The sequence below is a fragment of the Limnobacter sp. SAORIC-690 genome, assembly GCF_002954425.1.
Taxonomy (GTDB): domain Bacteria; phylum Pseudomonadota; class Gammaproteobacteria; order Burkholderiales; family Burkholderiaceae_B; genus Limnobacter; species Limnobacter profundi.
Map to the genome: position 1 here is coordinate 2632150 of NZ_MQVZ01000001.1, position 45378 is coordinate 2677527.

The following is a 45378-nucleotide window of genomic DNA, read 5'->3' on the forward strand; positions in this document are numbered from 1 at the left end:
CGACAGCGCGCAGGACAGCATCAATCAGGTCGGCCAGGAGATGACCCGGCGCAACCTCAACATCCAGCCCACCTTGACCGAGCGGCCGGGCCTGCCGGTTCGCATCATCGTCAATCGGGATCTGGTGCTGCGGCCGTACCAACCGCTGTTCTTCAATCGGGGGACTTCACGATGAGCACAACCAAGAAGCTGCGGCTGGGGCCGCTGCCGAAGACCGAGAGCATCAAGCTCACCTTCGCTTGCCCGGCCAGCCTGAAAGCCGACCTCGACCGCTACGCCGCGCTGCACGCGCAGGCGTATGGCGAGACTGTCGATGCCGTGACGCTGATCCCGCACATGCTGGAGGCGTTCATCGCCGGCGACCGGGGATTCAGGAAGGGAGGCGCGAGCAGGCCCGCACCGCCGAGGCCGAGCTGACAATGCACGGACGCATTGCCGACGCACCCTCGAACGCGCAGCCCACGCTGCGCGTTCTTCGTTCTGGAGCGCTGCGACCGATTGGGCTATGATGACCGAGCAAGCCTGCCGTCTGCTGGCAATCGCCCCCGACGCAGTACGCTCCGGCTTTCTACCGCGACGCTCTTATGTGGCTCCTAGCCCACAAAGTCGCAGCCACGCAAAGCGGCCCGAAGTAGAGCTAAACCCGTGTCCTGTATAAGCTTTCAAGCCCCCAGCGATTTTCACTGAGGGCTTGACACAGGCACTTTTTTGTTTCAGCACAGGGATCTGGCTGAGACGATATTGCTTTAGTTCGAACCTGACCTGAATTCTGGCTTGGTTTCAACCAGTACCAGGTTGTCGCTTGCAATTTGAACAACCGGCTTGCGCTCACGCGGAACACGTGCGGGTTTTGGTGTGGACGCCAGGTTGGCTTGAACCACAGACCATTTTTCATGGTCAGTTTCAACCCACAGCATGCCAGCACTGCTCAGCATTTGCTCAAGGCCTTCCTTGTTCAGCTTGGGTACCGGAGTTGCGAAAGTCGCGGCAACCGGCGCTTCCTGAACCTTGGATTCAACAACTGTTTCAACCGCTACCGGCACAAACGGTGTTGGATCTGCAGGAGTTTGGTCTACAAACGCATCAACTGCGCTCGCCACCGTAGCCTGCTCGGTTGTCGGCTCACTTGTCGCTTCATTGGTAGCTTCATGGGCGACTTTGGTTTCAGTTTGTGTAAGTTCGAGCTCTTTGGGTTGAGCCACCGCTGCAATCACCGATTGCACAGCCTGAATTTCAGGCGCACGCACATTGGATTCATCCGGGTTGTTTTCAGTCGAGCCCATTTGTGTTGGCTCGGCTGGCAGTCCCATCTCAGAAACATTCAGACCTGTTGCTGCAATGGTGTGCTCCGGGGTTTCCTCTGAAGACTCTGAAGCGTTCAATTCCGATCCTGCGTTTTCACGCGCACCATCACGATTGCCACCACGACCACGGCGACGACGACGGCGACGTGGCTCATCGCCACCTGCCTCTTCATCGCTGCCGTACGACATGGTTTCAGCAATCTTGTTGGCCAGTTCTTCGTCTTCTGCTGCGTCTGCAGCCTGGAATGCGTCTTCCGATTGCATCGCAGCCTGATCCACGGCTGTGCCGGTTTCACCTTCACCTGCACCGCGGCCTCCGCGACCACGACGACGGCGGCGGCGACCACCAGTGCGCTCGCTTTGTTCGGCAGAGGACTCAGCCGAATCCCCAGCTACAGCCTCTACGGCTGCCAAAGGTTTCACTTCCAAGACCTCGGCGCCTGCTGCGCGTTCATCGCGTGGTTTGCCTCGGCCACCACGATTCTGTTGAGCAGAACGTGTTTGCTGGGCATCAGCGGCTTTCACCTCGTCGCCGCTTGATGTGCTTGTTGCCTCATCTTCACGACCACGGCCGCCGCGTCGGCGATTTCTTCCACCACGACCATTGCGTTGGTCATTGCGGTCACCTTGTGAGCGGTTTTGCCCCCGGCCTCCACGGTCGTTGGTTTTCTGCTCGATCACCGCCGCTGGCGCTTCCGCCGTGGTATCTCGTTTGAACCAGCCAATAATTCGCTGAATCAACGAAGGGCCTGCCGGTGCAGCAGCCGCAACTGCCAATTCAGTTTTGGGCTTGCGTTCCTGGTGGGGCGGTGCGGGCTGGGTTGGAATTACACCCTTGATCACCGCTTCCTGACGTTTTACAGCTTCGCCTTCGGTTTTCTTGTCGTAGTAGCTTTGCTCATCTTTGGATGTGGCCAACTCAAAACTTTGGCGCGGGTCTTCCAGACGTTCATCGTCATGGCGCAGGCGAGTAATTTCATAGTGGGGTGTTTCCAAATGTTTGTTTGGAATCAGCAGCACATTCACCTTCAAGCGCGCTTCCAGTTTGTAAATTTCTGAGCGTTTTTCGTTCAGCAGAAATGTAGCCACATCGACCGGAACCTGCACATGCACGCTGGCTGTGCCTTCCTTCATGGCTTCTTCTTGCAGAATACGAAGCACATGCAAGGCGGTGCTTTCGGTGTCGCGAATTACGCCAGTACCATTGCAGCGAGGGCAAGTGGTGTGCGAGCCTTCATTCAGGGCAGGGCGGATGCGTTGACGGCTCAGTTCCATCAGGCCGAAACGGCTGATTTTGCCCATTTGTACGCGCGCACGGTCAAAATGCAGACTGTCTTTAACCCGGTTTTCGACCTCTTTCTGGTTGCTGGCTTTTTCCATGTCGATAAAATCGATCACGATCAGGCCACCCAGGTCGCGCAAGCGTAACTGACGAGCCACTTCTTCAGCAGCTTCCAGGTTAGTGCGCAAGGCGGTGTCTTCAATGTCGGTGCCGCGTGTAGAGCGGGCTGAGTTCACATCGATCGACACCAAGGCTTCGGTGTGGTCGATTACAATTGCGCCGCCCGAGGGCAGTGGAACCATGCGGCTGTAGGCGGTTTCAATTTGATGTTCAATCTGGAAACGACTGAACAAGGGAATATCGTCGCGGTAGCGCTTCACCAAATTCATCATGTCAGGCATCACATGCTGCATGAATTGCTTGGCTTGGTCGTAAATTTCATCGGTATCAATGAGTACTTCACCGATATCCGGGCTGAAATAATCGCGAATGGCGCGAATAACAAGGCTGCTTTCCTGGTAAATCAGGAATGCGCCATTGGCAGATTTGCCGGCGCCGTCGATCGCAGTCCACAGTTGCAACAGATAGTTCAGGTCCCATTGCAGTTCCTCAACCGAACGCCCAATACCCGCTGTACGGGCAATAATGCTCATTCCCTTGGGGTACTCAAGCTTGTCGAGTGCTTCGCGCAATTCCTGGCGTTCTTCGCCTTCAATGCGGCGTGAAACGCCACCACCACGCGGGTTATTGGGCATCAGCACCAAATAACGGCCAGCCAGCGAAATGAAGGTGGTCAGGGCAGCGCCCTTGTTACCACGTTCTTCTTTTTCGACCTGAACAAACAGTTCTTGACCTTCTTTGACGACGTCTTGAATGCGGGCCTTACCCGCTTCAACGCCTTCTTTAAAATATTGTCGGGAAATTTCCTTGAAGGGCAAAAAACCGTGGCGGTCTTCGCCGTAGTTGACGAAACAGGCTTCAAGACTGGGTTCTACTCGGGTAATAACACCCTTGTAAATATTGCTTTTCCGTTGTTCACGGCCCGCTGTTTCAATGTCAATGTCGATAAGTTTCTGGCCGTCGACAATTGCGACCCGCAACTCTTCTGAATGAGTTGCGTTAAATAACATGCGCTTCATGCACACTCCAATGGCACCGCAGTGCGAAAAGAGATGCTGAAAAAGCGGAAGGAACAAAGAGATACAAAAACGAATACAACAAAGCGCCGCTCGGCTTTAACCAAGAGCGGCGATTATACTAAGGCATTGATATTTAAAAATAAATATTGGTTCAAATTTCACCTGCGTAAGGTGGGCCTGCGTCGTTTTTGTTAGTACCCAGCGCTTCTTGTGCGCGCTGGTGCGTAAAATTCTTTGTTTCCAGCTTAAGGCGGGCATTCAGCCGCGCGCCTCTTTTTCAGCCATCATTGCCACCATCCAGGGTAGGCGGCACACCCACTAAATAAAATCGCTGTGGGGCGTATCCAGAAGTGATTTCGGACGCTTCCCAAGCGATAATCCGATTATATGCTGAACCTGCCCAATTGGTAAAACAAAGAATTGAAAACACAGGAAAAACCCAATCCCGACAGGGCTGTTTTGCTCGAAATTGACGAAAAACATCAAGACCAACGATTGGACAACTTTTTGTGCAGCGTATGTAAAGGCGTGCCCAAAAGCCATGTATTCCGAATTATCAGGTCCGGAGAGGTTCGAATCAATAAAAAGCGTGCCGAAGCAAAAACCAAGCTATGCCTTGGTGATGTCGTACGTATTCCCCCTATTCAAGTTGTTGAAAAACAAACACTTGAATCTATGTCATCAAGTAATGTGGTAAATAAAACGCAACTTTTAAAAGCCGCCGCTGAAATACCCGTGTTGTTTGAAGACGAGCATTTGCTGGTGGTCAACAAGCCGTCTGGCATGGCAGTTCATGGTGGGTCGGGCTCAAGCTTTGGGTTAATTGAATGTATTCGAGCACTTAGGGCTGAAACCCATCAAGATTTGGAGCTTGTTCACCGCATTGACCGTGAAACCTCCGGAATCTTGATTATTTCCAAAAAGCGCAGTGCTCTCAGAAAGTTACAAGAGCAACTTAGGGCCAGGTCCTGGAAAAAGTACTATAAAACTTTGGTGTTGGGTTCTTGGCCAGAAACGCTTAGGCAAGTTGATCTTCCGTTGTTGAAAACACAGGCTGGCGAAAAAGAGGCGAGGGTTTTTGTTGATGAAGCTGGTGACAAAGCCTGTACAAAGTTTCAAATAATTCAATGCTATAAATCATCTTATTCAATATTTACTTTAATTCAAGCTCAAATTCTGACAGGTCGAACTCACCAAATTAGAGTGCACACCAGTGCCAACAAATTTCCAATTGCTGGCGATGATCGCTATGGCAATTTTGAAATGAACAAGCAGCTTGCCAGGCAGGGTTTGAAACGCATGTTTTTGCACGCAGCACGCCTGCATCTGGTTCATCCAGCCACAAATGAAACTATAGTATTGGAGGCGCCATTGGCCCCCGAATTGGACAGTTTTTTAAAATCGTTACAGGCAGTACAAAGCAGATGACCTACAAAATGGTGGTGTTTGACTGGGATGGCACCATACTCGACTCAACCGGTGCTATTACACGCGCCATTCAGCATGCATGCCTCGATGCCGGGTTGCCCGACCCTGGTGAAGAAATTGCCTCCTATGTTATTGGGTTGGGCTTAAGCGACGCCTTGCGCCACGCAGCCCCCGGAGCCAGCGAGGCTCAAATTGCCCTGTTGGTTGAAAGTTACCGCAAGCATTACCTCAGTAAAGATCACGAATTGGAGCTGTTCAGTGGCGCAATACCCCTTTTGAAGCAATTGAATGCGATGGGCGTTATTTGCACAGTGGCCACTGGTAAAAGCAGGCAAGGCCTGAACCGTGCCATGGCGAACTCCGACACAGCCCGTTACTTCATGGGCTCGCGTTGTGCTGATGAATGCCACAGCAAGCCGCATCCCCAGATGATTCTGGAGTTGATGGAAGAGTTTGGTATTGATGCTGCGCATGTCGTGATGATTGGTGACACCACACATGACTTGAACATGGCCAATGCGGCTGGTGTGCATGCACTTTCTGTTCAAACTGGCGCGCATCCGCCCAAACTCTTGAACCAGGTGCCCCACTTGCAGTCTTTTCGTTCAATCAATGAATTGGCCCCGTGGCTAATTCAAACTATTTCAGCCCAGTCATGACTATGCAGCAAATTCAGGTATGCCAATCCGGTGATCTTGAAGAGGGTGGCACAGGTTACCGCTTCAGGGTGCTGTACAACAGCGAGGAAACCACCGCATTTATCGTGCGGGTTGATAACGAAGTCAGGTGTTTTTTGAATCGATGCTCCCATGTGCCCGTTGAGCTTGACTGGAACTATGGAGAGTTTCTTGATGATTCGGGTCGAATTGTAGTCTGTGCCACGCACGGGGCCAGTTATGATGCCACCGATGGCAGCTGCCTGGGCGGTCCATGCGACGGTAACCCGTTGGTGCGATTGAATATCGAGGAAAAGGACGGTGCAGTGTACTGGACCCCGACCGAACTAATTACAGTGCCTTCCGATGGTATTGAGGACTAAAGATGAGTGAAGAAAACAATCAATGGGAACGCAAGCTTCTCGAGAAACTTGCCTCTGAGGCACTGGTTGAGCAACGCAGAAAGCGCCGTTGGGGTATTTTTTTCAAGCTGATTGGTTTGGTGTATGTGGGCATTTTGATTGCTTCTGTTTTGGGGCTCACAACTACCCCCAGCCTCGAGGTCAGTCGTCACACGGCTTTGGTCGACCTTGATGGGGTCATTGCCAGCGATAGCCTGGCCAGTGCTGAGAGAATCAATTCCAGCCTTCGCACTGCATTTGAAAGTGAAGGCTCCGTCGGTGTCATTCTTCGCATCAATAGCCCTGGTGGCAGTCCTGTTCAGGCAGGTTTGATCAACGATGAGATCAAGCGCCTTCGAGCAAAGTATCCCCAAAAACCCTTCTATGCAGTGGTAGAGGAAGTGTGCGCCTCGGGTGGGTATTACGTCGCCGCGGCTGCCGATAAAATTTATGTCGACAAGGCCAGTTTGGTTGGTTCTATCGGCGTGGTCATGAATGGTTTCGGCTTCACAGGCACGATGGAGAAACTGGGCGTCGAACGCCGCTTGATCACCGCGGGTGAAAACAAGGGCTTTCTCGATCCCTTCAGTGAAGCAGACCCTTACCAAACTGAATTTGCCAAACAAATGGCAGAGGAAATTCACCTGCAGTTTATTCAGGTCGTGAAACAAGGGCGAGGTGAAAAACTGGTCCAAAACCCCGAATTGTTCAGTGGTTTGGTCTGGACCGGCGCCAAGAGTGTCGAGTTGGGCTTGGCAGACGAGCTGGGTTCAATTGACACAGTTGCGCGTGACGTGTTGAAGGCTGAAGATATTTTGGACTACACCGAGCAGGATTCATTTGCGGAGCGTTTCGCCGAGCGTGTCGGTGTGGTGTTCGGGCAGGGTGTTCGCAGTGTGTTTCCAGAGTTCGGTGCTCGCCAAACCCTTGGTTTTCAATAACCTGATTGCTCAGTAGGTCAGGCCGATAACCACAAAAACAGGCAAGGTAACTTGCCTGGCGTTGGCATCCGTTTCTTCCATTGCGCCACAGTTTTGGTGTGAATTTGCTGCTGGTCGCCTGTCAAATCCCACCCTATGCACAGCAATGTGGAGTCTGAAAGCTGTTTCAAAAGTGCTTCAATCAGTTTCTCGTTCCTGAAAGGCGTTTCGATCACGATTTGAGTGCATTGCTGAACCTTGGACTCCCGCTCAGTTTGCTTGATCCACGCATCGCGCTGCGCAGGGTCTAAGGGAGGGTAACCGTAAAAGCGGAAATTCTGACCATTCAAGCCACTGCCCATCAAGGCCAATAAAATAGAGCTTGGTCCAACCAAAGGGTGAACAGGGCATTGCAGCCGATGTGCCAATGCCACAATTTCTGCACCAGGGTCGGCCACGCCGGGGCAGCCAGCGTCACTCATCACCGCAATTGGTTCCCCTGCCTTGCAGCGTTGCACGATATCCTGGCGTTGCTGTGGGGTCAGTTGCGCAATTTCAAATATTTGAAGATCCCGAATGGCCACTGGCATGTTGAATTGCCCCAGTGCAGCCCTGGCAGGTTTTGCGTTCTCCACCAGCCAGGTGTTGCATTGCCGCACCAGGGGCAGGTCGGCCTCCAGCACAGGCTGTTTTGGGGTTTTCTGGCTGAGTGGGCTTGGAACCAAATAAAGCATGTCAGGGCAAGATGAGTTCGAATTGTCGAAGTGCGTTTGCCACTTCGATCAGAGGTAGTCCTATCAGGGCAGTTGGGTCGCTCGATTCAATCCTCTTGAGCAGCGAAATGCCCAATCCCTCACTTTTCGCCGAGCCTGCGCAGTCGTAAGGCTCTTCTGCAATTAAATAGCGTTCAATTTCCGCGGCGTTCAACTCCCGAAACTCAACGGAAGTGGGTACCGTAAATTCCACCGTTTGCGAAGTTTCATGGCAACAAATGCAAACCGCGGTGTGAAACACAATTGTTTTTCCGCTCATGCTGCGCAATTGTGCACGAGCCCTGTCATGGGTACCCGGCTTGCTAATGGCCACGCCCTCCACGTCGGCCACTTGATCCGAACCAATCACAATGGCCGCCGGGTGTTCGGTCGCCACAGCCATGGCTTTTTCCCGGGCCAGGCGCTTGCAGGTGTCCAGCGGGGTTTCATCTGGTTCAGGCGTTTCGTCAATTTGGGGAGATTCGCACCTGAAGTTGATTTGCAGGCGAGTCAACAACTCACGGCGATACTTGGAACTGGAGGCTAGATACAGTGAACGGGTCATTTGAATAGCGCGCTGGCTTTGACAGATTACGTTAAGCAGAGTATTATCGCGCGTTTCCTGCTTTTCTTATCGGCATGCGCCAAAAAAGCCCATTAAAACAGTTTGATGAATTCGACGCATGGTCGTTTTCTCGCTTGGGTGAAAGCATCCGCAGTGAAAATGTGAAGTTTGATTTCCCAAGGCTGGCGAGTGACGAGAATATTTTGTCCAGTCAAATCGAGAATTGGGAAGTGTCCGGGCGAATCAACGCCAAGTCTGAAAGCGTTATCCGGTTCAAAGGCCGGTTTACCGCAGAGCTTTCTTGTGTAGTGTGTGGTTCAGGTGTGCGGCACGCCATTGACTTTGATCGTCATTTGATTTTGATGACTTCCGAAGCACAGGCCGACAGCTATGATGAAGACACACTCGACGAAGACACAGACGTTGTTGCGTGCCCGGGTGCGATAAACTTGCGAGATTGGCTGGAAGATGAAATTTTGTTGGCATGCCCTATGTTCCCCAAGCATGATGCCTGCGCTGAAGAAGCCGGGCGAAGCTGGCGAGAAGAGGGTGCCGATATCGAAGATACTGACGACCATCAGGATGACACTGCTGATGGCCCAACACAGGAAGTACAGCGTCCTTTTGCCAACCTGAGCGATTTGCTCAAGAAAAGCAAGAAGTAACACCTTTATACATGGAGCTTTAAAATGGCCGTTCAACAGAACAAAAAATCACCTTCGAAGCGTGGCATGCACCGCTCACACCAGAACCTGACAGCGCCAACTTTGTCCGCTGATTCCTCTTCTGGTGAAACCCACCTGCGCCACCACATCAGCCCCAATGGCATGTACCGTGGCAAGAAAGTAGTAAAAACCAAAGCTGACGAGTAATTATTTACAAATCAACAAGGCAACTGCAGTCATGTTGCCATGAAAACCAAAAGGTCTAAGAACGGATGGTTCGCATAGCGATTGATTGCATGGGTGGAGACCACGGTTTGTCGGTCACCATCCCGGCCTGTTTGCGCTTTCTCAAGCAGCACCCCGATGTTCAGCTAGTGCTGGTCGGAAAGCAGGCTGAAATAGAGGCGGCCTTGGCCAAGAAAAAGGCTTTGGAGCATCCCCAAATCACCATTCGTCACGCCAGTGAGGTGGTTGAAATGGATGAACCGCCAGCACAAGCCTTGCGCAACAAGAAAGACTCATCCATTCGAGTGTGTGCCAACCTGGTAAAAGACGGGTTGGCGTCCGCATTCGTCAGTGCAGGTAACACTGGCGCGCTGATGGCCATTTCCCGTTTTGTGCTCAAAACTCTGGATAGCATTGATCGGCCCGCAATTGCCTCGGCCTTGCCCAATATGAAAGGCAAAGGCACGCTGATGCTCGATCTGGGAGCCAACGTGGATTGCGAACCGGCCCATTTGTTTCAATTCGCTGTCATGGGCTCGGCCTTCGTGAAAGGCACTGAGGGAATTGAAAAGCCCACAGTGGGTTTGCTGAATATTGGTGAGGAAGTGATCAAGGGCAATGATGTGGTCAAAAAGGCCTCGGAATTGTTGCGCGCCAGCGAATTGAACTTCTACGGCAACGTAGAAGGAAACGACATTTACAAAGGCACCACCGACGTAGTGGTGTGCGACGGTTTTGTGGGCAATGTGGCCCTGAAAACGTCTGAGGGTCTGGCACAAATGCTGGGCGATATAATAAAGACAGAGTTCAAGAGAGGCCTGTGGCCCAAAGTTGCTGCGGTATTTGCAGCGCCAGTGTTGCTTCGATTCAAAAAAAGGGTGGACCACCGCCGCTACAACGGAGCTGCATTGCTTGGGCTGAAAGGGATTGTGATCAAAAGCCACGGCTCGGCAGATGCCTATGCCTTCTTCTATGCGATCAAGCGAGCTTACGATGCAGCCAACGGCAATTTGCTGGACAGCATCAGACTCACCATGTCGCACTATGTGCCATTGGCCGCCCCAGCGTCCAACAGCACTCCAGAGGCAGCAGCTGCACCAGTCGAGGCAAAACCAGACCAAGTGATTTAATGTCTCAATACAGTGCAATCCTTGGCACCGGCGCAAGCCTGCCAAGGCGTGCGGTTTCAAACCAGGAGCTGACTGAGTTTCTTGCCTCAAGGGGCGTGGAAACCAGCGCAGAATGGATCGAAACGCGCACCGGGATCAAGCAAAGATACCTTTGCGAAGCCGATGAAACCAACTGTCAAATGGCCAGCAGGGCCGCGTTGCAGGCCCTGAAGGCCGCAGGCGTTCTGCCCGATCAAGTGGACTTGATTGTGTTGGCTACCTCAACCCCTGATCAGGTTTTTCCATCCACTGCCTGCGCAGTTCAAGCTGAAATCGGTGCCAAAAAAGCCATGGCCTTCGATATTCAGGCCGTGTGCAGTGGCTTCGTGTATGCGTTGACTGTTGCTGATTCCATGATCCGTTCCGGGCAGGTAGGTAACGCGCTGGTCATTGGTTCTGAGGTGTTTAGCCGCCTGATGGACTGGAATGACCGCACGACCTGCGTGTTGTTTGGCGATGGTGCTGGTGCGGTATTCATTCAAGCCAGTTCCGAGCCGGGAATATTAGGCTGTAAGTTGCACTCCGACGGCACCCTTGGCTGTATTTTGAACGCGACTGGCCGCATTGATGGCGGGAAGATTGTTGGTGATCCCTTTTTGCGCATGGATGGCCAAGCGGTATTTCGCCAGGCTGTATCCGTGTTGGGAAGCAATGCACTGGAGTTGTTTGAAAGCCTTGACTTCAGGCTCGAAGACCTCGATTTTCTGGTGCCACACCAAGCCAATGTGCGAATTTTGCATTCAGTTGCGAAAAAACTGAAGCTTCCTGAAGAAAGGGTTGTCATCACTGTCAGTATGCATGGAAATACGTCTGCCGCCTCGGTTCCCTTGGCTTTGAACCATGCAATCGAGCAAAAACAGATTAAAAAAGGCGATAACGTGCTGTTACAGGGTGTCGGGGGCGGTTTTACATGGGGCAGCGTGCTTGTTCGCATGTAAAATAGCGCAAATTGCAAATTAGATGAATTCCTCGAAAATGACAAAGAAAATCGCCTTCCTGTTTCCAGGGCAGGGTTCGCAATCGGTAGGCATGCTGAACGCCTTCAAAACCAACAATGCCACAGCAAGCCTTTACACCACGGCAGCGCTCGAGGCAGAGCAGGCTTTGGGGCAAAATCTTGCCGCGTTAATCGAGCAAGGGCCTGCCGAGTCGCTCAACTTGACCACCAATACACAGCCAGCCATGTTGATGGCCGATGTGCTGGTTTTGCGCGCTTGGCTTGCTGCGGGTGGGGCATCGCCCAAGCTGCTTGCAGGGCATTCTTTGGGCGAATATGCCGCGCTTGTTGCGGCTGGTGTTTTCAGTCTTTCAGAAGGCTTGGGCCTTGTTCGTATCCGGGCTCAGGCGATGCAAGAGGCCGTTCCTGTGGGGCAAGGCGGCATGGCCGCCATTTTGGGTTTGACTGATGAGCAAGTAAAGCAGGCTTGTCAACAGGCTTGCACGAATGGTGAAGTGGCTGAAGCTGTGAATTTCAACGCACCCAGCCAGGTGGTCATCGCAGGCAGTGCACAAGGCGTGAAAGCAGCGTGCGAGGCTGCCAAGCACTGGGTGCCAAGCGTGCCCTTGAGTTGCCCGTCTCTGCGCCATTTCATTCCAGCCTGATGAAGCCCGCCTCTGTAAAATTGGCGGCTGCTTTGGCCAGTACAAATTTCAATTCTCCGGCAGTGCCTGTGTACAACAACATTGATGTCGCTGTAGAATCCGATCCCGCGAGAATTAGCGACGCGCTGGTGCGCCAGGCCTATGGCCCTGTTCGTTGGGTTGAAACCATTCAAGCCATGACTGCTGCGGGCACAACGTTGTTTGTGGAGTGTGGCCCCGGGAAGGTTTTGGCAGGATTGGTGAAGCGAATCAGCGATGTGCCTGTGGTCAATATTTTTGATCCGGACAGCATTCAAGCGGCGCTTGTCGCCGAATAAAGGGATTAACCGAATGACCATGTTTGATTTGACCGGAAAAGTGGCTTTGGTGACAGGTGCAAGTCGCGGTATAGGCCGGGAAATTGCCATTACCTTGGGCAAAGCAGGCGCCGCTGTAGTTGGCACGGCCACATCGGAAGCTGGTGCAGCCGACATCTCGGAAGGTTTGAAAGCAGCTGGCATCAAAGGCTTCGGAGCGGTACTTAATGTGACCGACACGGAAGGTCTTGAACCCCTGTTTTCAAAAATTGCTGAAGAATTAGGGCCAATGACAATTTTGGTCAATAATGCCGGGATTACCCGTGACCAGTTGTCCATGCGTATGAAAGACGAAGATTGGGATGCAGTGATCGCCACGAACCTGACTGCCGTGTTCAAGTTGTCCAAGCTGGCCATGAAACCCATGATGAAGGCGCGTACTGGTCGCATGATCAACATCACATCCGTGGTGGGTACCAGTGGCAATGCTGGGCAGGCCAATTATGCTGCGGCCAAAGCTGGCGTGGCCGGAATGACAAAAGCGCTTGCGCGTGAACTGGGAAGCCGCAATATCACGGTAAACTGTGTGGCGCCCGGATTTATCCAAACTGACATGACTGATGCACTGAATGAAACACAGGTGGATCAGTTGAAGCAACAAATCCCGTTGGGCCGTATGGGGCAGGTAGGCGATATTGCTGCGGCAGTGTTATACCTGGCCAGCGACCAGGCGGGGTATGTAACTGGAACCACATTACACGTGAATGGTGGAATGTGGATGGGCTAATAACAAGGCATTTAGAATATGATCTGTCATATCGCTTTGCTATTCTCACTCGATTTTATTAAAAACCCACGGAGGCTCCGTAATGGAAAACATCGAACAGCGCGTTAAAAAGATTGTGGCCGAGCAACTCGGCGTAAAAGAAGAGGAAATCAAGAACGAATCTTCTTTCGTAGATGATCTGGGCGCTGATTCCTTGGACACAGTGGAACTGGTCATGGCTTTGGAAGAAGAATTTGAAACAGAAATTCCTGACGAAGAAGCTGAAAAGATCACCACAGTTCAACAAGCGATTGATTACGTTAAGACAAACTCTAAGTCTTAATGGCTGAATTTGAAGGGGTGCAGAGGAAGCATTGCTTTCCTCGGCCCCTGCCTGTTCAAGCAAACATTGGATAAAGGGAGGGCTTGTGAGCCGTAGACGTGTTGTTATTACCGGTTTGGGCATCATTAGCCCTGTGGGTAATTCTGTTAGCGAGGCTTGGACAAGCCTGACCCAAGGCAAATCTGGCATTTCGACCATTACCCGGTTCGAAACCGAGGCCCTGACGGCAAAAATTGCCGGTGAAGTGAAGGGCTTCGACGTGGCTGAATACATTCCTGGAAAAGAAGCGGCTCGGATGGATACCTTTATCCATTATGGGTTGGCTGCTGGTATCCAAGCATTCAAAGATTCGGGTCTTGAAGTGACCGAACAAAATTCCGAACGAATCGGTGTGAGCATTGGCTCGGGCATTGGTGGTTTGCCGATGATTGAAGACACACACACTGACTTGATCAACAAAGGGTATCGCCGTATTTCCCCTTTCTTTGTGCCCGGCAGCATTATCAATATGATTTCCGGCCACATGTCCATTATGTACGGCCTGAAAGGCCCGAATATCGCCATGGTGACCGCCTGTACAACGGGTACACATTCAATCGGCGAGGCTGCGCGCATTATCGAATACGGTGACGCGGATGTCATGATTGCCGGCGGTGCTGAATCAACTGTGTCACCACTGGGCATTGGTGGCTTTGCTGCAATGCGCGCTTTGTCTACCCGCAATGATGACCCCACAGCCGCAAGTCGCCCTTGGGACAAGGACCGTGATGGGTTTGTTTTAGGCGAAGGCGCAGGTGTGCTCGTGCTTGAGGAATTTGAGCATGCCAAAAAGCGTGGTGCAAAAATTTATGGCGAGGTGGTGGGTTATGGCATGAGTGCCGACGCTAGCCATATGACTGCTCCTTGCGCAGATGGAGACGGTGCAGCGCGTTGCATGAAAGCCGCTTTGCGCAATGCTGGCATGAATCCCGATGATGTGAATTACGTGAATGCGCACGGCACGTCGACGCCCTTGGGTGATGTGGCAGAAACCATGGCAGTCAAGCGAGCACTGGGCGATCACGCCTACAAAACTGTGATCAATTCAACCAAAAGCATGACAGGTCATCTGTTGGGTGCTGCGGGCGGTATTGAAGCAGTATTTACGGCGTTGGCGGTTCACCACCAGGTTTCTCCACCCACCATCAATTTGATTGAAGCGGGTGAGGGTTGTGACCTCGATTACTGCGCGAACACGGCCCGTGAGATGAACATCAAACTGGCCTTGTCTAACTCCTTTGGCTTTGGCGGTACCAACGGTACTTTGGCCATTGCACGGGTGTAACGGGGCGCTCCTTGTCAAACACACGGTCGGGCAGCATGTTGAATGAATTTACATTCGCTGCCCGAGTTGTATCTGCCTCGCGCAAATCTGAAAAGCTTGTGTTCAATTTCACCTCCGAATGCGATTCAAGCATGCACATAAAATTTGATCCCCGGTTTTTTCTACTTCGCGCAACATCAAATGGCTTGGAGTATTGCCTGGTTTCCTTTTATCGGGCTTGGGTTTTGCCGTTCGGTATTTTCCTGTTTCCACAACAATCGGTGCTGCTGAAATCCAGGGTTTTGTTCGTGCCTGCTTCCTCCTCGGCTTTTCGGCAGTTGCGTATTTTGGTGTGTCGGCTGCAGTCACATGAAAATGGGGATAAGCCCTCACTTTCCAGCTATTTTTGGAGGATGAATGTCCTCCGATAAAGACGATGATCTGTTGATCGTTCAGCGTGTTCAGGCTGGCGACAAACTCGCGTTCAACTTGTTGGTCAACAAATACCACAGGCGAGTTGCCCGCTTGCTCACGCGCATGGTTCGCAATCAGGAAGACATTGAGGACGTGGTGCAGGAAACCTTCATCAAGGCCTACAGGGCAATCGGTAATTTTCGGGGTGACAGTGCGTTTTACACTTGGATATACCGTATTGCCATCAATACAGCCAAGAATTTGTTGGTGACCCAAGGGCGTCGTCCTTCTACCCTGAAAGAATCAAATGACGGGGACAGTGAAACTTTTGAAGACAATGCTGCTCTTAGTAACATTGATACGCCGGAATCGCTCTACCAAACCAAGCAGATCGGTGAAGCGGTCAATGAGGCCATGGCGGCGTTGCCTGAAGAGTTGCGGTCGGCAATTGTCATGCGCGAGATTGATGGCCTGAGTTACGAAGAGATTGCTGCAGCAATGGATTGCCCAATTGGCACGGTTCGATCGCGAATCTTCCGCGCCAGAGAATCTATTGCAGCAAAAATCAAACCTTTGTTGGAACCCAAAGGCAGCAAGCGTTGGTAAACCGGTGAGTGTAGAAATGAACAGAAACGAACAAATTTCCGCGATGTTGGATGGCGAGCTTGATGAGGTTGAGCTTAAATTCCTTCTTGAGGCCATGGGGGCTGAAGAAGCCCAGACCTGGCAAGGCTATTGCGCGGTGGGCGACTTGATTCGTTCCAGCGAGATGATTGCATTTCACTCTCCGGATTTGGTAGGGCGCATTGCGGCAAGTCTTGAAAGTGAACCAACAGTGGTCGCGCCGGTGCTAGCGACCCAAATTGGTCGTCAAACTGCGTTGCAACGCGTGTTTGCGGCAGGGCGCTCGCGCCGTTTGTTGGCCTCGGTGGCTGCGGTGGGGTTTTTCAGCTTTGCATTGAACCAGGCAGTTCCGCCCTTGGACAGCCAGGTTCAAATGGTTCGAACGCAAGCAGTCGAAAACACATTTACGGATCAAGAGCTGGCACTTTGGCAAGAGTATTTCATGGCCCATCAGCAAAACAGCATTCGAGGCGGGTTGTCCGGTGTGTCCCCGATCGCCCGGGTGGAAGCTGATCGCCCGATGCTGGACAATACAGAAACCATCATCGTGAACAATTCTGGCGCTGGTGAATGGATGAATGTGTGGGAACCTTCCCCATACAGCACGGATCCCAGCGTTGAGTTCAACTACGTTTCATCCAGCCGCTAAATGACATTGAAACCATGAAGATGTACCGCCCGTTTCACTTTGCCAAACATGTTGCAACCGGCGTTTTGTTGGCTTCGGTGGCTTTGACCGCTCAGGCAGACCAAAGCCTTTGGAGTTTGGTGTGGGCCAGCCATGATCAAGCCAAGTTCTTGAGCTATTCCGGGTTGTTGATCACCGAGTCTGGCAAACATTCCCAAACCAGCAAGTTGCTGCATCAAGCAACAGCGGGCAGCGAGTTCGAGGTTCTTGAGCGTTTGGATGGGCAGCCCGCAAAATGGATTCGACACAACGATCAAATTCAGTGTGTTATCCCCGATCGGAAAATGATTTTGACCGAGCGGCGCCACACTTCGATCGCCTTTCCCCGAGTACTTGCGGGTGCTGACGGCTCCAATTCCCTTGAAAAGCTATACACAATCAGTGAAATGCCAGGTCGCCGTGTTGCGGGCCGTGCGGTGCGTGTATTGAAGTTGACCCCGAAAGATGATTTGCGTTACGAATATAGGCTTTACGTCGATCGCGAAAACAAGCTTTTAATGCGCTCGGAGCTGTATTCTCCGCAGGGTGAGGTGCTTGAAAACGTGGGGTTTAAGGAAATATCATTTGAACCGGCATTGATTGAAAACCCCTCTTTGGTCAAAGCGGGGCCAGGTTGGCGAACCAGTAGTACCGAAGTGCGTACACTGACACCCGATGAATTAAGTTACGATTTGCCAGATCTTGCGTTTGGGTTCAAGAAGGCTGACACGGTTTGCAGGGTAAAGTCCAAAGACGATCAAATTCACCAAACAGTGTATTCGGATGGTTTGTCGACTTTGTCTGTGTTTATTCAGAAAGTTCAGGCCAATCATTCCATGCCGCAAGTGCCCATGAGCCACGGCGCAGTGATGTCGAAGTCTGAAACTCAGGGGCAGCACCTGGTGACAGTGCTGGGTGAGGTTCCCGAGAAAACCTTGGGACTGTTTCTTAAGTCCGTTCGTTGGAAGTCTCAATAACAAGGAAATTTTTAAATGAGATCTGAAGTGTTGAATTCCCGAAATTTTGTATGGATGGCCTTTTTTTTGCTGGCTACCCTGTTTTTTGCAGGTGCAGTGCCAGCCCATGCGCAGACCAATTCGCGCGGCTTGCCTGACTTTTCCGATTTGGTGGACCGTGTTGGCCCAGCAGTAGTCAACATTCGCACCACTCAAAAAGTAAGCCAGAATCCGCAGGGCTTCCCCGGTTTTCCGGGTATGGATCCCAACGATCCGTTCTTCGAGTTTTTCCGCAGATTCATGCCGCCCGGCACACCCATGCCAGGACAGCCGGGTCAGCCCGGACAGGCGCCTCGTGGTGGTCAGCAGGCCCCAGAACGTGAAGTGCCGAGTGGTGTTGGATCGGGCTTCGTCATTGATTCCGATGGCTATCTTTTGACCAATCATCATGTCGTGGATGGTGCTGAATCAATCATTGTGACTTTCCCTGACAAGCGTGAATTCAAGGGCAAGGTCATTGGTTCGGACCAGCGCACCGACGTTGCTTTGGTCAAAATTGAAGGCAAAAGCCTGCCATTTCTGAAAATCGGCAATGTGAACAACACCAAGGTAGGTCAATGGGTTGTTGCGATTGGCTCACCTTTCGGTCTTGAAAACTCGGTAACCGCTGGGATTGTGAGTGCCAAAGGGCGTGACACAGGCGAGTATTTGCCGTTTATTCAAACGGATGTGGCGGTGAACCCTGGTAATTCTGGCGGTCCGTTGTTGAATCTGGATGGAGAAGTCATTGGCATCAACTCCCAGATTTACAGTCGCACCGGCGGCTTCATGGGCATTTCCTTCGCCATTCCGATTGACGAAGCCATGCGAGTGGCCAAGCAATTGCGCGAGAACGGGAAAGTAAGCCGGGGGCGCATTGGCGTGGGCATCGGCGAAGTGGATAAAGATGTGGCCAAGGCTTTGGGACTCGATTCCGCTGTGGGTGCGCTGGTAGGTTCGGTCGGCAAAGACAGTCCGGCTGACAAAGCCGGTGTGATTGCGGGCGATATTATTTTGCGATTTGATGGCAAGAAAGTGGAGAAGGCCTCCGACTTGCCGCGCATCGTTGGTGAAACCAAGCCAGGAAGCAAAGTGAACATGGTGTTGTGGCGCAAGGGTGCCGAGAAAACCGTGTCGATTACCGTGGCAGAGTTTGAAAATGAAGCGGCAAAACCAGCAGCGGCACCCGCTGAAAAACCAAAGCCTGTTGAGGCCGATAAACTTGGTTTGACTGTGACTGATCCAACTGCGCAAGAGAAATCTGCCTTGAACCTCACTGGTGGTGTGGTGGTGCGCAATGCGGTGGGTATGGCTGCATCGGCTGGTATTACCGCGGGTGATGTCATTTTGCGAGTGGGTCGAACCGACATCACCTCGGCCAAGCAGTTTGCCGACTTGGTAAAGGCGATTCCAAAGGGGCAGGCAGCCCCAATGTTGGTACGCCGTGGAGAGAACTCTTTCTTCGTGGTGCTGACACCTTGAGCCTTTAGTTCTGAACAACTCGGCAGGCCTCGCGAAATATGCTGTAAAGCAAGGCCTGATCGGGTAAAATGACACGTTACCGAAATTTTCAGGGGGCCAAGCAGCCCCCTTTTTAATGATGCAAATGCAGCACATACGCAATTTTTCGATCATCGCCCACATTGATCACGGGAAATCCACGCTTGCCGACCGCTTGATTCAGAAATGCGGTGGCTTGAGCGACCGGGAAATGGATTCTCAAGTGCTTGATTCGATGGACATTGAGCGAGAGCGTGGCATCACGATCAAAGCGCAGACCGCCGCGCTCACCTACAAAGCCAAAGACGGCAACACCTATTTGCTCAATTTGATTGACACACCGGGGCACGTTGACTTTTCTTACGAAGTAAGCCGGTCATTGTCAGCCTGCGAGGGCGCTTTGCTGGTTGTTGATGCCTCGCAGGGCGTAGAGGCCCAAACCGTGGCCAATTGCTACACAGCCTTGGATCTGGGTGTTGAAGTATTGCCCGTGTTGAACAAAATTGATTTGCCACAAGCCGACCCTGAAAATGCCAAATCCGAAATTGAAGATGTGATTGGCATTGATGCTTCGGAGGCCATTGCCATTTCCGCAAAAACCGGTCTTGGTGTGGACGAGGTACTGGAGCTGATCGTCAACAAGGTGCCACCTGCTCGCGGCAGTCGCGATGCACCTTTGCAAGCTTTGATCATCGACAGCTGGTTTGACAACTATGTGGGTGTGGTGATGTTGGTCCGCGTGATCAACGGTGTACTCAATCGCAAAGACAAAATCAAGCTGATGGCCACAGGCGACACCTACATTGCCGACGACGTGGGTGTGTTTACGCCCAAGTCGGTTGCGCGTGAATCGCTGTCTGCTGGCGAAGTGGGGTACATCAACGCGGGTATCAAATTGCTTGAGAGTGCCAAGGTTGGCGACACAGTCACCTTGGCTGGCAAGCCTGCTGACAAACCCCTGCCTGGTTTCAAGGAAGTTCAGTCGCAGGTGTTTGCTGGTTTGTTCCCTGTGGAATCAAATCAATACGAGGCCTTGCGTGAGGCTTTGGACAAATTGCGTTTGAACGATGCCGCCCTGAATTACGAGCCCGAAGTGTCTCAGGCTTTGGGCTTTGGTTTCCGTTGCGGGTTCCTGGGCATGTTGCACATGGACATTGTGCAGGAGCGCCTAGAACGCGAATTTGACATGGACTTGATTACCACTGCCCCCACGGTGGTGTATGAAATCAAGCAGCGCGATGGCACCATACTTCGCGTGGACAATCCATCGAAAATGCCTGATCTGAGCCGGGTTGATGAAATTCGTGAACCGATTGTGATTGTGAATTTGTTGATGCCACAAGAGTATGTGGGGTCGGTAATGACGCTGTGCACGGGGAGGCGTGGTACGCAAACCAATATGGTTTACCACGGGCGGCAGGTGCGTATTACATTCGAGATGCCCATGGCCGAGATTGTTCTCGACTTTTTCGACAAACTGAAATCGACTTCGCGTGGCTACGCGTCCATGGACTATTCCTTCAAGGAATACAGGCCGGCAGACATTGTGAAAGTGGACATGTTGATTAACGGTGAGAAAGTGGATGCCTTGTCGATCATGGTTCACCGAAGCAATGCGGTTTACCGTGGCCGTGCAGTGGCAGGCAAAATGCGGGAAATCATTTCTCGTCAAATGTTTGACGTGGCAATTCAAGCGGCGATCGGCGCCAATATTATTGCCCGTGAAACTGTGAAAGCCTTGCGTAAAAACGTGTTGGCCAAGTGTTACGGCGGCGATATTTCACGCAAGAAAAAGCTGTTGGAAAAGCAGAAGGCAGGCAAGAAACGCATGAAGCAGGTCGGTAACGTGGAAATTCCGCAAGAGGCGTTTTTGGCCATTCTCCAAGTGGAAGACAAATAACAATGAATTTTTCCCTGATCCTGTTTTTGCTGGTGTTGTTCACCGGCTTTTTCTATGTGCTTGATGTGTTTGTGTTCAAGCCAAAACGAAAAATGGCAGCAGAGCAAGCCTTGGCTGGTGCAGGGGGCAATGCCAACCTGAATGGTGATGCCGAAAGGCGAATTCGCCAGCAGTACATGAAGCAGCCCTTGTGGCTGGAATACAGTGCGAGCTTCTTTCCGGTCATTTTGTTTGTGTTTGTGTTGCGCTCGTTTGTGGTGGAGCCGTTCAAGATTCCATCTGGATCGATGATTCCAACTTTGCTGATTGGCGACCTTATTCTGGTCAACAAATTCACCTACGGTATTCGCTTGCCAATCGTCGACAAAAAAATCATTCCAATCAATGATCCTCAGCGTGGTGATGTCATGGTGTTTCGTTACCCGCTTGACCCCTCCCTTGATTACATCAAGCGCGTGGTGGGCGTGGGTGGTGACGTGGTGGAATATCGAAACAAGAAGCTGTCGATTAATGGTCAGGTACTGCCAGTGAAAGAACTGGACAAGTACTACGACCCCAATAATTTTTCTTATTCACTGCAATTTCAGGAAACCCTGGGCGGTAAAAAACACCTGGTATTGAATGATGAAGATGCGCCGCCTTACGTGATTGGTGCGCAGTCGTTCAAGAATCGGGACAACTGCAAATACGATGTCACAGGCTTTCGCTGTGTGGTACCGCAGGGGCATTATTTCATGATGGGCGACAACCGGGACAACTCAAGCGACAGCCGTATCTGGGGCTTCGTTTCGGATGAGCAAGTGGTTGGCAAGGCATTTTTGGTGTGGATGAACTTCAATGACTTTTCCCGAATTGGCTTGTTTCATTAAAGCCAGCCTGGAGGTATTGAGTGGATAGTTCAAAGTATTCAAGTCTTGAAGCTGCATTGGGGTACTCGTTCAAAGACCAGGCCTTGCTTCACCTTGCCTTGACACATCGCAGCTACAGCAGCCATCACAACGAGCGTCTGGAATTTCTGGGTGACAGTGTACTGAACTGCGCGGCTTCCATTTTGTTGTTTGAAACGCATCCCGACATGGATGAGGGCAAAATGTCGCGTGTGCGCTCGCATCTGGTCAAACAAGACTGCTTGGCCATGGTGGGTCGCAATCTGTTGCTGGATCAATATTTGTTTCTGGGTGCGGGCGAGCTTCGCAGTGCGAAAACCATCAAGGACAGTATTGTTGCCGATGCACTTGAGGCCCTTTTTGGTGCCATCCTTCTGGATTCAGGCTTTGAGGCAGCACGCGATTGCGTGGTGCGTTTATTGAAGCCCGTGATGCTTGAAACTCCAATCGAGTCCATGGGCAAAGACCCCAAAACCCGCCTGCAGGAATTGCTGCAGGGCAAGCGCATGAAACTGCCCATGTACCGTGTGTTGGTAGAGGGTGGAACCTCGGCCAGTCCCGAGTTCAGTGTGGAATGTGCGGTTGAAGACCTTGAAATTACCAAGGTTGGGCAGGGGCATTCTCGCCGGGTGGCTGAGCAGCACGCCGCGCAAGCGGTGCTTATCGAATTGCTTGAACGGGAGTATTCTGATCCCAATCAAGCCAGCAGGAGGCAATGACATGGCCGAATCAAAATGCGGCGTGATTGCCGTGGTGGGGCGCCCCAATGTGGGCAAGTCCACCCTTATGAATGGAATGATCGGCGAGCATTTGTCGATCACCTCCAGCAAGCCACAAACCACGCGTCACCGGGTGCTCGGTGTAATGACCGAGACCATCAAAGACGTGCCCACCCAGTTTATTTTTGTGGACACCCCCGGCTTTCAAACCAAGCATTCAAATGCCCTGAATAAAACCATGAACCGCGCCGTGCTCACTGCGTTGGCTGACGTGAATGTGATTTTGTGGGTGATAGAACAAGGCAAGTTGACCCCGGCCGACATGAAGGTGCTGGAGTTGTGCCCCAAGGGTGTGCCACTGGTGGCGGTGGTGAACAAAGTGGACTTGCTGGAAAAGAAAGCCGAGATGTTGCCTTTTCTTCAAAAGGTAAGTGGGCAACGTAATTTTGATGCAATTGTGCCGTTGAGTGCGCAGGCCATTAAAAATCTGGATGCGCTAAAAGAAGCAGTGTCAGCCCTGTTGCCCGAGCAACCTTTCTTTTACGACGAAGACACCCTGACGGACCGCCCTGAAAAATTTCTTGCCGCAGAGCGTATTCGGGAGAAGCTGTTTCGCTTGGTGGGCGATGAGTTGCCTTACACCTGCACAGTGGTGATCGATAAATTCGAGATTGAAGAAGGTCGCAGGGTTATTTATGCCTCGATCCTGGTGGATCGCTCTTCCCACAAGGCCATGATTATTGGCAAGGGTGGCGAGAAACTGAAACGAATCGGTTCGGAAGCACGCCAGGACATGGAGCGTTTGTTTGGTGGCAGCGTGCATCTTGAAACCTGGGTGAAAGTGCGCAGTGGTTGGGCGGACAATGCAAGCCTGCTTCAAAGCCTGGGGTATGAATAACACTCGATCCAACACTGATTTTGCCTATGTACTGCACAGTGTGCCGTACAAGGAAACCAGTTTGATTGTTGAGCTGTTTTGCAAGGAACACGGGCGCCTGCCAGTGGTGGCGAAGGGTGCAAAAAGACCGCATTCAGGTTTGCGGGCAGTGTTGGTCAGCTTTCAGCCGCTTTCAGTGCGCTTTACTGGCAAGTCGGAAGTAAAAACCCTGATGCAAGCCGAGTGGCTGGGCGGTTTGATGTCGCCAGATGGCAAAGCATTGTTTGCAGCGTACTATCTGAATGAGCTGCTGATGCGCGGTTTAAGCCGTGAGGACGCGCACCCTGATCTGTTTGAGTTGTATCAGAATACCTTGCTGGGTTTGGCTGGGGGCGATGACATGAATGTGTGTATTCGTCAGTTTGAGGTGGGTTTGCTTCAGTCCCTGGGCTACGGCTTTGATTGGCAACAAGACAGGGCCGGTGTTGCAATTGATCCCGAGCGTCACTACGTGTGGCAAGAGCAGGAAGGCTGGGCTCCCTCAGACGGGGGAAATGTAAACAATTCGACGAACAGCAGCGTTGAACAGCTAGTCCAGGGTCTGTGGATTGCTGAAATTCAGAATGGCATTTGGTCAAAGTCTGCTGCAAGTGCCTTGAAACCAATTACCCGCAAACTGTTGATGACGCACATTGCGCCGAATGGTTTGATGTCTAGAGTCTGGATGGAGCATTTGTTAAGAGCATGATTGAACTCGGTGTAAACATTGATCACGTGGCCACGATCCGCCAGGCCCGCAGAGGGCACGAGCCCGATCCATTGAGGGCCGCATTGCTGGCGGAAGAGTATGGGGCGGACGCCATCACCGTGCATGTTCGCGAGGACAGGCGCCACATGCAGGATGACGATGTACGCCGAATTCGACCTTTGATCAGTACCCGCATGAACTTTGAATGCGCAGTGGTTGAGGAAATGATTCGCCTGGTGGAGAACGTAAAACCTCAGGATGTGTGTTTTGTGCCGGAACGCCGGGAAGAGGTAACCACTGAAGGTGGCCTGGATGTGATTGGTGGTTTTCACCTGATCGCGCCTGCTGTGGCACGCTTGAAAGACCAGGGAATGCGAATTTCGCTGTTCATTGATCCAGACTTGGATCAAATCGAGGCTGCTTTGAAATGTGGCGCAGACGCGATTGAGTTGCACACCGGGCGTTATGCCCACGCGGTGGGATCTGCGGTTGAGCTCGAGCTGTCCAGAATTCGGAAGTCGGCCAATTTCGGTGTGGCCGAGGGGTTGAGGGTAAACGCCGGGCACGGCTTGAACTACGACAATGTGCAGCCCGTGGCCGCAATTGAAACCATTTCAGAGTTGAACATTGGGCACAGCATTGTAGCCAATGCGGTGTTCATGGGTTGGGAAGGCGCAATCAAGAAAATGAAAGAGTTGATGATTTCGGCGAAGTTGGAATCAATTCGGCCACGATAGGCTAAAAATAGGTTTAATTGCCCCATGATAGACGACATCCTAGGTTTGGGTTGTGACATTCTCGAGGTGGGTCGTCTCGAGGGTTTGCTGCGCAAGGGTAGGGATGTTTTTATCAAGCGCGTGCTGACACCCGCCGAGATTGATGAATACGAGCGCCGGTCTGACAAATCGGCAATTCGAGGCACACTGTTTGTTGCAACACGCTATTGCGCCAAGGAGGCCTTTTCAAAGGCCATGGGCACAGGAGTGGGTGCCCAATTTTCGTTTCAGGATTTGTCGGTGTTGAACAGCGATTCCGGGGCACCCGTTTTGGTCTATTCCGAACGCCTTGAGAATTGGTTACAGTCCCGCAGGGCTCAGGCAAAAATTTCCATCAGTGATGAACAGAATTACGTGATGTCAACGGTTATTTTGTATTCAAAACAATAAATTAAATTAAGGAATTCATTCAATATGTTAGGTCCATTCATCATTGGTTTGACGGGTTTGACTTTGTCCAAGGAGGACATTGCACGCATTCAAAACCCGGCCGTTGGCGGACTTATTCTTTTCACAAGAAACTTTGAAAGTAAAGCGCAACTGATTGATTTGGTGGAGTCTATCCGTTTAAATGGGGGTTTGAACAAGCCTGTTTTCGTAGATCATGAAGGTGGTCGCGTGCAGCGTTTTCGGGATGGTTTTACCGCAATTCCCTCGATGCGCCAAATTGGACAACGCGCCGAAACTGATTTTGACGACGCAGTGCTTTTGGCCCGTGAGGCCGGCTTTGTCATGGCTGCCGAATTGCGCGCCTGTGGCATAGACATGAGTTTTGCGCCAGTACTGGACCTGGATTGGGGCAATAGTGAAATTATCGGTGACCGCTCGTTTGGCAAGGACGCCCGAATGGTCTCCCGCCTGTCCTCGGCCTTGATGAATGGCATGGCCCTTGCAGGCATGCAAGCCTGCGGAAAACACTTTCCAGGGCATGGTTGGGTGAGCTTGGACAGCCATTTGGCTTTGCCTCACGACAATCGCTCATTGAATGAAATTTTGAAGGTGGATGCGCTGCCGTATCAATTGAATTCGACCTTGAATATGGCCAGTATCATGCCGGCGCATGTGGTGTATTCCGAGGTGGACCCAATGCCGGCCTGTTTTTCCAGCTTCTGGATTCAAGAAGTATTGAGGGTGAAGTTCAGTTTTGACGGTGCAGTGATCAGCGACGACCTGGACATGGTGGGTGCACACGGTGTGGGGGATATTCGTGCCCGAGCCAGCGCCGCTTTGCAGGCGGGTTGCGATGCAGTACTTGCTTGCAACAACTTTGAAGACATTGACACTTTGGTAAACAACCCGGTACCCGAAGTTCATGAGCACATGGAAGTGCGAAATCGCCGATTGAGTCGCTTGCTGTCAGGGAAATCGCTGAATTGGGAAAGCCTGCGTCAAAGTTATATGTATCAGGCGGCCATCGACAGGATTACCAATGCATGAATAACTTCAGATTGAACTGCTGATGCACGAGTGAATTCGGTAAAAATAAAAAAGCCGCCAGCAAATTAACTGGCGGCTTTTTTTGGATTTATTGCTTATTTTACTTTTGCCCCGGACAACAGCTTGCCTTGATATTCTTCCCACTTGTCATTGATCATTTTCTGTTCAAGTTGTGGGCGAATTTCTTCAAGCTTGGGTGGTGTGGCCTGGCGGGTGTCCGCCAACAGAATAACGTGGTAACCAAACTGGCTTTTCACGGGAGTCTTGGTGTATTCGCCTTTCTTCAGGCTTACCATGGCTTGAGAAAACTCGGGTACAAAGCTGTTGGGGTTGGCCCAGTCCAGGTCACCACCATTGGGCGCTGAGCCAGGATCTTTAGACTTGGCTTTTGCGATGTCTGCAAACTTTCCGCCTTTGCCCAACTGATCGATAATGGCTTTGGCCTCAGCCTCCTGCTCAACCAGAATGTGGCTGGCCCGGAATTCGCTGCCACCCATCATTTTGGCGATTTCTGCGTAAGCTGTCTCAACTTCCTTGTCGGTCAGCTTGGTGTTTTTGTAAAAGTCCTCACGCAGGGCATTGGCCAAAATGGCCTGGTTCATCATTTGCACCTGGTACTTCACTTCTGGGCTGCTTCCCAAACCTTTTTTAACGGCTTCCTGCTTCATCACTTCCTGATTAATCAGTTCTTGACGAATGGTAGCGCGCATTTCCGGTGAGGCTGCCTGGCCGCGCTTCTCCTGCTCGGCCATGATGAAATCAACCAAAGCGCTGGGGATGGACTGGCCATTGACCACGGCGGCATTTTGGGCGTAAACGGGGTTGCCCAGAACCAATACGGCGGCCAGGCAAGTTGCTTTCAGGGTGGTTTTCAACATAACAAAATAACCTTGTGTCTCAGAGAGTTAAAACAATGGGCTTGGCTCGAATCCCGGTGCGCGTCTTCTGTTCAGTTCCCTGTGGAGCCTTCGGTGGAGTCCTCAGTGGAATCTATAGCCAAAGCATGGATTTCTTTTTTCATCCATTCTGCCAAAGCATCATACACGAGACGATGGCGCGCTAATGTTCTTAGCCCATTGAAGCGTGCAGACTTCAGTTTGACCCGGTAGTGCCGCCCGCCAGACTTTGCACCTTCATGGCCTGCATGCAAATGTGATTCATCAACCACTTCGACTTTGGCATTGAGTGCGGTTTCAAGACGCTGTTTGATGTCTTCACTGGTGACCATGCTTTACTTGGCCTCGCTGCTTTGTTCATTGGTTTGCTTCATGTGTTTGGACATGTAAAAACCTTGCCCGAACACGAATATCAGGGTGGCCCCCAAGGAGCCGAACAATTTGAAGTCTACCCACACATCGGTTGAGAACGAGTAGGCAACCACAATATTCAAAACGGCCATAACCACAAAAAAGCCTACCCAAGCCCACAATAAATTGACCCAGACCGGGGCGGGAAGATCAACCTGGCCTTTCATCATCAATTCAATAGGATTGCGCTTGAAGGCGTAGGCGATCAGGAAGCCTGCTGCCATGGCGAGGTAGAGCACAGTTGGCTTCCATTTGATGAAGGTTTCGTTTTGCAAAACCAGTGTGGCGCCACCAAACACAGCGATCAGGATCAGGCCGATCCATTGCATGTTTTCCACTTTTTTACCGGTGGCTTTTTGGTAAACGATTTGCAGCACCGTGGCCAGAATGGCGACTACCGTGGCCAGCAAAATTGGCAATTGCGCAGTTTGCACTTCCGCATTCGAAATGCTGCCCAATATGGGTTCAAGCATGGATTGCGCCTGTTCAGGGTTGCTGCCAGCCCATTTAAAGCTGACAAAGAACAGAACAATCGGTAGAAAATCGAGTAACAGTTTCATGTAGTAATTGTAGTTTGGTTATGCCAGGGCTTTACGCCGATGAGTCAGAGGCAAAGGGCTCGAACGCCAAACTGACCGAGTTGATACAGTAGCGCAGGCCCGTTGGTGCTGGTCCATCTTCGAATACATGCCCCAAATGCGAATCGCATATCTTACAGGTCACTTCGGTTCGAATCATGCCGTAGCTGCGGTCTACGTGTTCTTCAACATTGTCGGGGTTCAATGGCGCAAAGTAGCTGGGCCAGCCGCAGCCGGAATCGAACTTGGTGTCGGATGCGAACAAAGCGGTTCCGCAGCAAATGCAACGGTAAATGCCGGGCTCGTGGTGATCCCAATACTGCCCGGTGAAAGCACGCTCGGTGCCTTTCTTGCGGGTAACTTCGAAGCTGGTGGGCGTGAGTTCTTCGCGCCACTGGGCCTCTGTTTTAACAACTTTTTCAACCATGATCTTGTCTCCGTAATTCATGACGAACAGCTCAGCACCAATGATTTTGCCCAGTCGGGTGGCTGTGCCATGTACTCACTTGGAAGTTGCGCCGCATTGTAGGGGTCAGACAATGCGGTGAACAATCGGTTCACCTCTGTAAATTCGCCTTGCTGCGCCCGCTCAATGGCGTTCTGAAGCAGGTGGTTGCGCAACACGAAGGCAGGGTTGGTCTGATCGAGCTTTTTTTGCCAGGCCAGGATGTCCAGGTTTTGAGGGTTTAATGCCTCTCGCCATTGTTTAAGCCACAGTTTTGCGTTGTTCACCTGTGCCTCGTCTCCCAAAGCCAACGGGAAAAAGGCGCTTTGCTGCCAACTGGCGAAGTTTTCCTCATGGGTAGCACTTGGATTCAGCGCTGAAATTGATCTGAAAAACCGCGTGAAATCGAGTGAATGTTCGTGCATGAATTTCAGTGTGTTCTCAATCAGGCTGTCCACCGCATCGCCTTGCTCGTTGGGCAGGCCCAGTTTGCGCGCAAATAAAGCGCTGTGTTCGGCGTGAAATACATCGGCAAAGCTGTCCAGCAGGTTTTGAAGCGTTTCTTTGCTGTCGGGGATCAGTGGGCTTAATGCTTGAGCCAGTGCATATAAGTTCCAATGGGCGATTCTGGGCTGGTTGCGATAGCTGTAGCGGCCCTGGTGGTCGGAATGGTTGCAGATGTGGTCAATGTCGAAACCATCGATGAAGCCATAGGGGCCATAATCAATGGTCAAACCCAGAAGGCTCATGTTGTCGGTGTTCATCACGCCATGGCAAAAACCCACGGCTTGCCACTGGGCCACCATGCGCGCTGTGCGTGCCACTACTACACTTAAGCACTGAAGCAAACCGGCATGAAAACCGGCTTCGGTATCACCAAGGTCGATTTCAGGATGATGTTGCTCGATGTGCCAGGTCAGCAAGTTTCGCAGAGCCTGGAGCTGGTTGGTGTAGCAAAAAAATTCCACATGGCCAAAGCGCATGAAGCTTTCGCTGACACGACACACAATGGCGGCTGTCTCCGTGGTTTCGCGAAACACCGGGTCCGCACTCGCCGTCAGGCTGAGTGCGCGGGTGGTGGGTATGCCAAGCGCGTGCATGGCCTCTGAGGCAAGATATTCCCGAATAGACGAACGCAACACCGCGCGCCATCGGCATGGCGGGAGTAGGGGGTGGGGCCAGCGCCTTTGAGTTGTAGCTGACGGTATTGTTTGCATTTGCGAATCTCGGCGATCAGCAAGGCGCGGCCGTCGCCAAGCTGTGGCACAAATTGCCCGAACTGGTGCCCGCAATATACGCTGGCTCTGCTTTGATAGCCTGGAAATGGCGTGTTGCCAGAAAGAACATCAATACCCTGTGTGCTGCTCAATTCTTCAGTATTCAAGCCCACTTCGGTGGCCAAGGCGGTGTTGAGGTGAACCAGGCCAGCTTCTGTACGGAGGGGCGTGGCAGGCACCTCGGCAAGATAAGGCGTACCCAAACTTGCGTATTCTTGAACCAAAATAGAATCGTGATTATGAAACAAAGGGCGGTCCTGAAGTATAGTTTCGTTAAACAACCCCACCATTGTAGTCGGGTAAGGCCGAAGAACAAACGTAATAGCTGGAGGAGAGAGCGCAAATGCAAGGTTTGATGATGAACATGCCCCTGTTGATTTCATCGGTGATGGAACACGCAGAGCGGCACCACCCACATGTTGAAATTGTGTCACGCCGCACAGAAGGCGATATTCATCGAACTACCTATGGGGAAGTGGCCAAACGCACCAAGAAACTGGCCAATACCCTGACGAACCTTGGCGTTCAACAAGGCGAAAATATTGCTACATTGGCTTGGAACGGCTATCGCCATGTTGAAATTTACTATGCGGTGTCGGGCATGGGTGCGGTGGTGCACACCTTGAACCCCAGACTGTTCCCTGAGCAACTGGTTTACATCATCAACCACGCGAAAGACACCATGGTGTTTTTCGACAGCACATTTGCGCCATTGATCAAAGCGATTGCGCCAGCATGCCCAACCGTGAAGCGCTGGGTGCAAATGTGCGACGAAGCTGCAATGCCTTCTGAGCCGGCAGTGGCTGGCTGCTTGAACTACGAGGCCTTGATCAAAGACGCCTCCGAGAAATATGTGTGGCCCCAATTGGATGAAAACGCGGCCTCGGGCCTGTGTTACACCTCCGGTACTACCGGCAACCCAAAGGGTGCCTTGTACTCACACCGTTCCACTGTATTGCATGCGATGGCAGCCTGCACACCCGATGCCTTGGGCTTAAGCAGCCGCGATACGATTTTGCCAGTGGTACCTATGTTCCATGTTAACGCTTGGGGCATTCCCTACATTGCGCTGATGACTGGTGCAAAAATGGTGATGCCTGGTGGCGCTTTGGATGGTGCTTCCATTTACGAACTGCTGGAAAGCGAGAAGGTGAATTTCTCGGCTGGCGTGCCCACTGTGTGGCTGGGTTTGTTGAACCATGTGCAACAAAATGGCTTGAAGTTTAATTACTTCAATCGCACTGTAATTGGCGGCTCTGCAGCGCCGGCAGCAATGATTAAAACGCTGAACAGTTTGGGTGTTGAGGTTATTCATGCCTGGGGCATGACTGAACTTTCGCCCCTGGGCACCGTATGCCGTTTGAAAGCACAGCACCTGGATTTGTCGCTGGAAGAAAAGCAGAACATCATGCAAAAGCAGGGCACTGCAATTTTCGGGGTGGACATGAAAATTGTCAGTGACGATGGGGAAGAATTGCCTTGGGATGGCGAGGCTTTCGGCGACTTGCTGGTGCGCGGCCACTGGGTGATCGATAGTTACTTCGGCGGGGAAGGTGCAAAGGCGTTTACCACAGACAAGGATGGCAAGAAATGGTTTGCCACTGGCGACGTGTCCAAGATCAACCGAGAAGGCTTCATGCAGATTACGGATCGCAGTAAAGATGTGATCAAGTCTGGCGGTGAATGGATCAGCTCGATTGATTTGGAAAACGTGGCCATGGCGCACCCGGCGGTGCATGAAGCGGCGGTGATTTCTGTTTACCACCCGAAATGGGATGAACGGCCCTTGCTGGTTGTGGTGCGTAAGCCGGGCGTGGAGGTAAGCAAGCAAGAGTTGCTGGATTTCTATGAAGGCAAAGTTGCCAAATACTGCCTGCCCAACGATGTGGCGTTTGTTGATGAATTGCCGCACACCGCGACTGGTAAAATACAAAAGCTGAAGCTGCGTGAGCAATTCAAAGATTACAAATTACCCAACTAAGGTTACCAACCTAAGGTACCCAACTTGAGATAACCAAACCCAATTTAGAGAAGTTCAATGATCAAGCACATCGTATTTTGGCAGTTGAAAGACGAAGCCCTTGGCAACACCAAGGCCCGCAACATGGAGCTGGTGAAGGAAAAGCTGATGGCTTGCGCCAACATCGTACCCGGCATTGTGGACTTTGAAGTGGGCTTGGGCGGTACCAGCCTTGAGTGCACGTACGACGTGGTGTTGTACTCGACCTTCGAGAACAAGGCCGCGCTGGATGCCTACGCGGTGCACCCCACGCATGAAGCCATTAAAAGCTTTATTGGTGAAGTGCGCACGGCACGGCAGTGCATGGATTACGAAGTCTAAAAACAACTTCGACTAAAGCTTGGGCGACAGGGATATTTCAAACTTCTGTCGCCCGGTTTCATTTCCGGCAGGGTCAAGCGTAATTTCGGTGAAGTGAATGGTGTGGCTGCGATCGAGCAAAATAACTGCGCTTGAGCGAGTGCCGTACGAAGGCGACACAATTTTCACCGCCGACAACATTTTTTCCCATTCATAAGGCACACCCGTGCTGGGCAACTCAGCATCCTCAGCAAGTTCGGTGTTGGCGAGCAAACCCAACAAGGTTTGTTCAAAAGCAGCCTGTGACCTGTGGGTTGTGCAGTTCGTCTCGATCTCTTTTTGCAGCCCTTTTTTCAGCAAGCGCGATTTTGGCCAAGGTGCATTCAAATAACCGTTGGAGAGGCTGTGCAAGCCCGATTGCAATGCGGTGGTGAAATCGAGCCCATTGTTGAGTTTGATGCCCTGGTTGCTGGTGCAGCGAAGGTTCAGGGTTTGCAGGCTGCCGTGAATCAAATTAAAACCTGCAAACTGAAGTGAGTTTGCTTCATCGGGTGCAGTCCCGGTTTGAATTGCATCGAGTACCAACTGACCGCGCGAAGGGGCCGTACCGGGCATATTCAATGTGCTGTTTCTGACATTCGTTAGCAGTGCAAACTCACCATGGCTACCAATTCCAAGCCAGGTGCCACCAGATTGCAGGTCTTTCCCGGCCCAAAGCGAACCATACGAGGTTGGCCAAACCTGCAATGGCGCAGTGGGGCGATTGTGAAATTCATCCCGGTTGGCCAGGCAAATAAAGGGATAGTCAGGGTGTGCGTGAATTGCGAGCACGGCCAGGCACATTACTCTTTCACCCCACTATCAACCTCACTGAACAATTCGATATGGCGGCTGGGCAAACTTGGCAAACCAGCAAAACAAGATTTGGCAAGCAGCTCCAGTGTCTCGATGAATGCTGCGTGACAAGAGGAGTGTTCATGCGCAGGGTGAATCACTTCCATCAAAGTGAAGTAGGGTTTGCCCGCTTCTTCACGTTGAAACAGCTGGCTATGGCCCAAGCCCTGTTCTTTTAAACAAGCTGCCATGTGCCTGGCGCATTGCAAACCCAAGGCAATGTCGGCTTTGGGTATGCGGTAGTAAATGAAAAGCTGGCGCGTCATTCAAATACGCTGCCTTTTTGATGTACATCGTAGGGAGGTGGCTGAACGTTCAACGCAATGGCGCCTGCGTCGTTTTTTACGGTGAAAGTGGCACCGCTTTGCTCGGCATCGTCGACTGGCAGTTCAACCAGCAAATACTGCTGACCATTGAAGTTCACCGCAGTGGCTACGGCACCTGCTGGTTCGTTTTCCTTTCCGGCAAGCCAAACATCCTGCCCTGCAGTAACGGCTAAAGAGCCTGTTGCCGTGGCTTGAAACACGCGCCGCTTCACCTTGCCCAGGTAGTGGCTTCTGGCCACAATTTCCTGGCCGGGGTAGCAACCCTTGCTAAAACTGACACCACCGACCAAGTCGAAATTAATGGCTTGTGGAATAAACATTTCAACAGTGGGTTGTGACACATAAGCAATGCCAAGTTGCTGCAAGGCGAATTCAAAATTGTCGTCGCCATTAACCTCTTGCACCTCTTGCTCGGCTTGCACCTTGCTTGCCACAAGCTGAAAACCGGGTGTTGTGCCGTTTAATACGCGCAGGCTGGCGGTGGCGTTGCCTTGTTCATCCCACTGAACCCGCATGGGCGAGCTTAGCCCCGAACCAGGCAAGAAAGCGAGTTGATAATCCGCTGTGCAATCGCGTACTTTGCATTTGCTGCGCAATACAAACATGCTCAGGCGCTTAACCAAGGCTGCAATGGTTTCTTTGCGGCACACCAAAAACACCAGCTTGCCCTGGCGCAATACGAAAAAGCTACCCAGCAAGCGGCCTTTTGCAGTGCACAGGCCTGCCATGCGCAGTTGGCTTTCAGCCATGCCTGTAACATCGTTGCTGAGTTGTGATTGAAGAAAGGTCACTGCGTCGTCTCCGTCCACGCCAATGACACCCCAACGCGATAAAAACTGTGCAGACATGCTCAAATCCTTAGTAACAAACAAAACAAACAGTGCCGATAAGCGATGGAAAAACTTTCCCGCTATCATGGACGGCAATCTCCACATTGTAGTGGCTTCTGGTAAGGTCTCGCCTTCCAACAACCCAAGGTGAAGCAAAGTCGTGCGCAAAGGTAAAAAAACAAAGAAAACATCTAAAAAAGCGGCGTTTGGCTGGCAATGGTTCAAGCGAATGGTGATCGCCAGTGTTGTCGCACTGTCTGCAATTATTGTGGGCGTTTACTTTGTTTTGAATATGCCAATAGATCGCAGTCAGCCCCGCGTGGATGCGCATGTCAGTTCAGGTTTGGGTGCACGCGCCATTGCCAATGAACTGAACCAGCAGGGCCTGGGTGTAAGCCCCAATCTGTTTGTATTGGCTGCACGGCTAACCGGTAACGCTGGTCAGCTGAAAGCAGGCCGATATGACCTTCCAGAGGGAATCAGTACCTTGGGTTTGGTGGATTACCTGAGCAAAGGGCAGGGGGTGCTAAGCAGCGTGGCCCTGGTGGAAGGGCAAACCGCGCGTGCCTTGTTGGCAAAGTTACGCGCACAGCCCGATTTGATTGATGATTTGCCCGGCATGGACCACCGTGCAATTGCTACAAAATTTGGCCTGGAGGGTGCAAGCCTGGAAGGCTGGATTTACCCGGATACCTACAAGTATTCACCTGGCTCAAAGTTGTCTGAGCTATTGGACAGGGCAGTGCGCCTGCAGCAAGTAGAGCTTGAAAAGGCCTGGGCGCAGCGCGATCCCCAAACACCTTTGAAAACGCCTTACGACGCTTTGAAAATGGCCTCGATAGTGGAGAAAGAAACTGGCTTGGCCAGCGACCGTGGCAAAGTCGCCAGCGTATTTGTAAACCGATTGCGTGTGGGCATGTTGCTGCAAACCGACCCCACAGTAATTTATGGTGTGGGCGAGGCCTTTGATGGCAATTTGACCCGCAAACATCTTCAAACTGACACCCCTTACAACAGCTATACCCGGGCAGGCTTGCCTCCAACACCCATTTCAAACCCCGGCAAGGCTGCTTTGTACGCAGCGGTAAACCCTGACAAAACGCCTTATTTTTATTTTGTGGCCAAGGGTGACGGCGGTAGTTATTTCAGCAAGAATCTGAATGAGCACAACAATGCTGTACGGAAATACCAACTTGGGCGGTGACGGCGAGATGAAAAAGCAGAAGCAAGGTTACCTGATCAGTTTTGAAGGCGTGGACGGCGCGGGAAAGTCGTCGCACATTGCGCGGGTTAAAGCACGCCTTGAAGAATTGGGTTTTGAATGCCTGCAAACCCGTGAGCCTGGTGGAACACCCGTGGGTGAGGCCATTCGGGAACTGGTGTTGCACCATGATATGGACGTGAACACCGAGTTGCTGCTGATGTACGCAGCACGCCGACAACACATGGTTGAAACCATTCAGCCCGCCCTGGATCGCGGTGTGTGGGTTATTACTGACCGGTTTGAAGACAGTAGTTTCGCTTACCAGGCCGGGGCGGGCGGTGCCAGTTGGGAAGACTGCCAACAATTGAGCAAGTGGGCCTTGCAGGGGTTCGAGCCCACATTGACCTTTTTGTTTGATTTACCCATTGCCGTATCGCAAAGCCGCATTCAGGGCAGGGCGGGCGCTAGCGACAAATTTGAAGAAAAACCGACGAGTTATTTTGAAGCAGTGCGCGCGGGTTTTATCAAACGCTCGCAGTTGAACCCACGCCGAATTCGGCTGATCGACGCCCAGCCTCCTGAAGCGGAAGTGGGTGAAACCGTGTTGGTTGAACTCGACAAGTTCATGCGGACCCATTTAAACCTGGGTTTGGCATGAGCACCGCCAGCTGGTTGTTGCGCGCCCGGGCGCAGTTGGGCAGTTTGATGCAAGCCACCACGGCGCCGATTTTGGTGCATGGTCACCAGCCCAAAGGGCTTTACGAGTTGGTGGGTCAGCACCTAGCCGAATTGCTTTGCGAGACCCCAGCTGGCAACAAGCCTTGCCTGCAATGTCCAGGGTGCCACATGCGTGTGGCGGGCAATCACCCGGATTTGCGCTATTTGATGCCACAAGCCGTTGCGCTTGAACTGGGTTTCAATGTGGACGTAAAAACGGGTGTTAAACCCAGCCAAGACATTCGAATTGATGACGTGCGGGACCTGCAAAACTATTTCAACACCGCATCCAGCCGTGGCGCTTCCCGCTACGTGGTGGTTTATCCATTTGACAACATGAACGCCAACACGGCCAATGCGCTGCTAAAAACGCTGGAAGAGCCAGCCAATGGTCTTCGGTTTGTGCTGGTGGGCAGTCGTGTAGACAAACTGCTGCCCACCATTCGTTCGCGCTGCCAGGAATTAACCATGCCCATGCCCGCTATTTCTGAATGCCTGGCCTGGCTGGAGACGCAAGGTGTGCAGCAGCCAGATGTGGCTTTGGGTGTAGCCATGAACGATCCTTTTGAGGCACTCAGTCTGGCACAAACAGCAACAGACCAACTTGATTTGCGCAAGAAGTTTCTGGAGTGGCTTGCCAACCCTGACCAGCACGCCAACCCGCCAGCCGGGCTTGAAAAAGTGGGTTTGCCCACGGTGCTTGAGCTGGCCATGCGCTTGTGTAGTGACTGTGTTGCACAAGCCCATGGCTTGAAAGCCACCAATTTTCCCTGGTTGTCACCCAAACTCATGTGGGTGAAATCGATTGGCATTGAGCGTTTCAGCCAGCTTTATCAAAATTTACAGAAAGAATTTCGCCTGGCAAATCACCCTATTAACCCCCGTTTGGCGCTAGAGTATGTGGGGCAACAGTGGCAAAATTTAACGAAATAATTCATTGAAGAATTCCCTTTTCGGACAGCACACGCCATGACCAGTAACTTGATGAATAACCCGCGCAGCAACAAGGAAGCCAGCCGCCCATGGATGCTTTCTTTGACCTTGGGTGACAAAAATACGGCAGCCAATCTGTACATGCCTTTCATCAAAGGCGGTGGTGTGTTCGTGGAAAGTGACAAGGAATACAATTTGGGCGATCCGGTTTTCGTGTTGCTGACTGTGGGTGAGGAAGCCAAAAAGTTTCCCATCAATGGCAAAGTGGTGTGGATTTGTGGTGCAAATGCGCGTGGTGACAAAGCTCAGGGCATTGGTGTGCAGTTCCCGAAAGACGACAGTGGGGAAGGCGTGCGGGTGGCAATCGAGCAAATGATTGGTAAAATGCAAAATTCCATGAAAAAAACAGCAACCTTGTAGTGTTTACTGATTCACATTGTCATCTTGATTTTCCCGGTCTGGTCGAGCAGCTCCCAGACATTCTGAGTCGAATGCAGGCAGCGCAGGTGAGCCGCGCACTGTGTATTTCTGTTCAACTTGAAGATTTCCCCAATGTGCTGGCGCTGGCCGAAAACCACGAGCAATTGTGGGCCACCGCAGGCGTGCATCCTGATTACGAAGACATAACCGAACCCACTGTTGAAAAACTGCTGGAACTGGCCGATCACCCCAAGGTAATTGGCATTGGCGAAACAGGTCTGGATTACTTTCGCCTGAAAGGCGATTTGCACTGGCAACGTGAACGTTTCAGGGTGCACTTGCGCGCAGCCAATGTGTGTAAAAAGCCCGTGATCGTGCATACGCGCGCCGCAGGTGATGACACCTTGAAAATTCTTGCTGACGAAAATGTACAAGGCTGTGGTGGCATTATTCACTGCTTCACCGAATCCCTCGATTTCGCGCGTAAAGCGCTAGATTTGGGCATGTATTTGTCATTTTCGGGCATTGTCAGTTTCAAGAATGCAGCCGACCTTCGCGAGGTGGCCAAGTTTGCACCTATGGATCGAATCCTGATCGAGACCGATTCGCCTTACCTTGCACCCGTTCCGCACCGTGGCAAAACCAATGAGCCAAGCTTTGTACCGCATGTGGCCAAAGTGATTGCGCAAGAAAAGGGTGTTGGGGTGGAAGAAATTGGCATTAAAACATCGGCCAACTTTGATCGTTTGTTTGGATTTGCACAAACCGGAGTGGCCGCAGTTTGAAGCGGCGTGTATTTGTAAGCAGCCTGCTTTTGTTGGCCATGCCAGCTGTTTCCCAGGCAGGTGCTTTCGAAGACTTTTTCGTGGCAATCAAGTTTGACGATGAATACCGTTTGAAATCGTTGTTGCTTAGGGGCATGGACCCCAACACAGTGAACGAACAAGGCTTTCCAGCCATCGTTTTCGGCATGATGCAAGACTCGCCCAATGCGGTGCGGGTGTTGCTGTCTTCTGGCAAATTGAACCCCAACCAGGCCGATCGCCGCGGCGAAACCCCACTGATGGTGGCTTGTACACTGAACAAGCCCGAGTGGGTTGCTGCTTTGCTGGAAAAAGGCGCGAAGCAGGGCGGTGATGGTCAGTGGACGGCGTTGCACAATGCGGCAGCGTCGGGCTCGCTTGAGTCCATTGAATTGTTGGCAAAGTCGGGGGTGAAAATTGATGTGCTGTCCCCGAATGACACCACGCCTTTGATGATGGCTGCACGCGAGGGCAGGGAGGCTGCCGTTCGAATGCTCCTGAAGTTGGGAGCCAACCCAGCCTTGAAAAACCAGGCTGGTTATAACGCGGCAGGTTATGCCATGAAAGCGAATCGAAAAGAATTGGCTTTCGAAATCATGAAAAAAGAAAGGGCGCTGAGAACAGCGCCCTTGAAGCCTAACAAGACGAACTAATGCATTCGCCTGATTGACGGGTGAAAGTGGCTGGTTGGAAAGTGCCTAAAGGCTTGCCTCAAAATGTTTAACCAAGGTGCGCAAGTCGCCCGAAGTTGAGGCCAGCTGCTTTGCGGCGCTGTCCAAATCGTTAATCGCAGCCACGTTGCTCTCGGTCAGGGCACTCATGCGCTCCATGCTGTTGGCCACTTCAAGCGAGGCCTGTGACTGCTGTTCCAGCATGGCTGAAATGTCCTTGGCTGATTGGGCAACACCACGACTGGCCACCTTGATGGCTTGCAGGCTTTCGCCCGCTTCCAGAATCAGGGTGGTGCCAATATTGACCTCCTCGACAGCCCGGCCCATGGTTTCAAGGCCCTTGTTCGTGCCGCTTTGAACTTCTTGCACTGTGGCTGAAATTTCCGTGGTCGATTGTCGAGTCATTTCAGCAAGTTTGCGCACTTCGTCGGCCACCACAGCGAATCCGCGGCCTGATTCACCGGCTCTGGCCGCCTCAATGGCAGCATTCAGTGCCAGCAGGTTGGTTTTCTCGGCAATCTCGGTAATGGTGCGGGTTACGTTGCTGATTTTCACCACAGCGCGGTTCAATTCTTCAATGTTCTGTTTTGCATCCTGTACAACCTGCGCCACTTTCTGAGTAGCTTGGGTGGACTTGTCCATGCTTTGTGCGCCCGTGTCCACTACATCCATGGCGTTTTTGGCATGCGCCGAACTCTTGCCCGTGGCTTCAGAAATTTCCGAAACAGACACCGAGAGTTCCTCCAGCGCCGAAGCAACACCGTTGATGCCGTCGGACTGCTGTCTCGAGCGGTTCATCAAATTAATGGCCAACTGGCTGAGGTGCTCCGCATTGTTTTTTACTTCCGATGAACTTGAAATGACGTCTGCAATAATGGCGCGCAGGTTCACTTGCATGCTCTTGAAAGCGGTGTGCACCTTGTTGAATTCGCGTGTGCTGGACTCTGGAATTTCATGCTTGAAATTGCCTTCTGCCAAGGCACGCATAGCCTGCAGCATCGAGTTGTTGGTGTGTTCGACACGGCCTTTCAACCACATCAGCCCGAGGGCCGCGGCTACAAATGATGCTGCGGCGCTGCCATAGCTGAGGGCAGGGATGTTGAGCATGGAAAGCAGGGCGATGATTACTGGTAAAAAGCCAGCAATGGCCAAATCAACAACAAATGGGCGCCCTTTTGCAGGCTTTGTGAATGGAAAGCTGGCGCTGCCGGCGTTGATTGCCTTGTACAAGGCCTCGGCTTCCCTTTTTTGGGTGTCGCTGGGCTTGGAGCGCACCGACATGTAACCAATTTTTTCCCCGTTTTGCGTCAGCGGTGTGACGTAAGCATCAACCCAATAGTAGCCACCGTCCTTGCAGCGGTTCTTCACCAGACCTTTCCATGGTTCATCCCGGCGCGCGGTGTCCCAAAGGTCTTTGAATGCGTCGCGAGGCATGTCGGGGTGGCGAACCACGTTGTGAGGCTGACCCAGCAGCTCTTCAAGTGTAAAACCGGAAATTTCGACAAAGGCAGGGTTGGCGTAGGTAATGCGACCTTTCAAATCTGTTTTGGTCACAATTGGAATTCGGGGGTCCAGCAGGCGCTCTACAGCGGTTGTAGGGGCGGCCATTCTGGCATTGCGGCCTTTGAGATCGTTTTGGGCAGTTGTAGACATGAAGGTTCCATACCGTAAGGGTCGAATTACCTTTACATCATACGAACACTGAGGTTTGATGAAGACCCGCAACAAGGGCCCAAATCAACCTCAATTTGGGGGTTTACATGTTTTGGCCAACCACAATTACTTTGGATTGAAAGCCCTGGATAATGTCCTGACCAGCAGCAACAGCTTCGATGGGCCAGTCGGGATACACGGCGCAAACCACAAAAGCGAAGAACATGAATTTGTACATAAGAATAGCCTCAGATAAAAGTGAACCAACCTATGTACTTTTTCGGCGATTACTGACCGGAGAGCATCGCCAGTATTGGTGGGGGTCACTCTGGGTAACCCTTTTTATGTTGAATCTATTTGTCGCATAATTTGTATTATGTAAACTTATATATTTTTGCAAGTTCTCCTACAGAAGCAAGGCGACTGTTCTATTAAAGTTGTAACGATTTTTTGCCTAAATTTGTAAAGTGATGTACTTTTCGCTTAATTTTGTAAAGAAGCATTACTTCTAGGCAACATTCCAGACTACTCCAACCGCCAAATCTATGCAAACTTTAGAAATCAATCATGAATCTGCTTCATGGTTTTCCTGCGGCTATTTTTTGGATATGTGATGTTCTGTTTTGCACTGAGTTGTTCTAGTTGAGCTTTAAGCTGGCCGTTTAGCCTGGTTTGTTCTTCATAGCTGATGCGGATCGTTTGAAGATCTGCGGTGGTCATTTCAAGTTTTGTCTTTGCTGCGCTTAAATCTCGCCTAGATTCTTCAAGCTCCGATGCGAGTTCAAGGAGTTTGTTGTCCCGTTGTCTTAATTCATCCTCTCGGAGTTTCAGGGCGTTCGTGGCATCCTTGATTGCTTTATTTGCTGCTTGTCGTTCTCTTTCAATCTCCATTAATGCCCGGTTTTCGTGGTCTTTCAATCTGGCTAATCCCTGTTCGTGCTCCTGTGACATTCTTTGGCTTTCAGCGATAAAGTCGTGCCTGGCTTTATCAAGTTGTTTTTTCAACTCCTCGCACTGATCTGTGGCAATTGCGAGCCGGTTCGATGCCAGCGAAAGTTTGGTTTGACTCTCACCAATCTCCTTTTGCAGCTTCGATATATGGACGTCTTTCTCAGCCACGATTTGCTCCATTTCATCGATGCGAGACTCCAAAGCTTGATTTTTGTTGTCCAGTTGTTCGATCTGCTGAGTGAAGCGATTTAATTCCCTTTGGTGCTGTTCATTTTGTTCACCAGCGGTTGCGGAGCTAATTTGGGAGGCGTGTCGCCAAGTCTCCTTTAGCGCTTCTGTGAACATCGTTTTCAGCGATTCTGGCATTTCTGGAATTTCCAGTTCTATTCTGCCCTTCTCTCTTTGCTGTGCTAAAAATTCCTGTATTGCTTTACCAGGCGTCGTCATGCTTCCTTTCCTAACCAACGCATAAAGTTTGGTTGGTGTCGGCATTATCCCATGTTGAAAAAAAAGGATTTCACATGTTTTCTTATAAATTTCCAGTGTGGGTAAGCCTTGACTCATCATTTCAAGGATTTGCTGGCGTATTTCATTGTCAGAGTCTAAATCTTTCATTTGCTTAGTAAGAGGTCAAGTAATTCTTGCATATTATTACATAATACGTATTTATGTTACTTATTTCTTGAGTGTGTTTGACATTACACTTATAATGTCAATGTATTTGTTCATCCGAGGTTGTTTTGAGTTTTGAGCTCATTCCCAGTGCGTTTTCAAAGAATCCAGCATTCCAAATCAGTGCGTTTGATGGTTCTACTGGAGTAAATCGCGCCTCCGGTCCGCGTCAAATCGCTGCAAACCGGGATGTAGATGCTATTTCTGCATGGCTAATGCAATTTCAAACCTCAAAAAGTACATTTGACAGTTATCGCAAGGAGGCCGAGCGGCTACTGTTGTGGTCCGTTTTGCAGCTATCAAAACCACTTTCCTCGCTGGTTTATGAAGATCTACAGCTCTACAGGCAGTTCTTGTTAGATCCGCAACCCGCTGACTTTTGGGTGTCTTCACCAGGGCGTCGATTCGGACGCAACGATTCCCGTTGGCGACCCTTTGCGGGGCCTTTGTCAGCAAGTAGTCAAAGGCAGACTTTGGTAATCCTTAATTCGATGTTTAGTTGGATGGTTGAGTCCGGCTATTTGTTGGGTAACCCGCTTGCCTTGGGCAAGCGCAGATCGTCGAGTTCGCCGAAAACTGTCACACGCTATCTTGATCCTAATCTATGGCTTGAGGTGAAGGCTTTTATTCTTGAATTGAGATCAACTGACCTGCCCAGGTACCATCGCTTGCGGTGGTTATTTTCACTGTTTTACCTAGGTGGTTTGCGGATTTCAGAGGTTTCACAGGGTTGTATGGGGGATTTTTATTTCCGAAGAGCCCCAGACGGCAAAGAATTGTGGTGGCTACGGGTTATCGGTAAAGGCAATAAAGAGAGACAAATTCCTATTTCAGTAGAGTTTCTTGATGAGTTGTTGCTGTATCGATCTTATGTTCAGGTGTCTGGTCTTCCGAGTGTAGGGGAGCAAGTTCCGCTGTTTGGTTCAGCCCGGAATTTTCGCATTAGGGTTGGTAGATCTTCCATACATGGGACTGTGACTGATTTGTTTGCAGATGTTGCGGCCAAATTGCGTATGCAAGGAGATATGCACGCTTTACGACGTGCATCGCAGCTTGAATTGGCCTCAGCCCACTGGCTTCGCCATACCGCTGGCTCTCACATGGCAAATTCAGGCGTTGATTTGAGAGTGATTCGGGACAATATGGGGCATGCATCAATCAGCACAACCTCTATTTATCTGCACACCGACGATGATCAGCGTCATGCCGATACTTCAACGGCTCACCGCGTTTCTTGGTCAAATTCATGACTACGGCAACAACTCTTTGATGTCGCATTCGAGGGTGGCTGCGAGTTTGTAGGCTTTTTCAAGGGTGATGCGCACCTCTCCCCTTTCAATCCTTCCCATGTAGCTGCGATCAATTTCCGCTCTCAGCGCCAATTCATCTTGAGAAAGTCCCCTTAGTTTTCGTGCTGCTCGTACTTTGTTGCCGAATATTTTTGCCACGTCTTGCATAGTTGCCTCTCTAGAGGCAAGAACTATCCAAATTTGCGGCTTTAATAGCCACGGATTATAATCCGTCTTTTCTAAAAACCCCTTTTTTTCAATTGCTATTAGCAAGGGGGAAATGACACCGATGGAGCATCATGACAAGAAGTCTTTCACCCGAGTTTTATTCAGTTCTGATTGAGGGGAATTTGAACAATTTCACAGTCATGGAATTGAGAGACGCGATCATTCGTGAATGTAAAGATGAAACAGATATGACCTTGCGTGACCATCACAAACGTGCGTATCGTGTGGTTCTAAGGCTTCTAACCGCAGGTTTGCTTGAAAAAAGCAAAGACATTTCTGAATTTGCTCGCTACAAGAAAACCCCTCTTTTTGTAGCCTCAGTGTTTAAGCAAAGAGTGACAGTTGAGCGGGGGCCCAAACAGCCCAGGCAACCCAATCAGCCCACGCAAGTCGAGCATGGGGCTCCCAGTTTGCCGGTCAAAGATACTTGCATTCGAGACGAATTGGATCAATTGGTAAAAACTTATCAGGTCGATTTGCTGTCTTCGATCGGTGAATCCGAGGAGTATCTGCGCTTGCACCAAACCTATCCGCAGCTTAAAGCCAAGCTCGAGCCTCATTACCTTAAGTCCAGGGATGTCATTTCAAAAATACTCGGAAAGATTCGCGCCATTGAAAGCGTGCTTGCTGGCATGCCGAAAGATCCCGTTTTATGAAGCTGCGTCGATGGCAATCCAACTGTCTTACGGGTGCTTTGAACTGGTTCAAAACTCAGTCACATTTCATGTGCTTGGCAACGCCTGGGTCGGGTAAAACCCGGCTATCCGCAGAACTGGCTAAAAGTCTGCTCCAAGCAAATAAAATCGATTTTGTATTTACCTTTGCACCATCAATTGAAGTTGCACAAAACACCTCAAATACTTTCACCAAAGTGCTTGGACGTCGATTTGATGGGCAAATTGGTGCAATAGGCGGCGCTTACACTTACCAAAGTTTGTTATTCATTCAAGCGGATTTTTGGCAGATATTCGATTCCCATCGTGTTTTAGTGGTCTTGGATGAGGTTCATCATTGTGCTGGCAGTGATCTTTCAAACTCAAATTCTTGGGGGGAACAGGTTTTGCTGCGAATTCAAAGTAAAGCCACTTTCAGTATTGCACTTAGTGGTACGCCTTGGCGAAGTGATGACTTGCCAATCGTACTTGCCAAATACACTGATCCTGAAGGCAAGGTTCGCTGTGATTATGAGTATGGTTTGGCCGAGGCAATCCATGATGGAGTTTGCCGAAATCCAAAGCTGGTCCTCATTGATCACGATCGTATTCTCTTGAGGAATCTACAAAGCGAAATCCAGTCGTTCGAATCCTTTGCCGAGTTACTGAGCTCGAATGGCATTACGTATGACCAACTCATTCAAAATCCTCAGGCTGTTCATTTCATGCTGAATCGTGGGTGTCAAAAACTTAAGGAAATTCGCCTAAAAAACCCCAATGCGGCTGGTCTTGTTGTGGCTCGATCGGTTGAGCATGCACACGTTATAGCCGCTGAGCTTTCAAGTAC

At 51.2% G+C, this 45378-nt stretch carries 50 protein-coding genes and 2 pseudogenes; 37 read left to right on the forward strand and 15 right to left on the reverse strand.

The genetic code is table 11. The annotated features are described in order from the left end of the window. On the forward strand, nt 1-175 hold a 175-nt coding region (locus BSZ31_RS12520; RefSeq protein ID WP_304466332.1), incomplete at its 5' end, for a TrbI/VirB10 family protein. Beyond that, a complete protein-coding gene (locus tag BSZ31_RS12525) occupies nt 172-417 on the forward strand; it encodes a DUF2274 domain-containing protein (protein ID WP_105029023.1) in 246 nt (81 codons plus the stop codon). The genes BSZ31_RS12520 and BSZ31_RS12525, both read left to right, overlap by 4 nt. Before the next feature lie 329 nt (nt 418-746). On the opposite strand, the gene BSZ31_RS12530 is transcribed toward BSZ31_RS12525, so the two are convergent. After that, entirely contained in the window at nt 747-3725 is a 2979-nt protein-coding gene (locus tag BSZ31_RS12530; RefSeq protein WP_105029024.1) for an Rne/Rng family ribonuclease, read from the reverse strand. Nucleotides 3726-4145: 420 nt separating this feature from the next. On the opposite strand from BSZ31_RS12530, the gene BSZ31_RS12535 reads away from it, so the two are divergent. From BSZ31_RS12535 to BSZ31_RS12550, 4 genes are read left to right on the forward strand one after another with little or no spacing between them, the layout of a single operon-like run. Next, entirely contained in the window at nt 4146-5153 is a 1008-nt protein-coding gene (locus BSZ31_RS12535; protein WP_105029025.1) for an RluA family pseudouridine synthase, read from the forward strand. After that, nucleotides 5150-5812, forward strand: a complete 663-nt coding sequence (locus BSZ31_RS12540; protein WP_105029026.1) for an HAD-IIIA family hydrolase — start codon at nt 5150-5152, stop codon at nt 5810-5812. The genes BSZ31_RS12535 and BSZ31_RS12540 overlap by 4 nt, the downstream gene beginning before the upstream one ends. After that, on the forward strand, nt 5809-6192 hold the full coding sequence (locus BSZ31_RS12545; protein ID WP_240605708.1) for a Rieske 2Fe-2S domain-containing protein: 384 nt from the start codon (nt 5809-5811) through the stop codon (nt 6190-6192). Before BSZ31_RS12540 ends, BSZ31_RS12545 begins: the two co-directional genes overlap by 4 nt. A gap of 2 nt (nt 6193-6194) precedes the next feature. Continuing rightward, on the forward strand, nt 6195-7151 hold the full coding sequence (locus BSZ31_RS12550) for a S49 family peptidase (protein ID WP_105029028.1): 957 nt from the start codon (nt 6195-6197) through the stop codon (nt 7149-7151). 17 nt (nt 7152-7168) lie between these two features. Here BSZ31_RS12550 and BSZ31_RS12555 read toward each other — a convergent pair whose 3' ends face one another. Both BSZ31_RS12555 and BSZ31_RS12560 read right to left on the reverse strand, forming a co-directional pair. After that, complete coding sequence (locus tag BSZ31_RS12555; protein WP_105029029.1) at nt 7169-7864, reverse strand: SAM-dependent methyltransferase; 696 nt, start codon at nt 7862-7864, stop codon at nt 7169-7171. Nucleotide 7865: 1 nt separating this feature from the next. Continuing rightward, on the reverse strand, nt 7866-8447 hold the full coding sequence (locus BSZ31_RS12560; protein WP_105029030.1) for a nucleoside triphosphate pyrophosphatase: 582 nt from the start codon (nt 8445-8447) through the stop codon (nt 7866-7868). Nucleotides 8448-8521: 74 nt separating this feature from the next. Between BSZ31_RS12560 and BSZ31_RS12565 the strand changes: the two genes are divergently transcribed. The 20 genes and pseudogenes from BSZ31_RS12565 to nagZ all read left to right on the forward strand — a co-directional run bounded on the left by BSZ31_RS12565 (nt 8522) and on the right by nagZ (nt 26360). After that, nucleotides 8522-9112 (forward strand): DUF177 domain-containing protein, encoded by a 591-nt coding sequence (locus BSZ31_RS12565; protein ID WP_105029031.1) that lies wholly within the window; start codon nt 8522-8524, stop codon nt 9110-9112. A gap of 24 nt (nt 9113-9136) precedes the next feature. Next, nucleotides 9137-9319 carry a 50S ribosomal protein L32 gene (rpmF, locus tag BSZ31_RS12570; protein ID WP_008249122.1) on the forward strand — a complete coding sequence of 61 codons (183 nt, stop codon included), beginning with the start codon at nt 9137-9139 and terminating at the stop codon, nt 9317-9319. A 65-nt stretch (nt 9320-9384) separates the two neighbouring features. Beyond that, entirely contained in the window at nt 9385-10467 is a 1083-nt protein-coding gene (plsX, locus tag BSZ31_RS12575; protein WP_105029032.1) for a phosphate acyltransferase PlsX, read from the forward strand. Beyond that, nucleotides 10467-11444: a beta-ketoacyl-ACP synthase III gene (locus BSZ31_RS12580; protein ID WP_105029033.1), complete on the forward strand. Its 978-nt coding sequence runs from the start codon at nt 10467-10469 to the stop codon at nt 11442-11444. The genes plsX and BSZ31_RS12580 overlap by 1 nt, the downstream gene beginning before the upstream one ends. Before the next feature lie 37 nt (nt 11445-11481). Further along, nucleotides 11482-12425, forward strand: a pseudogene (gene fabD, locus BSZ31_RS12585) (ACP S-malonyltransferase). A 13-nt stretch (nt 12426-12438) separates the two neighbouring features. Then, nucleotides 12439-13191 carry a 3-oxoacyl-ACP reductase FabG gene (gene fabG, locus BSZ31_RS12590; RefSeq protein ID WP_105029034.1) on the forward strand — a complete coding sequence of 251 codons (753 nt, stop codon included), beginning with the start codon at nt 12439-12441 and terminating at the stop codon, nt 13189-13191. A gap of 82 nt (nt 13192-13273) precedes the next feature. Next, nucleotides 13274-13513, forward strand: coding sequence for an acyl carrier protein (gene acpP / locus BSZ31_RS12595; RefSeq protein WP_008249131.1), 240 nt, complete (start codon nt 13274-13276; stop codon nt 13511-13513). An 85-nt stretch (nt 13514-13598) separates the two neighbouring features. Then, nucleotides 13599-14837, forward strand: coding sequence for a beta-ketoacyl-ACP synthase II (gene fabF, locus BSZ31_RS12600; RefSeq protein ID WP_105029035.1), 1239 nt, complete (start codon nt 13599-13601; stop codon nt 14835-14837). A gap of 396 nt (nt 14838-15233) precedes the next feature. Beyond that, nucleotides 15234-15836: an RNA polymerase sigma factor RpoE gene (gene rpoE, locus BSZ31_RS12610; protein ID WP_008249133.1), complete on the forward strand. Its 603-nt coding sequence runs from the start codon at nt 15234-15236 to the stop codon at nt 15834-15836. 16 nt (nt 15837-15852) lie between these two features. Then, nucleotides 15853-16503, forward strand: a complete 651-nt coding sequence (locus tag BSZ31_RS12615; protein WP_146106686.1) for a sigma-E factor negative regulatory protein — start codon at nt 15853-15855, stop codon at nt 16501-16503. A 14-nt stretch (nt 16504-16517) separates the two neighbouring features. Next, nucleotides 16518-17498 (forward strand): MucB/RseB C-terminal domain-containing protein, encoded by a 981-nt coding sequence (locus BSZ31_RS12620; RefSeq protein WP_105029038.1) that lies wholly within the window; start codon nt 16518-16520, stop codon nt 17496-17498. A 15-nt stretch (nt 17499-17513) separates the two neighbouring features. After that, on the forward strand, nt 17514-18998 hold the full coding sequence (locus BSZ31_RS12625; protein WP_105029039.1) for a DegQ family serine endoprotease: 1485 nt from the start codon (nt 17514-17516) through the stop codon (nt 18996-18998). 124 nt (nt 18999-19122) lie between these two features. After that, nucleotides 19123-20916 (forward strand): translation elongation factor 4, encoded by a 1794-nt coding sequence (lepA, locus tag BSZ31_RS12630; protein ID WP_105029868.1) that lies wholly within the window; start codon nt 19123-19125, stop codon nt 20914-20916. 2 nt (nt 20917-20918) lie between these two features. Continuing rightward, entirely contained in the window at nt 20919-21785 is an 867-nt protein-coding gene (gene lepB / locus BSZ31_RS12635) for a signal peptidase I (RefSeq protein ID WP_105029040.1), read from the forward strand. 20 nt (nt 21786-21805) lie between these two features. Then, a complete protein-coding gene (rnc, locus tag BSZ31_RS12640) occupies nt 21806-22522 on the forward strand; it encodes a ribonuclease III (protein WP_105029041.1) in 717 nt (238 codons plus the stop codon). A gap of 1 nt (nt 22523) precedes the next feature. Next, the gene (gene era / locus BSZ31_RS12645; RefSeq protein ID WP_008249141.1) at nt 22524-23420 is read left to right on the forward strand and encodes a GTPase Era; all 897 of its coding nucleotides are present in this window, start codon (nt 22524-22526) and stop codon (nt 23418-23420) included. Continuing rightward, nucleotides 23413-24147 carry a DNA repair protein RecO gene (recO, locus tag BSZ31_RS12650; RefSeq protein WP_168426973.1) on the forward strand — a complete coding sequence of 245 codons (735 nt, stop codon included), beginning with the start codon at nt 23413-23415 and terminating at the stop codon, nt 24145-24147. Before era ends, recO begins: the two co-directional genes overlap by 8 nt. Then, nucleotides 24144-24884, forward strand: a complete 741-nt coding sequence (locus BSZ31_RS12655; protein WP_105029043.1) for a pyridoxine 5'-phosphate synthase — start codon at nt 24144-24146, stop codon at nt 24882-24884. Before recO ends, BSZ31_RS12655 begins: the two co-directional genes overlap by 4 nt. Before the next feature lie 24 nt (nt 24885-24908). After that, the gene (gene acpS / locus BSZ31_RS12660) at nt 24909-25313 is read left to right on the forward strand and encodes a holo-ACP synthase (protein ID WP_105029044.1); all 405 of its coding nucleotides are present in this window, start codon (nt 24909-24911) and stop codon (nt 25311-25313) included. A gap of 24 nt (nt 25314-25337) precedes the next feature. After that, a complete protein-coding gene (gene nagZ / locus BSZ31_RS12665; RefSeq protein ID WP_105029045.1) occupies nt 25338-26360 on the forward strand; it encodes a beta-N-acetylhexosaminidase in 1023 nt (340 codons plus the stop codon). Nucleotides 26361-26455: 95 nt separating this feature from the next. Here the strand turns inward: nagZ and BSZ31_RS12670 are convergent, their stop codons facing one another. The 5 genes and pseudogenes from BSZ31_RS12670 to BSZ31_RS12690 form a co-directional block, all read right to left on the reverse strand. Then, nucleotides 26456-27238 (reverse strand): peptidylprolyl isomerase, encoded by a 783-nt coding sequence (locus BSZ31_RS12670; protein ID WP_105029046.1) that lies wholly within the window; start codon nt 27236-27238, stop codon nt 26456-26458. A gap of 71 nt (nt 27239-27309) precedes the next feature. Then, nucleotides 27310-27588 (reverse strand): BolA family transcriptional regulator, encoded by a 279-nt coding sequence (locus tag BSZ31_RS12675; RefSeq protein WP_105029047.1) that lies wholly within the window; start codon nt 27586-27588, stop codon nt 27310-27312. 3 nt (nt 27589-27591) lie between these two features. Further along, nucleotides 27592-28227 carry a septation protein A gene (locus BSZ31_RS12680; protein ID WP_105029048.1) on the reverse strand — a complete coding sequence of 212 codons (636 nt, stop codon included), beginning with the start codon at nt 28225-28227 and terminating at the stop codon, nt 27592-27594. A gap of 31 nt (nt 28228-28258) precedes the next feature. Continuing rightward, on the reverse strand, nt 28259-28672 hold the full coding sequence (gene msrB, locus BSZ31_RS12685) for a peptide-methionine (R)-S-oxide reductase MsrB (RefSeq protein ID WP_105029869.1): 414 nt from the start codon (nt 28670-28672) through the stop codon (nt 28259-28261). Between the two features lie 17 nt (nt 28673-28689). Next, nucleotides 28690-30350, reverse strand: a pseudogene (locus BSZ31_RS12690) (YdiU family protein). Here BSZ31_RS12690 and BSZ31_RS12695 point away from each other — a divergent pair. Beyond that, nucleotides 30311-31948 carry a 3-(methylthio)propionyl-CoA ligase gene (locus BSZ31_RS12695; RefSeq protein ID WP_105029049.1) on the forward strand — a complete coding sequence of 546 codons (1638 nt, stop codon included), beginning with the start codon at nt 30311-30313 and terminating at the stop codon, nt 31946-31948. The pseudogene BSZ31_RS12690 and the gene BSZ31_RS12695 overlap by 40 nt on opposite strands. A gap of 57 nt (nt 31949-32005) precedes the next feature. Then, a complete protein-coding gene (locus BSZ31_RS12700; protein ID WP_105029050.1) occupies nt 32006-32308 on the forward strand; it encodes a Dabb family protein in 303 nt (100 codons plus the stop codon). Between the two features lie 12 nt (nt 32309-32320). Here BSZ31_RS12700 and BSZ31_RS12705 read toward each other — a convergent pair whose 3' ends face one another. The 3 genes from BSZ31_RS12705 to BSZ31_RS12715 are packed head-to-tail and all read right to left on the reverse strand — an operon-like array spanning nt 32321 to nt 34355. Beyond that, nucleotides 32321-33118 carry an NRDE family protein gene (locus BSZ31_RS12705; RefSeq protein ID WP_168426974.1) on the reverse strand — a complete coding sequence of 266 codons (798 nt, stop codon included), beginning with the start codon at nt 33116-33118 and terminating at the stop codon, nt 32321-32323. An 11-nt stretch (nt 33119-33129) separates the two neighbouring features. Further along, complete coding sequence (locus BSZ31_RS12710; RefSeq protein ID WP_105029052.1) at nt 33130-33447, reverse strand: hypothetical protein; 318 nt, start codon at nt 33445-33447, stop codon at nt 33130-33132. After that, nucleotides 33444-34355 carry a folate-binding protein YgfZ gene (locus BSZ31_RS12715; protein WP_168426975.1) on the reverse strand — a complete coding sequence of 304 codons (912 nt, stop codon included), beginning with the start codon at nt 34353-34355 and terminating at the stop codon, nt 33444-33446. Before BSZ31_RS12715 ends, BSZ31_RS12710 begins: the two co-directional genes overlap by 4 nt. A 142-nt stretch (nt 34356-34497) precedes the next feature. On the opposite strand from BSZ31_RS12715, the gene mltG reads away from it, so the two are divergent. The 6 genes from mltG to BSZ31_RS12745 are packed head-to-tail and all read left to right on the forward strand — an operon-like array spanning nt 34498 to nt 39067. Beyond that, the gene (gene mltG / locus BSZ31_RS12720) at nt 34498-35541 is read left to right on the forward strand and encodes an endolytic transglycosylase MltG (protein WP_105029054.1); all 1044 of its coding nucleotides are present in this window, start codon (nt 34498-34500) and stop codon (nt 35539-35541) included. Then, nucleotides 35498-36199, forward strand: a complete 702-nt coding sequence (tmk, locus tag BSZ31_RS12725; RefSeq protein WP_206018606.1) for a dTMP kinase — start codon at nt 35498-35500, stop codon at nt 36197-36199. The genes mltG and tmk overlap by 44 nt, the downstream gene beginning before the upstream one ends. Next, nucleotides 36196-37191: a hypothetical protein gene (locus BSZ31_RS12730; protein WP_105029055.1), complete on the forward strand. Its 996-nt coding sequence runs from the start codon at nt 36196-36198 to the stop codon at nt 37189-37191. Before tmk ends, BSZ31_RS12730 begins: the two co-directional genes overlap by 4 nt. A gap of 36 nt (nt 37192-37227) precedes the next feature. Next, nucleotides 37228-37611, forward strand: coding sequence for a PilZ domain-containing protein (locus BSZ31_RS12735; protein WP_105029056.1), 384 nt, complete (start codon nt 37228-37230; stop codon nt 37609-37611). Beyond that, nucleotides 37611-38396, forward strand: a complete 786-nt coding sequence (locus tag BSZ31_RS12740; RefSeq protein WP_105029057.1) for a TatD family hydrolase — start codon at nt 37611-37613, stop codon at nt 38394-38396. The genes BSZ31_RS12735 and BSZ31_RS12740 overlap by 1 nt, the downstream gene beginning before the upstream one ends. After that, the gene (locus BSZ31_RS12745) at nt 38393-39067 is read left to right on the forward strand and encodes an ankyrin repeat domain-containing protein (protein WP_105029058.1); all 675 of its coding nucleotides are present in this window, start codon (nt 38393-38395) and stop codon (nt 39065-39067) included. The genes BSZ31_RS12740 and BSZ31_RS12745 overlap by 4 nt, the downstream gene beginning before the upstream one ends. 45 nt (nt 39068-39112) lie before the next feature. On the opposite strand, the gene BSZ31_RS12750 is transcribed toward BSZ31_RS12745, so the two are convergent. The 3 genes from BSZ31_RS12750 to BSZ31_RS12755 form a co-directional block, all read right to left on the reverse strand. Next, the gene (locus tag BSZ31_RS12750) at nt 39113-40738 is read right to left on the reverse strand and encodes a PAS domain-containing methyl-accepting chemotaxis protein (protein ID WP_105029059.1); all 1626 of its coding nucleotides are present in this window, start codon (nt 40736-40738) and stop codon (nt 39113-39115) included. A 103-nt stretch (nt 40739-40841) separates the two neighbouring features. Next, nucleotides 40842-40976, reverse strand: coding sequence for a hypothetical protein (locus BSZ31_RS17625; protein ID WP_008249188.1), 135 nt, complete (start codon nt 40974-40976; stop codon nt 40842-40844). Between the two features lie 323 nt (nt 40977-41299). After that, nucleotides 41300-42304, reverse strand: a complete 1005-nt coding sequence (locus tag BSZ31_RS12755; RefSeq protein ID WP_105029060.1) for a DNA-binding protein — start codon at nt 42302-42304, stop codon at nt 41300-41302. 125 nt (nt 42305-42429) lie between these two features. Between BSZ31_RS12755 and BSZ31_RS12760 the strand changes: the two genes are divergently transcribed. Next, complete coding sequence (locus BSZ31_RS12760; RefSeq protein ID WP_105029061.1) at nt 42430-43611, forward strand: tyrosine-type recombinase/integrase; 1182 nt, start codon at nt 42430-42432, stop codon at nt 43609-43611. Here BSZ31_RS12760 and BSZ31_RS12765 read toward each other — a convergent pair whose 3' ends face one another. Then, the gene (locus BSZ31_RS12765) at nt 43612-43818 is read right to left on the reverse strand and encodes a helix-turn-helix domain-containing protein (RefSeq protein WP_105029871.1); all 207 of its coding nucleotides are present in this window, start codon (nt 43816-43818) and stop codon (nt 43612-43614) included. A 182-nt stretch (nt 43819-44000) separates the two neighbouring features. Between BSZ31_RS12765 and BSZ31_RS12770 the strand changes: the two genes are divergently transcribed. Next, on the forward strand, nt 44001-44534 hold the full coding sequence (locus tag BSZ31_RS12770; RefSeq protein WP_146106688.1) for a hypothetical protein: 534 nt from the start codon (nt 44001-44003) through the stop codon (nt 44532-44534). Beyond that, nucleotides 44531-45378 (forward strand): DEAD/DEAH box helicase (locus BSZ31_RS12775; RefSeq protein ID WP_168427066.1); only part of this gene is annotated, 848 nt, incomplete at its 3' end. The genes BSZ31_RS12770 and BSZ31_RS12775, both read left to right, overlap by 4 nt.

What these genes read in the sequence shown, in the direction of transcription:
- BSZ31_RS12525 (WP_105029023.1), top strand. Translation starts at nt 172, where the DNA reads ATGAGCACAACCAAGAAGCTGCGGCTGGGGCCGCTGCCGAAGACCGAG.
- BSZ31_RS12530 (WP_105029024.1), bottom strand. Translation starts at nt 3,725, where the DNA reads ATGAAGCGCATGTTATTTAACGCAACTCATTCAGAAGAGTTGCGGGTC.
- BSZ31_RS12540 (WP_105029026.1), top strand. Translation starts at nt 5,150, where the DNA reads ATGACCTACAAAATGGTGGTGTTTGACTGGGATGGCACCATACTCGAC.
- BSZ31_RS12545 (WP_240605708.1), top strand. Translation starts at nt 5,809, where the DNA reads ATGACTATGCAGCAAATTCAGGTATGCCAATCCGGTGATCTTGAAGAG.
- BSZ31_RS12550 (WP_105029028.1), top strand. Translation starts at nt 6,195, where the DNA reads ATGAGTGAAGAAAACAATCAATGGGAACGCAAGCTTCTCGAGAAACTT.
- BSZ31_RS12555 (WP_105029029.1), bottom strand. Translation starts at nt 7,864, where the DNA reads ATGCTTTATTTGGTTCCAAGCCCACTCAGCCAGAAAACCCCAAAACAG.
- BSZ31_RS12560 (WP_105029030.1), bottom strand. Translation starts at nt 8,447, where the DNA reads ATGACCCGTTCACTGTATCTAGCCTCCAGTTCCAAGTATCGCCGTGAG.
- BSZ31_RS12565 (WP_105029031.1), top strand. Translation starts at nt 8,522, where the DNA reads ATGCGCCAAAAAAGCCCATTAAAACAGTTTGATGAATTCGACGCATGG.
- rpmF (WP_008249122.1), top strand. Translation starts at nt 9,137, where the DNA reads ATGGCCGTTCAACAGAACAAAAAATCACCTTCGAAGCGTGGCATGCAC.
- plsX (WP_105029032.1), top strand. Translation starts at nt 9,385, where the DNA reads ATGGTTCGCATAGCGATTGATTGCATGGGTGGAGACCACGGTTTGTCG.
- BSZ31_RS12580 (WP_105029033.1), top strand. Translation starts at nt 10,467, where the DNA reads ATGTCTCAATACAGTGCAATCCTTGGCACCGGCGCAAGCCTGCCAAGG.
- fabG (WP_105029034.1), top strand. Translation starts at nt 12,439, where the DNA reads ATGACCATGTTTGATTTGACCGGAAAAGTGGCTTTGGTGACAGGTGCA.
- acpP (WP_008249131.1), top strand. Translation starts at nt 13,274, where the DNA reads ATGGAAAACATCGAACAGCGCGTTAAAAAGATTGTGGCCGAGCAACTC.
- rpoE (WP_008249133.1), top strand. Translation starts at nt 15,234, where the DNA reads ATGTCCTCCGATAAAGACGATGATCTGTTGATCGTTCAGCGTGTTCAG.
- BSZ31_RS12615 (WP_146106686.1), top strand. Translation starts at nt 15,853, where the DNA reads ATGAACAGAAACGAACAAATTTCCGCGATGTTGGATGGCGAGCTTGAT.
- BSZ31_RS12620 (WP_105029038.1), top strand. Translation starts at nt 16,518, where the DNA reads ATGAAGATGTACCGCCCGTTTCACTTTGCCAAACATGTTGCAACCGGC.
- BSZ31_RS12625 (WP_105029039.1), top strand. Translation starts at nt 17,514, where the DNA reads ATGAGATCTGAAGTGTTGAATTCCCGAAATTTTGTATGGATGGCCTTT.
- lepA (WP_105029868.1), top strand. Translation starts at nt 19,123, where the DNA reads ATGCAGCACATACGCAATTTTTCGATCATCGCCCACATTGATCACGGG.
- lepB (WP_105029040.1), top strand. Translation starts at nt 20,919, where the DNA reads ATGAATTTTTCCCTGATCCTGTTTTTGCTGGTGTTGTTCACCGGCTTT.
- era (WP_008249141.1), top strand. Translation starts at nt 22,524, where the DNA reads ATGGCCGAATCAAAATGCGGCGTGATTGCCGTGGTGGGGCGCCCCAAT.
- recO (WP_168426973.1), top strand. Translation starts at nt 23,413, where the DNA reads ATGAATAACACTCGATCCAACACTGATTTTGCCTATGTACTGCACAGT.
- BSZ31_RS12655 (WP_105029043.1), top strand. Translation starts at nt 24,144, where the DNA reads ATGATTGAACTCGGTGTAAACATTGATCACGTGGCCACGATCCGCCAG.
- acpS (WP_105029044.1), top strand. Translation starts at nt 24,909, where the DNA reads ATGATAGACGACATCCTAGGTTTGGGTTGTGACATTCTCGAGGTGGGT.
- nagZ (WP_105029045.1), top strand. Translation starts at nt 25,338, where the DNA reads ATGTTAGGTCCATTCATCATTGGTTTGACGGGTTTGACTTTGTCCAAG.
- BSZ31_RS12670 (WP_105029046.1), bottom strand. Translation starts at nt 27,238, where the DNA reads ATGTTGAAAACCACCCTGAAAGCAACTTGCCTGGCCGCCGTATTGGTT.
- BSZ31_RS12675 (WP_105029047.1), bottom strand. Translation starts at nt 27,588, where the DNA reads ATGGTCACCAGTGAAGACATCAAACAGCGTCTTGAAACCGCACTCAAT.
- BSZ31_RS12680 (WP_105029048.1), bottom strand. Translation starts at nt 28,227, where the DNA reads ATGAAACTGTTACTCGATTTTCTACCGATTGTTCTGTTCTTTGTCAGC.
- msrB (WP_105029869.1), bottom strand. Translation starts at nt 28,672, where the DNA reads ATGGTTGAAAAAGTTGTTAAAACAGAGGCCCAGTGGCGCGAAGAACTC.
- BSZ31_RS12695 (WP_105029049.1), top strand. Translation starts at nt 30,311, where the DNA reads ATGCAAGGTTTGATGATGAACATGCCCCTGTTGATTTCATCGGTGATG.
- BSZ31_RS12700 (WP_105029050.1), top strand. Translation starts at nt 32,006, where the DNA reads ATGATCAAGCACATCGTATTTTGGCAGTTGAAAGACGAAGCCCTTGGC.
- BSZ31_RS12710 (WP_105029052.1), bottom strand. Translation starts at nt 33,447, where the DNA reads ATGACGCGCCAGCTTTTCATTTACTACCGCATACCCAAAGCCGACATT.
- BSZ31_RS12715 (WP_168426975.1), bottom strand. Translation starts at nt 34,355, where the DNA reads ATGTCTGCACAGTTTTTATCGCGTTGGGGTGTCATTGGCGTGGACGGA.
- tmk (WP_206018606.1), top strand. Translation starts at nt 35,498, where the DNA reads ATGAGCACAACAATGCTGTACGGAAATACCAACTTGGGCGGTGACGGC.
- BSZ31_RS12730 (WP_105029055.1), top strand. Translation starts at nt 36,196, where the DNA reads ATGAGCACCGCCAGCTGGTTGTTGCGCGCCCGGGCGCAGTTGGGCAGT.
- BSZ31_RS12735 (WP_105029056.1), top strand. Translation starts at nt 37,228, where the DNA reads ATGACCAGTAACTTGATGAATAACCCGCGCAGCAACAAGGAAGCCAGC.
- BSZ31_RS12750 (WP_105029059.1), bottom strand. Translation starts at nt 40,738, where the DNA reads ATGTCTACAACTGCCCAAAACGATCTCAAAGGCCGCAATGCCAGAATG.
- BSZ31_RS17625 (WP_008249188.1), bottom strand. Translation starts at nt 40,976, where the DNA reads ATGTACAAATTCATGTTCTTCGCTTTTGTGGTTTGCGCCGTGTATCCC.
- BSZ31_RS12755 (WP_105029060.1), bottom strand. Translation starts at nt 42,304, where the DNA reads ATGAAAGATTTAGACTCTGACAATGAAATACGCCAGCAAATCCTTGAA.
- BSZ31_RS12765 (WP_105029871.1), bottom strand. Translation starts at nt 43,818, where the DNA reads ATGCAAGACGTGGCAAAAATATTCGGCAACAAAGTACGAGCAGCACGA.